This window comes from Flavobacterium sp., assembly GCF_965277525.1.
Classification (GTDB): domain Bacteria; phylum Bacteroidota; class Bacteroidia; order Flavobacteriales; family Flavobacteriaceae; genus Flavobacterium.
On sequence record NZ_CBDIDC010000011.1, the window covers coordinates 230,686 to 288,356 of the forward strand.

Consider the following 57,671-nt stretch of genomic DNA (forward strand, 5'->3'; position numbering starts at 1 on the left):
AATCAAAATTAGCCGAAGATGCAAATTCAATATTTTGAGAAGCTTCACCATTAATAGAAATTGCTTTTGCTGATATCGAATTGAATTCCACATTTTTTAAAGACAGATTTTTAGCATTGTAAATTTCGAATACATTGCTGTCTGCGATATCCAGCTTTGCATTAATGATTTTGATTCCGTTAGCATCAATAATCGAAAAACCTTTTTCTGCCGTAGCAATTAAGTTAGAGATTTCGATATTCTCTAAATTCATTTCAGGTAAACCTTGTAGGAATACTGCTTGCTGAGCGCCTTTAATCGTCACATTTTTGATTGAAATATTTTTAAATTGTGGCGTTTCTACATTTACAGGCATTGCTTTATTAATGATTTTATCTCCGCCTTCTTCCAGAGTTTCTGCTATCGATTTTCCTCCATAATACAGATTAAAAGAGATCGCCTGCGACGGAATATCGGTCATAAAAATATCAGAGATATAAATGTTTTCAACCACACCGCCACGTCCACGGTTACTTTTAAAACGCAATCCAACATCAGTTCCCATAAAAGTACAATTCGATACATGTAGGTTTTTTACCCCACCGGACATTTCACTTCCCACCGTTACGCCTCCGTGTCCGTGATATACGATATTGTTTTTTACGATGATATTTTCGCAGGGAACACCGCGATCACGTCCGTCTTTATCTTTTCCTGATTTAATACAAATTGCATCGTCACCCACATCAAAACTTGAATTTTCGATGATGACATTTTTGCAGGATTCTACATCAAGACCATCGCCATTTTGAGAATACCACGGATTACGAACGGTAACATTACGCACAATTAAATCTTCAACCATTAAGGGATGAATGTTCCAGGCAGGAGAATTCTGAAATACAGGCCCGTCAAACAAAACTCTTTTACTGTTTTGAATACTCACCAGTACCGGACGCAAAAAGTCGTGAATTTTTTCAAATTCTTCCTTCGTTTTTAAATCCGGACGTACATTTTGGTCAGCACCTTTAGAAGCATTCATAAAAACTTCTGACGGATACCAACTGTCTTTTTTATCGTTTAAAACGCCACCTGAAGCAACAAACTTTTTCCATTGACTGTCTGTTAGTTTGTTCTTTTTAACCTGTCTCCAAACTTCGCCTGAACCATCCCAGACACCATTTCCGGTGAAGGCAATATTTTCAAGGTTTTTACCGTAAATAGGAGAGATGCAGCGCCAAGTATTCAAACCTTCAAAACTCGTTTCGATAATGGGATATAAACTTTTATCCGGAGAAAATTTAATTAATGCTCCGGTTTCAGCATGCAATTCAAGATTACTTTTTAAAATAATAGGACCCGTAAGCCAGATTCCGCGAGGGATAATTACTTTTCCACCGCCTTTTTTTGAAACCGCGTCTATAGCATCGGCGAAAGCCTTAGTATTTAAAACATACCCGCCATTTACAGCACCAAAGTCTTTTAGGTTCACACTATTTTTTGGAATTACAGGTTCTTTGACCTTTGCCATTTTAAATTCAATATTCTCATAAGTATCATAAGACTTTGAATTTTGAGCAAAATTGTTCTGCGAAAAACTTGTGATCACAATTGCCAGAGCAATACGTAAAAGAGGAATTGGGTTCGTTTTCATTGGTAGTGAATTATGGTTAAAAATTTAAGTCGTAATAGAAGGCTTAATTTGCTAAATCTATTTATTCATCTTGATTTTTTTATTGATATCAAAAAAAAGTACTCAGATAAACAAATAAACATAAATGTAATCGATTACACAAATCTATTAAAAATTATTTTAAAATATCAAATTAGTTGCTCATTTCCCACAAAAGAAATCTCAAAAGTTAGGAATTTTCAATTTTCATTTTCATTTGAACAATAGCAGGAGGGTACAGGATACTTATATTTCTGTGTTCGTTTAAATTGTGCCATATATTTAGTATAAATGTTAAAATAATTAGTGATGTAAGTTTTTTATTGCTTTAAATTTTATCAACAATAATTTTAATACCAAAAGTTTAAAAATAAAAATAATGCGTTTAAATTTTTTTCATAAAATAATTATTGCTTTTTCGATAGTCTGCACTGTTTTTTCTGCAAACGCTGCTGAGATTTGGGTTTCCCCAAGTGGAAAAGATACTAATCTAGGAACAAAATCAAATCCTTTGGCAACGTTACAAATGGCAATGCGAAAAGCTCGAGAACTACGCCGATTAAAAGATCCTTCCATAAAAGATGGTATTCATATTATAGTACAAAATGGAACGTATTATTTAAACGAACCATTATTTGTAAGACCGGAAGATTCAGGAACTCCCGAAAGTCCAACAACAATTGAAGCTGATGCAAATGCAAGACCAATAATCAGCGGTGGATTTGAAATTAAAAACTGGAAAAAAGGTGCAATTATAAACCGAGTAAAAAAAGCAAATGTCTGGGTAGCCGATGCACCTCAAAAAGCAGGCGAAATTATCAATTATAGACAATTATGGGTAAACGGAAAAAAAGCCGTTAGAGCCAAAAGCACTTCCGGAAACCAAATGGATAGAATTCTTTCCTGGGATTCGGCAACAGAAACTTGCTGGATTCCGTTTAAAGACAAATCCATAAAGTACGAATCAGGAATGGAAATGTTTATCATTCAATGGTGGTCAACAGCGAATCTTCGCATCAAAAATATCGAAGTTCAAAAAGACAGCGCCAGACTTTCATTCGAACAACCGGAAAGCCGTATTCAAAGCGAACATCCGTGGCCGGCTCCGTGGATTTCAAAAAACAATGGAAATTCAGCCTTCTATTTAAACAACGGAATCTCAATGTTGAACGAAGCAGGAGAATGGTATTTAGACAAAAAAAATGCTAAAATTTATTATATTCCGAGAGAAGGCGAAGATTTGAATTCTGCAAAAATAACAGTTCCGGTTTTAGAAAATTTAGTAGAAATTAAAGGAACTATGGATTCGCCTGTACATCATTTTAATTTTAAAGGAATCTCATTTCAATACAGCAACTGGCTTCGTCCTTCACAGCAAGGTCACGTTCCGTTGCAGGCGGGAATGTATTTATTAGATGCTTATAAATTGAAAATTCCCGGAACTCCCAATCAGGCCAGTTTAGAAAATCAGGCCTGGGTAGGAAGACCCAGAGCGGCTGTAGAAGTAAATTATGCTAATAACAATCAATTCGAATCGTGTCGTTTTGAACATGTATCTTCAACAGGATTAGATTTAAATAAAGGAACAAATCACAATAGCATCAAAGGAAATTTATTTAAAGATATTGGCGGAAATGCTATAAATGTTGGTGTTTTCTCTGAAGAAGCTTTTGAAGCACATTTGCCTTTAGTGATCAAAGACGAAAGAGAAATTTGTTCGGATGAATTAATTGCAGATAATTTGATCACAAATGTTGCCAATGAAGATTGGGGATGTTTAGGAATTGCAGCTGGTTTTGTAAAGAATCTAACTATCGAACACAACGAAATTTCGGATGTCTCTTATAGCGGAATTTCTATGGGCTGGGGTTGGACACACACCAAAAATGTGATGGAAAACAACAAAATCATCGGAAATAAAATTCATCATTATGCTAAACATTTACACGATGTTTCCGGAATTTACACGCTTTCGTCACAGCCAAACAGCAGAATTGAAGAGAATTATATCGATAAGGTGTACAACAGTCCTTACGCACACGATCCGTTTTTGTGGTTGTATTTGTATACTGATGAAGGAAGTCAGGGATTTACGATCAAAAACAATTGGATTGCAACTGAGAAAATCCTGAAAAACAATAACGGTCCCGAAGGAAATATTTGGGAAAATAACAATCCATACGTAAGCACTACAATTAAAGATGCTGCTGGAATTAGAACGCCTTATATCGATTTGACAAAAGAAGTTGTAATAGATGAAAAATGGGGATTGCAGGAATTGCCAAAATCTGTTGTAATCGAAATGACAGGTTCCGATTTTGATATCGAAAAAGTAAAATCCACAACAAAAGGTTTCAGAATTGTAGGCGAATCCATGTACCAATGGAAGAATCATCTGGTGATTTACGGAAAAATGAATCAGCCGGAAAGAACGAAAAAGAAATTGGCATTAGCTTATCCTTCGGCACAAATAAAAATTTATGAAAAGCCAATTTATGATTTCCAGAATTTTGAAAGATGCAAAGATTCAAAACCGGTATCTGAGTGGGAAAATATTGTTTTGACGGCTAATTTGGTTGATGATCCAAAATTGCAAAAAGAATATGTAGATTATCATACCACACAATTCGAAAAGTGGCCCGAAATCGCAAAAGGTTTCTGCAATGCCGATTTTCAGCAGTTACAGGTTTTCAAAAATGAAAGAAAATTGATGTTGATTATCAGTATTCCAAAAGGAGAAAATCTGGATAAACTGAATCCAAAAACAACCCAAAATAATCCGCGCGTTGACGAATGGAATACTTTAATGAAAAAATACCAAACCGGAATCGAAGGAGCAAAACCAGACGAAACCTGGATATTTCTAAATAAAGTAGAATCAAAATAATCACATATTATTTATCCTAATAGGTTTCCAAAACCTGTTAGGTATGTTTAAAGCCAATAAGAAAGTTAGTCACTATCGGGATAAAAGGATTTAACACAGATTGAAAATCCTTTAAATCTTTTTAATCTGTGGCAAAAAAAATAAAAAGTAATACCTAACAGGTTTTAAAAACCTGTTAGGATACTATGGAAAATCTAACTATCAAACCACAAATATAAATGTTAAGAATAGCCATTTTAGGACTCGGAGAAGGTCGCAGCACAATGTCCGCAGCTTTAAGAAGTTCAAAATTAGAACTCGTAAAAGTATGCGACAGAAACGAAGAATTGTGTAAAAAGAGAGCAAGGGAATTTGATTTCCATTCCTACACCACCAATTACGATGATTTATTAAAAGATGATTCCATAGATATCATTGCCATTTATACACCGGATCATTTGCATGCCGAACATATAAAACAAGCTTTATTGCATGGAAAACATGTAGTTTGTACCAAACCTTTTATCGATGATCTTTCAGACGCTGCAGCACTTTTAGAACTCAGTAAAAAAACAGGTAAAAAGGTTTTTATAGGTCAGAGTTCACGATTTTTTGAACCCGCAAAAAGGCAACGAAAAGATTATGAAGAAGGCTTAATAGGTGATTTAATCACGATTGAAGCGCAATATCACGCCGATCACAGATGGTTTTTAGAGAAAGAATGGTCGTTGTTACAGTCTTTTAAATGGTTGTACGGAGGTTTAAGCCATCCCGTAGATTTTATCAGATGGTATTTGCCTAATATCGAAGAAGTAATGGGCTACGGCATGATCAGCAGTAACGGAAGTGCTGCAGGTTTGAAAAATGAAGATACGATGCACTTTATCTTCAAAGCAACAGACGGAAGAATCGCCAGAGTAAGTGGGGTATATACTTCGCCAACGCAACCTGCGCAACGAGATAGCGGAATGAGCACAATTTTGAGAGCAACCGAAGGAGCAAGTCAGGCAGATTATCACGAATTGCGTTATGCCGTTACAGACAAAACGGGCGAAGAAAAAGTAATTACGTGGGGAGATTCAACCTTAAAACATTATTTCCGTTTTGAAGGCCAAAGCCATCACGCAGGAGAATATCAAAATTATCTGGAATATTTCGTAGACAGTATCGAGCTCAATTTTACGGCTTATCCGGATATGGAAGAAGGTATCGGAACTGTAGCTTTATTGCAAGCGATGGACAGATCACTGCAAACCGGATTGCCAGTAAAAATTGCTGACGTTCTTAAAGAATACGGACTATGAACAGCATCTACGATAAATTAACAACGCTTGATTTTATAATTGTTGCCGTTTATCTGGTGGCTTTATTAATCATTGGCTGGGTAGTAAGCGTGAAACAAAGCAAGAAAAATGAAACACTTTTTCTGGCCGGAAATTCACTTAATTGGTACAGCATTGGGTTTAATATGTGGGGAACAAATGTTGGTCCTTCGTCATTATTGGCATTTGCGAGTATTGGTTATGCCACCGGAATTGTAGCTGGAAATTTCGAATGGTATGCTTTTGTTTTTTTACTGCTTTTGGCAATGGTTTTTGCACCGCGTTATATAGCGAGCAAAGTAAGTACAATGCCGGAATATATGGGAAAACGCTATGGCGACAGTACCCAAAATATTTTGGCCTGGTATGCCTTGGTCAAAATTTTGGTAAGCTGGTTATCATTAGGATTATTCAGCGGAGGAATTTTAGTACGTCAGATTCTGGGAATCCCGATGTGGCAGAGTGTGACCGTTTTAGTAATTTTTTCGGGAATTTTTACTTTCGCAGGAGGACTAAAAGCGATTGCCAAAGTGAATGTTTTTCAGATGATTTTATTAATTGTCGTTTCACTTACATTGTCTTATTTAGGATTACAAAAATTGGGAGGAATAGATGTTTTAATAGCCAAAACACCTTCTAATTTCTGGAATTTAGTACAGCCGGCAAACGATGCGCATTATCCGTGGCCAGCCATTTTGTTAGGATATCCTGTGGCAGCTGTAGCTTTCTTTTGTACAGATCAGTCGATGGTACAGAGCGTTTTGGGCGCCAAAAATCTGGAACAGGGACAATTGGGCGTAAACTTCATTGGCTGGTTAAAAGTGATGGCATTGCCCTTGTTTATTTTACCGGGAATTTTGTGTTATGCTTTATATCCTGAATTGGGTAAAAATTCAGATTTAGCTTATATGACCATGGTAACCAACTTATTCCCTAGCGGAATGAACGGTTTGGTGATTTGTGTAATGATCGCCGTTTTGGTAGGAACAATTGGTTCGTCGCTAAATGCGTTAAGTACCGTTTTTACGAATGATATTTATGTAAAGAAAATCAACCCGACAGCTACCATAAAAGATCAGATTAAGATTGGAAGAATCACCATTGCAGCCGGATGTTTGTTTGCGATTCTGATCGCCATTGCAATCGACAATATAAAAGGACAAAATTTATTCAATATATTTCAGGCGGTTTTGGGCTTTTTAGCACCTTCATTATCTGTAGTGTTTTTGTTGAGTATTTTCTGGAAACGAACTACAAAAAAAGCGGTGAACGCTACACTTTCGTGGGGTTCAGCTTTTAGTTTATTCGTTGGAGTTTTATATTTATGGATATTCCCAGCAGATGTTTATACCATTTGGCCTCACTTTTTATTGATCTCATTTTACATTTTTGCAGTTTTATTAGTTGCTGCAATTATCATTTCATTAACAGATAAAAATCCGGAAGTTAATTTTTCTGAAGAAGCCGATATTCCTAAAACCAGTAAAAAGGTAAAACTGTTATTTGGTTTGTTGGGGTTGGTGATTTTGGTTTTGTATTTTGTTTTTAATGGGAATTGAAAGGTTTTTTAAATAATATATAATAACATAACGCTTTCTTTTTGAGGAAGCGTTTTTTTAGTATCTCTTAAATATTTAAAAAGAAAAATGTTTGAATTGTCTCTAAATGTGTATGAATTTGAGAAAAATAAATAGTAGGTTTGTTGGAACAAACTATCTAGATTTTGATTGATAAGTTTGAGATGAGTTTAAAAGATGAATTTTAACTAAAAAGAAATATAACGGAAAATATATATATGAAAATTGATTTTTTACAATTCGACTTTTCTTACTTAATTACTTTAATATCTGGTGGAGCTTGTTGGCAAGGAGTCAAATTTATATACCCCGACATAAAAAATTATTTTGAAAAGAGAAGAAAAGCTAAACAAATATTGTATGCGAGTATGGATTTAGCAATAAAATCTTCTGACGAGCTTTTTGGTAAATTAGAGTCTCTAAGCAGAGAAGATTTTGCATCATTTATAAATAAAGATAATTCGATTAGTGACTCACCTGAACACAACCAAATTTATGTATATTATCTTATTGGACAATTTTGGGCTACTTTAGAAAATATTAGAATTCAAAGTAATTATACTTCAATTGCCAGATTAAAGAAAGGTAGGGAACTGATCCGTTTTATTGAAACAATTGAATCAAGAAAATTTAGGCTTCTTGATAGATCTAAGCAAAGAATTATTGGAGAAGCAATGATTATCAATTCAGGAGATAAATTTCAAGTGATGCCATTATATTTCTTCTTTGAGAAGATCAAATCTGATGAAACATTTAGGAACTGGATAAGAGAAATTGATATACAATTCCAATTGTCAAAAAAAACAAACATACGACAAAGAATATTGGTCTATGGAGTAATAGTTGCAATGTTTTTGGATCATTTTGATAGTGAAAATAAGATTTCAAGACGCAGAGATATCTATTTAATCAAATTGAGACCCGAAAGTATACAATTAATAAAAAATATTCTATTAAAACATTATCTTTCGTTTATTAAAAATCCAAAAAGATACTATACGAAATAAAAAATGGGCCCCTGCAGGCCGTATTCTTTCCCGAAGGAAAGCAGCCCTTGGGTTACCCTGCTATCTTAAATAATTTATATCTCTAATTTATATTACAAATTTATTAAAAAAATACAATAATTGACTTAAATCAATTTTAATTTTTCATCAATAAGCCAATAGACGTATAAAAATAATGATAATTATATGAAATTTCTAGTCATTCTTGAATTTTAAAGAATTTTCCTTTTAATTGTATTTCTGTTTGGGTGAAAATATTCTCCTAGTGTGAGCTTCTAGCTAGTAACCACAAACAAACTTAAATCTAATTTTAAAACTGTACTATGATTATTTTTTCAAAGATTATTAAAAATGTTTTAAAAAAAGCTATTTATTTAAAGTAGAAACCAACAACTCCCGAATATCAACCTTCAAATATTTAGAAATTTCAGAAAGTGTTTCAATAGAAGGCTGAGCTTCATTAGTACACCATCGAGAAACAGTCGATACAGTTTTACCTAAATGATTAGCTAATTCCTTACTAGTTCTATTGTTTTCAACTAAAACAACTTTTATTCTATTTAATTTAAGTTTCGACACAATGTTGATTTATTGATATTTCATGCAAATATCTTATAATTTAAATATAAGAAAAAGAATATTTTAAATACTCAAAATTGCCCTAAAACAATAATTTAACATCTTAAAAATATTATTTGTAGTATAATTTTTACTATTTTTGTTTCAATGAAATAAAAAATAAAATGAAACAATCAGCGAAAAGACGATTAAAAATTCAACCAAAATATATCGCAAGAGCATATCATCGCTATGTGATATTTCCTGAAATCCGACTTTGTGGGAAGTGGCTTCATGATATTGGTTTTGCTCACGGAAAATTTGTAACGGTTCAACATGAGGATAGTAAAATTATTATCACCGTTAACAATGAAATTGAAAAGATGACAAAGTAGTGTGTAGTAATTATTTTGTTTTTAATGGAATTAACCTGGTAGATAAACTTTAGAAAATAATTAAAAAATGCTTCAGAAACCCTGAAGCATTTTTTATGACGATTTTCCAGAAGCCTGAATGATAAATTTCACAACCTATTATCTATTTAAGTAAAAATGAAATAAAATTTAGAGAATTAGATAAAAAAATGGGACTAAAATTACGGGCAATGTATTAAAAAAGTTAATTATTCCGCGTAAACAGGACAGTACAGGGTATGAAATGTAAAAAGAACGTTTATCTTTAGCGTTAAATTATTTTTATATGCAGAACCAATTTCCATTTTTTAAAGTTATTCTTCTTTTTGTCGCTCTTTTTACTTGTACTTTAGTATCAGCCCAAGAAAAATCTAAAGAAGCAACATGGATCTGGTATCCAGGTGATTTTGAAGTTTGGTTAAGCAATAAAATGCAAGTAAGACGTACAGAACGCGAAGCAGTATTTCCGCCATTGTGGCAATATTACAGTCCTTATGCCTTAGTAACTTTTCAAACAGAAGTAGATATTCCAAAACCAGACGAAGTAAAAATTTACTCAGAAGGACCTTTTCAATTACTTTTAGATGGTGTTCAGGTTTATGGACAACCAAAATCAATAACAATTCCAGCAGGAAAACACAAAATTTCCTTCAAAGTGTATAATCAGGAAGTCTTGCCAGCGATTTATATTGCAGGTAATTATGTTAAATCTGATGCATCCTGGAAAGTGACCAACGAAGATAAACTTTGGATTGATGAAACAGGAAAAGCACAACAATCAGGCACACCTTGGGTTCCTGTTGGTTCTTGGAATTTTGATGCACCAGAGCATAAACCATCTCAATTTAAACTAACAACCAAACCTTTAAACTCCAAAAAAACAGAAAAAATAGCAGGTGGAGAATTAGTAGATTTTGGTAAAGAAACATTTGGTTATATTAAAATTCACGGTTTAAAAGGAAAAGGTAAACTAGCACTTTATTATGGAGAATCTCGCGAAGAAGCTTTAGATTCTGCTAAATGCGAAACACTAGATCATTTATCTTTTGACGGAAAACAACCGGAAACATATACACACGATGGGTCAAAAGCATTTCGTTATGTGCAAGTTCATGCAGATGCAACGGTAAAATACGATTCTATTTCGATGCTTTATGAATATTTACCATTAGATTATCGTGGCGCATTCAAATCTTCAGACGAACAATTGAATCAAATTTGGGATGTGTCGGCTTACACGATGCAATTAACAACTCGCGAATTTTTTATAGACGGAATCAAACGCGACCGCTGGGTTTGGTCTGGCGATGCTTATCAAAGTTATTTAATGAATTATTATTTATTCTTTGATTCGGCTTCTGTAGAACGAACCATGTTAGCGCTTCGCGAAAAAGAACCTGTAACGGCTCATGTTAATATCATAATGGATTATTCGCTCTATTGGTTTGTGGGTGTTTACGATTATTATTTACACACAGGCGATACGAAATTTATCCAAACTTTTTATCCGCGAATGAAGTCACTTATGGAATTCTGTTTAAAAAGAAGAAACGCAAACGGATTTCTGGAACCATTAGAAGGCGATTGGGTTTTTATTGATTGGGCAGACGGATTACCAAAAACCGGAGAGGTTAGTTTTGAGCAAATGCTTTTAGCGAGAAGCTTAGAAGCCATGGCAGTTAGTGCTAAAATTGCAGGTGAAAAGGAAGACCAAAAACAGTATCAAAAATTAGCGGATAATTTAAAAATAAAATTATTTGATGTGTTTTGGGATAAAAAACAAAACGTCATGAAGCACCAGCGTATAAACGGTAAAGTGGAAGACATTGTAACCAGATACGCTAATATGTTCGGTATTTTTTTCAATTATTTTAATGAAGAGCAAAAACAAAGTATCAAAAATAAGGTATTGCTCAATGATAATATTCTTAAAATCACAACACCATACATGCGTTTTTACGAGTTAGAAGCTTTGTGTGCTATGGGCGAACAGGATTACGTCTTAAAAGAAATGAAAGAGTATTGGGGCGGAATGTTAAAAGAGGGCGCAACATCTTTCTGGGAAGAATATAACCCAAACAAAAAAGGAGCAGAACATTTAGCGATGTACGGACGCCCTTACGGAAAAAGCCTTTGCCATGCCTGGGGAGCAAGTCCGATTTATTTATTAGGAAAATATTATCTGGGCGTAAAACCAACTTCGCCGGGATATTCAGAATACGAAATCAAACCTAATTTAGGCGGCTTAAAATGGATACAAGGAAAAGTTCCAACACCAAACGGAGCTGTAGAATTGTATTGCAGCACCAAAGAAATAAAAGTAAAAGCAGCTGAAGGCGAAGGGAAATTGATTTTTGAAAGTTCAGGCAAACCCAAAACAAATTCAGGAACAATTACAACATTGGCTAAAAATAAATACCAGCTGACTGTAAAACCAAATGTGGAATATAAAGTGAGTTACAAAGCGATTTAATAAGTCGAATTTGTCATTCCGACGAAGGAGGAATCATACTCGTAACCACAAAGATCGTTACGCCATTTTTGTCATTTCGAGGAACGAGAAATCTTAGCAAGTAGCTCCACAAAGATTGATCTTCTAAGTGTGCTCAGCAAACGAAGATTTCTCCTCCGTCGAAATGATAAGATTGAGGGAATTCAGAATTCATTAAATAATAAAAAACCAATGTTTTCAAAAAATAAAAAATACAATTTCAAATTAAAAACAGCTTTCCTGATGCTGTTAACTGTCTGCATTCAAGTTTCGGCACAAAACAGCGCATTGAAACCCGCTTCTTTTGAAGTTATAAAATCAAATTACAAAACATTCCAAACAACGCAATATGTGCACGTATTTTCAGGAAGCAAACATAATATTGTTCGTTTAGCTCCGGAATTGCAAGGTTTGCTAGGTGTAGAACTTCCTTTAGAGGCATATAAAAAAGGAACAAACACTGCCTTGCAATTAAAATTCAAAGAACCGGTTCAGGTTTTGATTGGGGTTTTTCAAGAAAACAATGCAGAATATCTTCAGGCTGATAAATTGCAAAATGCAAAATTAGTTTTAGAAAATGCAGTAACAATAACAGGTTTACCGCCAGTAAATGTTTATGCCGTTTCTTATCCAAAGGGAAATCAAACAATAAATCCTGGAAAAGGATTATTCGCATTTTTAGGAGTTGTAAAAAGCAATCAGAAATTAACTTTCAGAAACGCAGCACTTCCGGACGGGAATCTTTGGAATCCGACTTATATAGTGGAAGGTTTTTCAGATGAAAAACCACTTTTCGAAATTATCGGCGGAGAAAATAAACCTGTTGTAGAAGAAGGAATGCCCGGAACCGAAGGAATTCAAGGCGGTTTTGAAGGCGGACGTGTGGTAAAAGTAGGTGATATGTATCATATGTTTCCAACCGAAAGAGCAGGAGAAAAAGGAGTTGATTATTATTACGATCGCGTCAAAACCAGAATCGGACACTGGACGAGTAAGGATGCCATTCACTGGAAAAGAGAATCGACAATATATCAGGCAAGTGGAACTTATGCCATAACTGAAGACGATAACCCAATGAATGATCGCCGTGCCGCAATTTGGTCGTATATGCCGGTTTTTAACGAAAAGGCAAACAAATGGTACGGCTATTATTTGGCCTATACAGTGAGTAAAGAAATAGAACCCAATCATTCCTTTGGAAGGATTTGGAGATGTGAATCAACAGTAGATGGAATCAACGGAATTGGCGGTCCGTATAAAGATATGGGCATCATCATGGAACCGGGATTAGACTCAGAACCCTGGGAAGGACGTCAGGGCGTGGCTTCGTTTTTTCCGTATAAAGTAGGGGATAAGTATTTTGGATTTTACAGCGGAGCGTATCCTTTTAATTCCTGGGCAGATTATCCAAAGAAATCAGGAAAAGGCTGGTTTGTAGCTTTAGCCGAATCAAAAAGTTTAGAAGGTCCGTGGTCAAGAATAAAAGACGGCAATAATCCGATAAAGACAATGCATCCGTTTTTTGTAGAAAATCCAATTGTGAGTCAGCTTCCAAACGGTTTGTACATTGCTATTTTTGATGGAGGACCGGACGGTTGGGGACATCATTTACCCAATATGATGGCCTATTCAGTATCAAAAGATGGTAAAAATTGGGGAGAAGCAAGATATCTTCCTATAGAAACAAAAGTCGATAAATGGTGGGATATCATGAGAACACCATTGTGTTTAATCCCAGAAGAAAATGACGTTTACACCATTGTTTACGCCGCCATAGATCTGAAAAGAAGATTTCACCCAATGGGAATGGTAAAAGTAAAACTAAACAAAGACGTGATGGAATCCCGATTGTTGGAAATGAAATGAGAATAGAACGCAGATGACGCGGATTTACTTCGTAAAAACGCTGATTAGCGCGGATTTTTTTATTGTAATCGCGCTTAATTTTTGTCAAAGTTTTAAACTTTGACAAAGATGTTCAAAGTAAAAAGAGAAGAAAAAGAAAGTAAAATAAAATCTGTTTTTATCCGCGTATTTACGAAGTAAATCCGAGTCATCCGCGTTCAAAACCACATCATAATTACAAAAAAATGAAAATTAATTACCTATTTATCGCCATTACAGCACTTTTAATAAGCAGTTGTTCGACCACAAAATACAAGAAAAGAGGCATCAACGAAACCGTAATGCAGGAGATTTACAACGAGATCAAAACGCCTTATAAATACGGTTTGGTTATGGTTCCCACAGACAACTCATACAAAATGGATTGTCCGAGTGTATTTAGAAAAGACGGAAAATGGTTTATGACCTATTTAATTTATGATGGAAGAGGTTATGAAACCTGGCTGGCAGAAAGCGACGATTTACTTAACTGGAAATATTTAGGAAAAGTAATGTCTTTCTCTGAAAACGAACAGCATTGGGATGTCAATCAAAAAGCAGGATATATTTCGCTGCAAGATCCAACATGGGGCGGAAGTTACGAATGGGAAAAATACGATGACAAATACTGGATGAGTTATTTTGGCGGAGACAGTAAAGGTTACGAAGCCGGAGTATTATCAATCGGAATGGCTTATACAAAAGAAGCTCCGACAAAACCACACGAATTTCAAAGGTTAGAAAATCCGGTTCTAACGCCAAAAGACAAAGACGCCAGATGGTGGGATAATAGTACGATGTACAAAAACAGTGTGATTCGTGACAAAGATAAATTGACAGGACACAATTTTATAATGTACTATAATGCCCGTGGTGATAGTTTAAATCCTGCTAAAGGCGCAGAGCGTATTGCTATGGCAGTTTCGAACGATATGAAAGAATGGAAACGGTATGGTGATAAACCATTAATCAATCATCATAAAGGAATCTCAGGAGATGCCTATATTCAGCGTATTAACGATACTTGGGTCATGTTCTATTTTGGAGCTTTTTGGACGGGTTGGAATCAAGGTGCATTTAACCGTTTTGCAGTTTCGAATGATTTAGTAAACTGGACCGACTGGAAAGGTGAGGACTTAATCAAATCTTCTGAACCTTACGATGATTTATTTGCACATAAATCATTTGTGGTAAAATATAATGGAGTCGTGTATCACTTTTATTGTGCGGTAAACAAAGCAGAACAAAGAGGAATTGCAGTAGCAACATCTAAAGATTTGGGCAAAAGCGAAATGAATTTTGTAGCGCCGCCAGAGAAGAAAGAAAAGAAACAGTAAACAGGTTAGAAGTTAGATGTAAAACGTGAAAATTGTTTAGTCCAAATGGGAATTTTTATAAGTCGCCTCTTTTGTTACCAATATTTAATTTCTACGAGATTACTCCTTTAGGAGTTTAATATTGGTAGCTAAAAATAGTAGTCAAAATAAATTTTGTCCCGTAGGGACTACACAATGAGAGAATAATAATGAAATATAATATAAAATCAATGTTTAAATCAAAATATAACAATCCATTTTTAAGGTTTCGATTTTCGACTCACAACTTACAATATACATTTCACATTTTACTTTTTACGGTTATAGCAAATGCACAATCCGTAACAGGAGAACCTGCGGGAATTCCTGAAATACCTAAAAAATACGAATTTGCTCCATGGGAAGATCCAACGGTTACGAGCATCAACAGACAACCATCGAGAGCAACGGCATATTCATACACCAATGTTGAAGATGCCTTAAAAGGAGACAGAACCAAAAGCCGGCTTAAAATGCTGACTGGAGATTGGGATTTTAAATATGCATCCAATCTCAAAGAAGCTTCGAAAGATTTCTATAAAGGAAAAGTCAACGGCTGGAATAAAATAGAAGTACCATCAAATTGGGAATTAAAAGGTTATGATATTCCCATTTACAAAAGTGCCGTTTATCCGTTTAGACCCATAAATCCGCCTTTTATTCCTAAAGATTATAACGGAGTTGGTTCTTATCAACGCAGTTTTACCGTTCCCGAAAATTGGAAAGATATGACCGTTACTTTGTATTTTGGTGCTGTAAGTTCCGGATTTCAGGTTTGGCTTAACGGAGAATTTTTAGGGTATGGAGAAGATAGTTTTCTGCCTTCGGAATTTGATATTACGCCCTATTTAAAAGAAGGAGAAAATATAGTTTCGGTTCAGGTAATTCGCTGGACAGACGGTTCGTATCTTGAAGATCAGGACCATTGGCGTGTAAGCGGAATCCAGCGTGAAGTCTTTATTATGGCAGAGCCAAAATTACGCATTCAGGATTTCTTTTATCAGACTAAATTAGACAAGCAATACAAAGACGTTTCTTTTCAATTACGTCCAAAAGTTGAAAACTTAACAGGCGAAAAAATCAAAGATTATACTTTTCAGGCACAATTATACGATGCCAATAATGTAGCTTTATTCAAAGAACCACTTCAAAAACCGGTGATCGATATGATCAACGAAAGCTATCCCCGTCTGGATAATGTACGTTTTGGAATGTTCAAGGAAAATATCCCTAATCCAAAAAAATGGAGTTCTGAAGAACCTAATTTGTACACTTTGGTAATGTCGATAAAAGATGCAAACGGAAATATTACAGAAGCTAAAAGCTGTAAAGTTGGTTTTCGATCGATCGAATTCTCGAAGGAAAATGGTAAAATGCTCATCAACGGAAAAGAGACTTATGTGTATGGCGTAAACCGTCATGACCATAACCCAACAAGAGGTAAAGCGGTTACAAGAGATGATATCAAAGAAGATATTACAACAATTAAAAAGTTCAACTTCAACTTTATCAGAACCAGTCATTATCCTAACGATCCGTATTTCTATGAATTATGCGACCAGTACGGTATCATGGTGATGGACGAAGCCAATCAGGAAACTCATGGTATTGGCGGAAAATTAAGCAACGACCCAAAATGGACAAATGCGTATTTAGAACGTATGACGAGAATGGTCGAAAGAGATAAAAACCATCCCTCAGTTGTGTTTTGGAGTTTAGGAAATGAGGGCGGAAAAGGACCAAATCATGCTGCGATGGCAGGTTGGGTTCACGATTTTGATATTACACGTCCGGTACATTACGAACCGGCACAAGGAAACCCTAGATTAGACGGTTATATCGATCAGCTTGATCCAAGATATCCTAAAACAATCGATCACGCGTACAGATTCGAAAATCCGCAAGACGAGCCGTATGTTGATATGGTGAGCCGATTCTATCCGGGAGTTTTTACACCAAAATTTCTGGTAGATCAAAAGAAAGATACACGTCCAATTATTTTTGTAGAATATTCTCATGCAATGGGAAATTCAGTTGGTAACTTAAAAGAATTATGGGATGAATTCCGTTCGCTTCCCAGAGTTATAGGCGGTTGCATTTGGGAATTTAAAGATCAGGGATTAGTGAAAAAAGATCCGGCAACGGGTCAGGAATTTTTTGCTCACGGTGGGGATTTTGGCGAAAAATACCACGACGGAAACTTCAATACAAAAGGAATTGTAGATTCTAACGGAAAACCAAAGGGTTCCATTTATGAGAACAAATGGATTTATCAACCGGCGACAAGTACATTAAAAAATAATTTTCAATTAGAAATCAAAAATCGTCAGGCTGTAAAATCTTTAGCAGCTTATATTCCGGTTTTAAAAATTTTGGAAAACGGAAATGTGATCAAAACTCAAATACTAAAACCTTTCAATTTAGAAGCAGGACAATCAACAATCTTAGATGTAAAACAATATCTGCCTAAATTGAAAAAAGATGCCGAATATTTTCTTAATATCGAATTCCAGCTTTCAAAAGAGGAACTATGGGCTTCTAAAGGTTATACAGTTGCAGAGGATCAGTTTTTGTTGAAAAAGCAAGACATTACAATTGATTTCAAAGAGAAAGATTCTAAATTTAAAACAACAGAAACCGACACGGATTTTAAAATAAAAGGAAAATCATTTGAGATCAGTATTAGCAAGGCAAACGGAGCTTTGAGCTCTTATGTTTTCAATGGCGAAGAACAGGTTTTTGCTCCATTGTTACCTAATTTTGTGAGACCTCAGACGGATAATGATAAAAGAGGATGGAAATCACACAAACTTTTAAAACCCTGGTATCAGGCAAAACCGAAAGTGGTAAGCACGAAAATGGCGATTGCAATTGACGGAACGATAATTACCAGCGAATATGAAGTGATAAAAGACAGCGCGCAAGTTCAGGTTGTTTATAAAATCAATGAAAACGGAATTATAAAAGTCGATTATAGCTTAAAAGCAACAAACAAATTACCCAACATTCCAAAAATCGGAATGCAAATGGGCGTTCAGAGAAAATTCGATCAGATTTCGTGGTACGGAAAAGGAGAATTGGAGAATTATAGCGACAGAAGTTTTGGTTCATTCGTTGGGAAGTATTCGGTGCCAATTAATGATTTTTTGGAGCATTATGTAAAACCTCAGGAAAACGCAAACAGAACCGAAGTAAGATGGATGGCTTTTACTACGCCTCAAAAAAATAAAGGCTTATTGGTAGTTAATGATGCCAAAGTTTTAAGCATGAGCGCATGGCCGTATACACAGGAAAATTTAAGTGCCGCCAAACATACTTTCGATTTGAAAGATCCCGGATTTTTAACGGTAAATATCGATTTGATCCAAATGGGAGTAGGAGGAAACGACAGTTGGACTTTAGTAGCACAGCCTTTAGAACAATATCAAATTAAATCAGGAGATTATCAATATAGTTTCTATCTGGTTCCTTTTTCAGGTTCGAAAAATGGACTGGATGAAAGCTTGAAAAAATTTGAGTATTAAGGATTCTCCTAACAGGTTTTCAAAAGCTGTTAGGTATTTAGCTTAAAAGTTTAGAGATTAAAGATACAGTTTGTCATTTCGATCGAAGAGAGAAATCACACTCATAGCTCGACAAAGATTATCGAAGTTCTTTACGGAATTTCTCATGTGATTTCTCCTTTGTTGAAATGACAAAACAAATGGATAAGATAATACGCAGTTAAACCCAACAGGTTTTTTAAACCTGCCGCATTTGCCAAACGAATGAATAAATACTAGTAAAAATGTTCAATAAACAACACTTTTTTCTTTTTGGAATTGACTTTCGACTTTCGACTTTTCGACTTTCGACAATCTTCATATTACTTGTCACGGGATTCGTTTCCGCACAGGAAATCCATAAAAAAGAAAATAATCCGTTTCAGCCTACAATCGAATCCTCCAGACCTTGGGTATATTGGTATTGGATGCAGAGTGCTTACTCAAAAGAAGGCATCACAGCCGATCTCGAAGCGATGAAGCAAGCCGGAATTGGAGGTGCTTATTTAATGACCATTAAAGGGCCTGCAAATCCGCCATTGATAAATCCTCCGGTTTTGCAACTGAGTCCTGAATTCTGGACTTTGGTGCGTTGGGCTTTGACAGAAGCAGATCGTTTAGGCGTAAAAATCGCTTTTCATCCCGCTGACGGTTTTGCCGTTGCCGGAGGTCCCTGGATTACGCCTGAAATGTCGATGCAAAAAGTAGTTTGGGCCGATATTACGGTAAACGGAAATAGTTTCACAAACCTGCAGTTACCAACACCAAATCATTACAAAGACTATTATAAAGATATTGCCACGTTTGCTGTTCCGGTTAAGGAAGCATACACAACATCCAATCAAAATCGTCCAAAAATCACCTCTACTGTTCCTAATTTAGATGCATCATTTTTAAGTGATAATAGCAAAGACGACCAATTTAGATTAAAGGAAAAAGGCTGGATACAATATGAATTTGATCAGCCGTTTTTATGTAAATCGATTCAGATCGAAACCAAAGGAAATAATTATCAGGCACATCGTTTAATCATTGAATTTAGTGATGATGGCAAAAACTTTAAAAGCCTTGGACGTCTGACAACTCCGCGTCACGGCTGGCAGGATGTCGATGCTTTTTACACACACAATATTGTACCAACAAAAGCCAAATATTTCAGGTTTGTATATGATCCGGAAGGAACAGAACCGGGCGCAGAAGATCTTGATCCCGCAAAATGGAATCAGGGTTTGAAAGTGGCAAAAATACTTTTGTCAAACGAACCTTTAATCGATAATTATCAGGGAAAATCCGGTGCAATTTGGCGTTTGAGTCCACAAGTAACGGACAAAGAAATCAGCAAAGCGGATTGTATTGATCCATCAAAAATGATTAATATTTCGAAGTTTACAGATCAAAAAGGAATTTTGAACTGGAAAGCTGCTTCGAAAGGAAATTGGCGTATTATCCGTTTCGGATATACATCGACAGGGCATGAAAATGCAACAGCAGGAGCAGGAAGAGGATTGGAAGTGGATAAATTTAATGCAGAAGCGGTCCGTTTTCAATTGGATCATTGGTTTGGTGAAATGCTAAGAACTGCGGGTCCTGAACTGGCTTCGAAAGTGGTTAAAATATTGCATATTGATAGTTGGGAATGCGGAAGCCAAAACTGGTCGCCCGTTTTTAGAGATGAATTTAAAAAGAGAAGAGGCTACGATATAGTGGATTATTTGCCCGTTATGGCAGGAATGCCTGTAAAGGATATTCAGACTTCAGAAAAAGTATTGTATGATGTGAGAAAGACGATTTCAGAATTAATTGTCGATAATTTCTTTGGCACTTTGGCTGATGAAGCCAAAAAAGCAAACGTAAAATTCAGTTCAGAAAATGTGGCGCCAACCATGATGAGCGACGGACTTTTGCACTTTAAACATATCGATTATCCTAGTGGTGAATTTTGGCTGAAAAGTCCAACGCATGATAAACCAAACGATATGCTGGATGCGATTTCGGGTGGACATATCTATGGAAAAGACATTGTTCAGGCAGAAGCTTTTACTGAGCTGCGAATGGATTGGGACGAATATCCAGGGAATCTTAAAACTTTGGCAGACAGAAATTATGCCCTTGGAATTAACCGGTTTTTCTATCATGTCTTCGTTCATAATCCGTGGACAGATCGCAAACCGGGAATGACTTTAAACGATATAGGAACTTTTTTTCAAAGAGACCAGACATGGTGGAAACCCGGAAAAGCCTGGTTTGATTATTGTCAGAGAGTTCAGTTTCAATTGCAAAAAGGAAAACCTGTAATTGATTTGGCCGTTTTTATAGGCGAAGATTTGCCGTCGCGTTCAATACTTCCGGATCGATTGGTACCTTTTATCCCAAATATTTTTGGCAAGGAAAGAATTGAAAGCGAAGCTATTCGACTTAAAAATGAAGGTCAGCCAAGTATTAAAATTCCGAAAGAAGTAAGTTCTACTAAAAATTCTACAGATTTGTCGCAATGGATCAATGCGATGAATGGTTATCAGTATGACTCTTTTAATGCGGATGTTTTGATCAATAATGCCAAAGTCGAAAACGGAAAAATATCTTTTGGCGGCGGAATTGAATACGGCGCTTTATTGTTTCCGGGCAGTCATAAAATGGCACCAAATAAAATGATTTCTTTGGCTGCAGCCGAAAAAATGCTGCAGTTGATAAAAGAGGGAGCAAGCGTTTTTATTGATGAAAAACCAGATCTGCAACCTGGAATGCATTCTGAAGCAGATCATAAAAAATGGCAAAATGTAATTGATGAAATCTGGAACAATAACTCAAATGCATCTTCATGGAAATTAGGAAAAGGAACAATTACTAAACTTCCTTATTTAGGAAATGATTTTGCGTCAATCGGAATTCAGCAGGATGTTTACTTTCCAAAATTAAACAGAGCCGATTCAGAAACTATTGCGTGGACACACCGAAAATCTGAAACGGAAGAAATTTATTTTATTTCGAATCAAAAACAAGAAAAAAGAAATTTTGAAGTCTCTTTTCGCATAAGCGGAAAAATACCGGAATTGTATAATCCTGTAACTGATAAAACCATTGTTTTGTTAAATTGGAAAATAGAAAACGGACGAACAATTATTCCGATCGCATTAGAAGAAAATGAATCTTGTTTTATTATTTTTAGAGAAAACACCAAAGAAACATTCTCGGATAAAAAGCAAAATTATGCTGCTGTAGAAACAGTTCAGACTTTAAATGAAAATTGGGAAATGCAATTCGATCCTGAATTTCACGGACCAAAAGAAGTGATAAAAACAAACAAGCTGTTTGATTGGAGTACTTCAACGAATGACCAAATTAAATATTACTCAGGAACGGTAATCTATAAAAAGGATTTTATTTGGAAAGGAAAAAACAAAGATAAATTCTGGCTTGATTTAGGTATAATTGCGAATCTTGCCGAAGTAACCGTAAACGGAATCAACTGCGGAACAATCTGGACGTTTCCATACAAAGCAGATATTTCTGAAGCTTTAAAAAAAGGAAAAAATAGTATAGAAATTAAAATTACAAATACCTGGGCAAATCGATTAATTGGCGACGAGAAATTGCCAAAAGAAGAAAGATTAACCTGGACAACAGCGCCTTTTAGGTTAGAAGGTGAACCATTATTAAAAGCCGGATTATTGGGACCGGTTACTATTGTAAAAGAAAAATAAATGTTTTTGCAATTTAAACTGGGCTGGACTAAAGTCCAGCCCTACAATATGTTTCGAGCCGATGGCTCTTATGCGTTACGTAAAAGTTCCGGAGGAACGATTGATATTGTAGCGTCGGGTTTTAACCCGATGGATAGTTATAGATTGGGATTTTAACCCTATGAATCATTGGGACGATTCATATTGTAACAACCGATTTAATTCGTTGAAATCTAGATTAAAATAAAAAAAATGAGAAATTTAAAAGAATGTATTATTACGGTTTTTTTGCTTTTAGCAAGCATTCAAATCAATGCAAAAATCAAACTACCGGCATTGTTTTCAGACAATATGATGCTGCAGCAAAAGTCGAATGCGCCAATGTGGGGCTGGGCAGAAAAAAATGGGAATGTCACGATTAAAACATCATGGAATTCTAAAATCTATAAAGCCAAAGCAGACAATCAGGGCAAATGGAAAGTAGCCTTGCAAACACCAATTGCGGGAGGGCCTTTTACGATTGAAGTGACGGAAGGAACTGAAAAAGTAATCCTAAAAAATGTATTGATTGGTGAAGTCTGGCTATGTTCAGGGCAATCTAATATGGAAATGCCATTGAAAGGTTTTCAGGGGCAGCCTGTAAAAAACGGAAATGAGATCATTGTAAGGTCAACCAATAAAAACATTCGTTTGATTACGATTCCAAGAGCAACAGTTCTAGAACCGTTGGATAATTTTGAAGGAAAATGGGAAACCACTTCTCCAAAATCGACGGCTAATTTTAGCGCAACGGCCTGGTATTTTGGTTCGCTTTTACAAGAGGTTTTAGATGTTCCGGTTGGGTTAATTCATGTTTCGTACGGAGGTTCTAGCATGGAAGCCTGGATGAATCAGGAAATGCTGATAGATTTTGCAAGTGCCAAAATACCAACGAAAAAAGAAGACCTGGCAAAAGATCCAAATCGTGTGGCAACCACTTTGTTTAACGGAATGCTTTCGCCAGTGATTGGTTACGGAATCAAAGGCTGTATCTGGTACCAAGGCGAATCGAATTACGAAAGAGCTGATGAATACGCAGCATTAATGAAGAAAATGGTAAGCAGTTGGAGAACGTTGTGGAAACAAGGCGATTTCCCTTTTTATTACGCTCAGATTGCACCGTTTAATTATGCTTCATTTCATCCAAAAGATTATCTGGAAAAATACAATTCGGCTTATTTGAGAGAAGCACAATTAAAGGCAGCAAAGGAAATCCCGAATTCTGCTATGGCAGTTCTGATGGATGTTGGCGAAGAAAATAACATTCACCCAATGGATAAGGAAAAAGGCGGAAACCGACTGGCTTTTCAGGCTTTGGCCAGAACCTACGGAATTGAAGGTTTCGAATTCGAAAGCCCGAAATACAAATCGATGGAAATAAAAGACGGTTCAGTAACGATTTCTTTTGATGATGTTACCAACGGAATTACGTCTTATGATAAAGAAGTAACCGGTTTTGAACTGGCGGGAGAAGACAAAGTGTTTTATCCGGCAAAAACAGTAGTAAGAAGAAAATCAGTGGTTTTGACTTCGGATAAAGTAGCAAAACCAGTTGCAGTACGATATTTATGGAAAGATTTTGCAAAAGCAGAGTTGTTTAGCGCCGGAGGTTTGCCGGTTTCTTCTTTTAGGACGGATGAGTGGTAAAAGAGTTATTGGTTAGGAGTTATAAGTTAGGATTTTGACACTTAGTTTGTCATTTCGAGGAACGAGAAATCTCCGCAAGCGGCTCCGCAATCTTGGTCGATCTAGCAATAGAGATTTCTCGTTCCTCGAAATGACAAACGAGACGAATAAATAAAAAAATAATAAGTTTGAAGTACATTGTTTACATATTTTTTCTCTTCACCACGCTTTGCCTTAAAGCGCAAATTCCCGTGCTTAATAATTACAACCAAATCTGGAATACGCAAAGCAATAACGCATCCGAATCGATGCCTTTGGGGGGCGGTGATATTGGTTTGAATGTTTGGGTAGAAAAAGGAGATTTGTATTTTTATTTTTCGCGCAGCGGAACTTTCGATGAACATAACACGTTACTGAAATTAGGTCGTGTAAGGGTTACTTTAATACCAAATCCGTTTAAGGATAACGATGGTTTTCGTCAGGAATTGGTATTGAAAGACGGTTATGTTTTGATTGCTCAGAACAATACCAAAATCAAACTTTGGGTGGATGTTTTTCAACCCATTATTCATCTGGATTTAGAAAGTAAGAACCCGCTACAAATGACCGCTTCTTATGAAAGCTGGCGTTATAAAAACAGAGATTCAAAAGGAAAAGAAAACAATGCCAATTCTTATAAATGGGCGCCTCAGGGAGAAATTATCACTTATAAAGATTCTGTTTCATTTGAGAATAATGGCGTAAAATTCTACCACAGAAATCGAGAACAAACTGTTTTTGACGTTGCCGTAAAACAACAAAAAATGGAATTGGTAAAGGATCAAATGCTGAATCCCTTGGCGAATCTTACTTTTGGCGGATTCATGACCGGAAACAATTTAAAAGCTGATGGAACTTATACGGGAATATATCAAAATACAGATTTCAGGGCATTCAGCCTTTCGAGTATTAAACCATCTAAAAAACAATCTTTAGAGCTTTATTTAAATACCACTCAAAAAGATATTCAGACTTGGAATACTGATTTAAAAAATCAAATTTCGGCAAATAAAAATACTGTAAAACAATCAGAAAAAAATACGATCAAATGGTGGAGTAATTTCTGGAACAGAAGCTTTATTTATACTCAAAAAGACAATTCAGCAGCAAAAGATTTTGTTTACCAGATTGGGCAAAATTATCAATTGTTTCGTTACATGTTAGGTTGCAATGCGTACGGAAAATATCCAACAAAATTCAATGGCGGACTTTTTACCGTTGATCCTGTTTTTACCAATCCCGATTTGAATTTTACACCAGATTTCAGGAATTGGGGCGGAGGAACGATGACGGCTCAAAATCAACGATTGGTATATTTTCCGATGCTAAAAAGCGGTGATTTTGACATGATGAAATCGCAGTTGGATTATTACGTGAGTTTACAAAAAAACGCTGAATTAAGAAGTAAAGTCTATTGGAAACATAAAGGCGCATCATTTACAGAACAGTTAGAAAACTTTGGTTTACCCAATCCTACGGAGTACGATTGGAAGCGCCCGGCAGATTACGATCCGGGAATGGAGTATAATGCCTGGCTGGAATACGAATGGGACACTGTTTTTGAGTTTTGCCAAATGATGCTTCAGCAAAAAGAATATGCAGGCGAAGACATTCAAAAATACAATTCGTTTATCATTAGCTGTCTTCGTTTTTTTGATGAACATTACCAATATCTGGCCAAACAAAGAGGAAGAAAAGCGTTAGATGGTAATGGTCATTTAGTACTGTATCCGGGTTCAGCAGCAGAAACGTATAAGATGACGTATAATGCAAACAGTACGATTTCGGCTCTGCAAGTAGTTACAGAACAGCTATTAAAATTTTCACAGAAAGAATTTTCAAAAGAAGATTTAGAATACCTGAAAGGATTTCAAACCAGAATTCCGCCTTTGAATTTTGGGAAGATTGATCATCATAAAGTATTAGTTCCGGCAAAAACATGGGAGCGCATCAATAATTCAGAAGTGCCGCAATTGTATCCGGTGTATCCGTGGGGAATTTACGGCGTTGGGAAACCGGATTTAGAAACGGCCATAAATACATGGAAATACGATACGGATGCAATAAAATTCAGAAGTCATGTGGGTTGGAAACAAGATAATATTTTTGCTGCAAGATTAGGATTGACCAATGAAGCAACCAAATATAATGTGTTGAAAATGGCCAATTCAGACCGAAGATTTCCGGCATTTTGGGGTCCTGGTTTCGATTGGGTTCCGGATCATAATTGGGGAGGATCAGGAATGATTGGCATGCAGGAAATGCTTTTACAGGAATCAAATGGAAAAATTTATCTTTTTCCGGCCTGGCCAAAAGACTGGAATGTCCATTTTAAATTGCATGCGGCGCAAAATACAACGGTCGAAGCTGAACTTATAAATGGCAAATTAAAAGGTTTAAAAGTGATTCCCGAAGAAAGAAAAAAAGATGTGATAAATCTGCTGGGCAAATCAGTAGAAGAAAAAATAAAATTAAATTAAAAAAACATGATACAAAAATTCGTTAGTTCTTTTGCTTTGGCATTACTTTTTGCTGCAAACGGACAAGCACAATCTGAAAAACAAATCGTAAAAGTCGATTTTGATTTTTTTCAAAGAAGATTAGAGGAAGTTCACGATCCCAATTATGATTCCTGGGTAATTAATGATGCGAAAGAAGCAGAGAAATCCTTTAATAATGTAACTTTTAAACTAAAAGGAAATTTTACCTCAAAATGGTATAAAGTAGGCATGAATGCGCCTTTCTATAACAGGTTAGGCAGTGACGGTTTGGTCACGGCTGAAAATTTAGAACTAAAAATTAGCGGATTAAAAGAAGGAAAACATACACTTTTGACTTTTCATAATGCCTTTGATGTGATTACGGGAAAGACTTTTTCTCCGATTAAAATCTATGTAAACGGAAAACTTGCAGAAACAGTCAATGCGAGTCAAAGAGCCAATGCAAAGATTGATGCTGCAATGGCGTATATTAGTTTTAATGCAGAGAAGTCTAAAGATGTGATCATTCGTTTTGAAGTAGATCCTAACGCAAATCCTGATGTGGTGAAACAAATTGTGATCAATGGTTTTGAAATCGATACGCCAAATTTAATGAACCAGGCGCGTTCTCCGGAACCCAAAAATGGTGATGAACATTTTGAAGCAGACAAAAACAGAGTCCTGAAATGGGATGCTCCAAGATATGCCGTAGCACACAAATTCTATTTTGGAGAAGATAAAAACGCTGTGACCATTGCCACAGAATCTTCAAAAGAATACAAAGGAAAATTAACAGAAACGGTATTTCCGGTTTCTGATTTATACACAGGATCAACGTATTACTGGCGTGTAGATGAAGTAGACAGCAAAGGCGATGTAACTTTGGGAAATGTATGGTCGTTTAAACCGGCACAACTGGCTTTTCACGGAGCAGAAGGATACGGGCGTTATGCCGTAGGAGGAAGAGGCGGAAGAGTAGTGGAAGTGACGAATTTGAATGATGATGGCCCGGGAAGCTTACGTGATGCTGTAAATCAGGAAAATGGACCAAGAACGATTGTTTTTAATGTATCAGGAAATATTAAACTGGCTTCGAGATTGGTAATCAACCAGCCTTATATTACCATTGCAGGACAAACGGCTCCCGGAGAAGGAATCACGCTCAGCAGAGCTCCAATCGGGCTTACCGGAAATGATGGTATCGTACGGTTTTTGAAAGTTAGAATTGGTGGCGGAACGACTTTTGACGGAATGGGATTAACGGGTGCGAATTACAGTATTATAGATCACTGTTCGATTAGCTGGACAATCGATGAATCGTTTAGTTCGCGTGGAGCACATCATATTACGTTGCAAAGAACTTTAATTTCTGAAGCCTTAAATGTGGCAGGGCACGATAAGTATCCTGCGGGAAAAATGCACGGTTTTGCAGCAACAATTGGGGGAGATATTGGTAGTTTTCATCACAATTTGCTCGCCCACAATTACGGTCGTAACTGGAGTATTGGCGGAGGTTTAAATGGAGATGGTTATTATTCCGGTAAAGTTGATATTACCAATAATGTGGTGTACAACTGGGGACATCGTACAACAGATGGAGGGGCAAATGAAGTAAATTTTGTCAATAATTTTTACAAACCGGGAGCTTCAACGGATATTTTTGTTGCCTTAAATGCGCAACATGAAGGAGTTGGAAAAGGAATGCAGCGTTATTATTTTAGCGGAAATTTGATGCCGGGTTATTTCGATGAGAAATCTCAGGAGAAGGGAAGAATCCAGACTGTTTCAAATAAAGAAATCGTTAATTATGAAACTTTCGTCGACAAACCATTTTTTCCATCGTTTGTCACAACTCAATCGGCGAGAGCGGCTTATAAAGATGTACTTTCAGATGTTGGGGCAAATCAGCCTTTCTTTGACAAACACGATAACCGTATAGTAGAGGAAACTCTAAAAGGAACTTATACGTATAAGGGCAGCAAAAGCGGTTTAGGCGGAATGATCGATAACGAAGCAGATGCCGGTGGATGGCCAAATTTTGCCACAGAAACCCGCCCCGCTGATTTTGATACAGATCATGACGGTCTTCCAAATTGGTGGGAAAAAGCATTTGGCTTAAACGAAAATTCTAAAGCGGGAGACTTTTCAGATGCCAATTCAGACACAGATAAAGATGGCTTTACGCAATTAGACAATTATTTAGATTGGCTGGCAACACCTCATTATTTTGTGAATTCCGGAGGAAAAGTTGTTTTTTCAGCGCAGGATTATTTCAAAGGATATGAAAAGAAACCAGTCTATACTTTCTCTGAAGTAAAAAATGGAAAAGTAACTTTAAAAGGAACAGAAGTTCAGTTTACGGCAACCAATAAAGGTTTTGCATCCTTCATGATTTCGGTAAAAGATGCTGATGGAGATTCAATGAGTCGAGTGATCAATTTCTTTGTGAAATAAAAAAGGAGGTTGCCACGAATTACACGAATTAATCATCTTAAATTTCGAAAAAATTAGTGCAATTCGTGGCAAAAAACAGCGCATTGATTAAGGAAATCAGTTAAATAAAAAATCTGTTATAATCCGCGTTTTGCATTAGCAATCTGTGTCATCGGCGTTACAAACTACAATACCAAGAACATATTCAAAATGAAAAAGCATATAATTCTATTATCGACAGTACTTTTTTCTACTTCCTTTTTAGCGCAGAACAAAGGATTAGTAGCCAATTCTCAAAGTCCATATTCTAAATTGCAAAGTGTAGGTCTTGAAGATGTAAAATGGACGAACGGTTTCTGGAAAGAACAATTTGATGTAGAAACCAAAAATACCTTGCCTTATATGTGGCGTCTCTATCATAACGATTCGATTTCGCATGCATATAAAAACTTCGAAATTGCCGCTGGTTTAATGAAAGGAAAATTCAGCGGACCTTCTTTTCATGATGGTGATTTTTATAAGATTTTTGAAGGAATGGCCGCTACTTATGCCGTTACAAAAGATAAAAAACTGGATGTTCAAATGGATGAAGCGATAGCGCTTTTTGCAAAAGTACAGCGCAAAGACGGTTACCTTCATACGCCGGTTTTAATCGACGAACGCTGGGGAACTTTAGGCCCGGAAGAAGTGAAAAAACAATTGGGTTTCGAGAAATACAATATGGGACATTTGATGACCGCTGCCTGTATTCATTATCGTGCAACGGGGAAAACTAACTTTCTGAATATCGCAAAAGGAGTGGCGGATTATTTGTATGAGTTTTATAAAAAAGCATCACCGGAACTGGCCAGAAATGCTATTTGTCCTTCCCACTACATGGGAATTGTCGAAATGTACCGAACTACTAAAAATCCAAAATATCTGGAACTCGCCAATAATCTGATTGATATTAGAGGAACCACAAACGACGGAACTGATGATAATCAGGACAGACTTCCGTTTAGACAGCAGACTACTGCAATGGGGCATGCCGTAAGAGCCAACTATCTCTATGCCGGAGTTGCTGATTTGTATGCAGAGACGGGAGAAAAGAAATTACTGGACAATCTCGAATCGATTTGGGATGATGTAACGTACCGAAAAATGTATATCACGGGGGCTTGTGGGGCTTTATACGATGGAGTTTCGCCGGACGGAACTTCTTATGATCCTACAGTAGTTCAGAAAATTCATCAGGCTTACGGAAGACCTTTTCAATTGCCAAATGCTACGGCGCATACCGAAACCTGCGCCAATATTGGGAATGTGCTTTGGAACTGGAGAATGCTTCAAATTACAGGAGAAGCAAAATATGCTGATATTGTCGAATTGGCCTTATACAACAGCGTTTTATCAGGTGTTAATCTCGAAGGAGATAAGTTTTGTTATAACAATCCTTTGAATGTTTCTGATGATTTGCCGTTTCATCAAAGATGGGGAAATGAGCGTGAAGGATACATTAAATTATCCAATTGCTGTGCACCAAATGTCACGAGAACTATTGCTGAAGTAGGGAATTATGCTTACAATCTTTCAAAAGAAGGTGTAAATGTAAATTTATACGGAAGCAATACTTTAAATACAAAAACGTTAAGAGGAGAATCATTAGAAATAGAACAGCAAACCAATTATCCGTGGGATGGAAAAGTGACGTTGAAGATTGTAAAAGCGCCAAAGGATCTCTACGGTTTCTTTTTAAGAATTCCGGGTTGGAGCAATGGTGCTGAAGTTGCTGTAAACAATTCTAAAATTCAGGATAAAGTTATTTCCAGTACTTATTTAAAAGTCAACCGTAAATGGAAAAAAGGGGATATAATAGAACTAAATATTCCAATGCCGGTTGAATTGATGGAAGCCAATCCGTTAGTAGAAGAAGTTAAAAATCAGGTGGCTGTAAAAAGAGGGCCTCTGGTGTATTGTTTAGAATCAAATGAACTTCCAGCGAATACAAGTGTAAACGATGTAATTTTGAATGTAAATTCTAAATTTTCTACAGATTTTATCGAATTGGATAATAGAAAATTATTGAGTATCAATGCCACCTCATCAGTTACCGGAGATCATTCTTGGGATAAAAAGTTATACAAACCAATCTCTTCAAAAGACACAACATCATTTACTGTAAAACTAATTCCGTATTTTGCATGGGGAAATAAAGGAAAAGGAGAAATGACCGTTTGGATGTCGCATTAGAATCCGAAACCAATTAAATTACATAAGCATGAAATATATTATAACCTTATTTTTATTAGCATCCACTTTTTTATCCGCACAAACCCTTGACAATCGTTTCGAATTAACCGTTGCAAAAGATGGATCCGGTGATTTTAAAACGATTCAGGAAGCAGTAAACAATGTCAGGGATAATTCGGATAAACGCGTGGTCCTAATAATAAAACCAGGAGTTTATAAAGAGAAATTGGTTATTGCTGCCTCTAAAACATTTATTACATTAAAAGGAACTGACAGAGATAAAACTATTATTTCTTTTGATGATTACTCGGGAAAACCTCTTAGAGAAGTGGATGCATCAGGCAAGAAGGAATTTGGGACTTCAACTTCCTATTCCTTTTTAATTCAGGGAAATGATTGTACACTCGAAAATCTTACTGTCGAAAATACAGCAGGAAGAGTAGGGCAGGCTGTGGCATTGCATATTAAAAGTGATAGAGTTGTAGTGAAAAACTGTACTATTTTAGGAAATCAGGATACGCTTTATTTATCTGAAGGTAATACGCGCAGCTATTTTGAAAACTGTTTCATAAACGGTACAACCGATTTTATTTTTGGGGCTGCAACAGTGTATTTTTATAAATGTACTATCGAAAGTTTAACGAACTCCTATATTACAGCCGCTTCAACACCTAAAGATCAGCCTTATGGTTTTGTTTTTACCGATTGCAGACTTACAGCAAAAGACAATACGGTTGATAAAGTTTTTCTGGGAAGACCCTGGAGACCTTACGCACAAACTGTTTTTATCAATACAGAAATGGGTTCACATATAACGCCGGAAGGCTGGAATCCGTGGGTTGATACCCGATTTCCTGATAAAGACAAAACGGCTTATTATGCGGAGTACGGAAGTAAGGGGCCGGGAGCCAAAGAATTATTTCAAAGAGTGGCTTGGTCGCATCAGCTTAAAAAGGCAGATATTACAAAATATAAGATGGATTTAGTTTTGAATGGATGGAATCCGAATAAATAAAATTGATAATCATGAAAAGTTTCAAAATCGGTGTTATTGCAATAGGTTCAATTTTAATAATGAGCGCCTTTAGTTTTAAATCCAAAACAACAACTATTTATTTAATAGGAGATTCTACAGTTGCTGATTATTCGCTTGAAAAGGATTATCAAACGAAGAAGTTTCCTCAGGTAGGCTGGGGCCAAATGTTTCAGTCCTTTTTTCAGAAAGACAGTTTGAAACTGGTCGCAACTATTTTAGGAAATGCCACTGAAGTAAAAATTGACGACAGGGCCAAAGGAGGCAGAAGCACCAGAACCTTTTTTCAGGAAGGACGATGGGCAGCAGTGTACAATGCACTGCAGAAAGGTGATATCGTAATGATACAGTTTGGTCATAATGATGCCTCGGTAGAAAAAACAGAACGTTATGTAAATATCGAAGGTTATAAAGAATTTTTACGTCTTTTTATCAATCAAACCAGAGAAAAAGGCGCAACACCAATATTAATGACTCCCGTTGCCAGAAACTACCCCTGGAAAGACGGTAAGTTAACAAACGTTCATGGCGAATATCCTCAAGCGGTAAAAGATGTGGCAAAAGAGTTGAACGTAAAAGTGATAGATTTGAATGAATTGTCTATGGAGTTTTTCTCTTCTAAAGGACAGGATTTTGTCACAACAAAGTACTTCATGAATTTTGAGGCTGGAACTTATCCGGGTTATCCTGACGGACAAAAAGATAACACCCATTTTCAAACTGCAGGTGGTATCGAAGTGGCAAGATTAGTTTTTAATGCCATGAAGAAATAATAATTTTCAACTAATTTTTTTCTTTTTTTAAATCCTTATTTCTTTCAATACTTAAACAAAATCAGGGTTTTTGTTAAGACTATCAGAATAAAAATTTAATTGGTCAGAATTTACGTTTAAAAAAAATATTTTTTTTTACAATAAGCAGGGTAAGTTTTTTTCTTTCCTTTTCAGGGATACTGTAAGTTTTTAGTTATTTATAAGTGTAGTTTTTACATGAAAAATGAAATGAATAGGATAGAAATCTAATGTTTAATTAATTCTGTATCAATATACAACTTCATGAATTTTACGAATTAAACAGCATACAATTACTTTTATTGATTTTTTTTCTTCTTTTTATATAAAAGATGTTTTTGTATTGGAGTATAGTCAAACAATTCCCTCATATTTTTTGATACCCCTATTGTTTTTTTCTTTTTTTTATTAATATTGTTTTTTTAAGTGTAATTTTTTAGGATAATACTATTGAAACAGGATAGCACAGGACGGTTGTAATACGCAATCGTTATATTTTTGGATCAATATTAATAAATGTGTTTTAAACATTTAATAAACGCTTTAAGTTTTCTTTTAGATTTTGTTTATTAAATCAAAACAGATTAAACATGACTAACACTTAACAATTACTAACCTAACCAAAAAAACATTTATGAAACAAGCACTTATAAAGAGATGTAGTTTTCTTTTGTTTACATTAATGACTGTGCTGAGTTATGCTCAAAACTCAACTACTCAAACTATTGTAACTGTAACAGGAACCGTTACTGATAATTTAGCCGGACAGTTACCCGGAGTTAACGTAACGGAGAAATCTACAAAAAATACAGTGACTACCGATTTTAACGGGCAGTATACAATCAAAGTAAAAAGTGGGGCTACCTTAGTTTTTTCTTTCATTGGAATGAAAAAATCTGAAATACCAGTAAACGGGCGCAACATTTTGAATGCGAAATTAACTGAAGATTCCAATCAATTGGATAATATTGTGGTAGTAGGTTATGGTACACAGAAGAAAAAAGAACTTACAGGAGCTATTGCTACGATTAAACCGGATGATTTAATGGATTTGCCGGTCACTAATTTATCTGACGCTTTAAAAGGATTGGTTCCCGGAGTTGCCGTTACAAGTGGTTCAGGACGTCCCGGAGATGCTGGTAGTATTCAGATTCGTCAATCGTTTGGTTTTTCTAAAGACGGAAATTCAACCATACCTTTAGTAATCATTGATGATATGATTCAGCTTGATCCATCGAATGGTAAACCAACCTTAGAGCAATTCAACAGATTAGATCCTTCAGAGGTAGAAAGTATTACTGTCCTTAAAGATGGGTCAGCTGCAATTTATGGAGCTCGTGCTTCACAAGGTGCTATTGTAGTAAAAACCAAAAGAGGAAAAGCAGGAAAAGCAAAGTTTACATATAACAGTCAATTTGCCGTAAATGATGCTGTGAGCCATAGTAAAGTAATGAATGCTTATGAATTTGGTGTTTTTAGTAATAGATATTTTAGTTCACAAGCAATTGCACCTGCTGTCGTTGATCTGGCTAAATTGTATTCTGCAGCAGAATTAGAACAAATGAAGGGCTTGGATTATGACTGGCTAAAAGAGGCCTGGAAACCAGCTACTCAACAAAAACATTCCTTTAACGTAAGTGGAGGTAATGAGGATATTACCTATTTTGCCGGGGCAACTTATTTTACTCAGGATGCCAATTTAGGGTATCAAAAATATGACAAATGGAATTTCCGCACAGGAATTAATGCCAAAATTGCCAAAAATTTAGAATTATCTGCTTCTGTTTCCGGAACTTCCGGTACAATTGATAAGTCTTTTACCAAGGCATCGGCCAATATTAGCGATGGAAGTTTTGGATCTACTTCTGGTGGAGAACAGGCAGATTATGGATTTTTATTACACATGCCACAACATGTGCCATGGGAAACAACAGTAGACGGAAAAAATTATTATTTATCCCCATTTCCTAATGCAAATAAAAATTTAGGAAGTGCCAATGCCAATACTACAATTGCGGGATGGAATTATTTTGCGAATTTGAATAATGGTTCACATCAAATAAGTGATGATAACTCTTATACTGTTAATGCATCTTTGAATTATAAAGTAGCTGCTATAAAAGGATTATCTATAAAAGGAACTTTTTCAAGAACACAAAGTTCCAGTTATACGGAACAAATTCAATTGCCATATGATTTGGCGCGAATTACAAATTATCAATTAGCGGATCATCATCTTGCCAGTGCAGCTTATCCAAGTTTTGTCACTAAGAACCCTGTAACAGGTACTTTAGATTATATATTAGAAACTAACAATAAAAATTCCAGGGTTTATTACAATAATAACGACAGTAAAAGTACACAAGGAGACTTCTTAATAAACTACGACAGAACTTTTGGAGACCACCAGATTGGTGCAATGTTTGGTGGCGAAGCATCTGAGCAATATATTACAAGTACTCGCCTAGCTTATGAAACAACAGGTAAAGATTATCTAGGAAGCTCTGCTACAGCAGGAACATTAAATGCGGGTAATAGCTTTGCAACTAAAACCGAAGGAGGAACACTTTCTTATTTTGGACGTATTAACTATAGTTATAAATCAAAATATTTGTTACAATTCCTTTTCCGTAGTGATGCCTCTACAAAGTTTGCACCGGAACATTATTGGGGATATTTTCCATCAATGCAAGTGGGTTGGGTAGTGTCTAAAGAAGATTGGTTTGCAAAAAATGTATCATGGGTTGATTTCTTTAAAATCCGTTATTCGATTGGTAAAACCGGAAAAGACAATCTTCAGGCCTGGAAATGGGTTCAATTATATGATGTTATTGTAGATAAAGGCTTTCAATTTGGAAGTAAAGGAGGGGAAAATGCGACAGGTTTAACTCCAAGAGTAACTCCAAACAGAGATGCAGTATGGGATTCAACCTTAAAAAATAATATTGGTATTGATTTGAATGTTTTCAAAAACAGATTGCAGTTTACAGCTGATTTCTATTATGACAGAACAACAAATATGTTAACAGATATGAGTAGTGCTACCGGAGTACCAATTTCTATTGGAGGAGCATTTGCAGAACAAAATTATGGGGCTGTTGATGCCTGGGGGTCTGAGTTTAGTCTGAACTGGAGTGATAAAATAAACAGCAAGGTTAGTTATAATATTGGCGTGAATTTTAGTTATGCCAATAATGAAGTAAAGAAATATCCGGATCAGGGAAATGTGCTTCCGTCTAATAATGCAACAAGAGTAGGACAATCAATAGGATTTAATCCGGTTTGGGGATTTGAAACCTGGAAAGGAACATCTACAGGTGATGGTATTTTGCGTACAGATGCAGATATCGCCAATTATTGGCAATATTTAACGGATCACGCAACTGCAGTAGGTGGTACACCAAACTATTTAGGTATCAATAATCCTGCACTGATTGGAAAAGGTTCTTTGGCTTACAGAGACGTTGCAGGAAATATTAATCCGGATGGAACTTTAGGTGCACCTGACGGTCAGATCATGAAAGATAATGATTATGTAAAGTTGGCCAATAGTAGCAGAACATACGGGTTTACAACCAATTTAGGTATTAAAGCGAATGGGTTTTATTTAAGAACGCAAATCTCAACTTCGTGGGGAGGAGCTACTTTTGTTGATCTGGTAAATCAGGGAACTTCTTCAGCTTCCAATATGTGGGCACATGAAACTTTCTGGAATGATATGTACGGAGCAGATAATCCAAACGGAAAATATCCTAGTATGGCACAATGGGCTAATATATCAAGTCCTTCTGATTTTTGGCAACTAAATACTTTCCGTTGTTTTGTCAGACAATTATCTATAGGGTATGATATTCCTAAAAAGGTTTTCGCAGATACTAAAATATCAGGTATAACATTAGGTTTAACAGGTAACAACCTTTGGGATTTATACAATCCTTATCCGGATCATTATCGCAATATGTATGACAATTCTTCAGTAGGTTATCCTACTATGAGAACATGGGCGCTTAATTTTAACTTATCATTCTAATTCAAATTGATAACAATTATGAAAACAAAAATTAATAGATATATAACTTTATCACTTTTGCTTGTTTTAAGTGTTTCGTGTAGTGATAATTTTCTGGAAGACAAGAAAAATTACGGTTCTTATGATGATACTTTCTATCAGACTCAGGAACGTGTACAAAATTATGTAGACAATCAGTATTACGATTTTTATAACGCTTATAAATCACCAACAGCTGCTGTAGTGGGTTCATATACGGATACCTACACCAAGATGACTGAAGAATTAGGAGGGACACAGGATTTAATTAATCCGGGTAAAACTTTTGTAAATTCAGCTGATGCCAGTGCCTATTATGGTGCGAAAATCGGAACGGGTATTGTGAACTCGCCCTATAACAGAATCAGAGAGTGTAATAATTTACTGGAGGATATTGATGTAAAAGGAGCCAGTCTTGATAAAACATTTCGTGATCAGGCAAAAGGACAAATGTATTATATGAGAGCGATGCAGTATTATGATTTAATGCGTACTTACGGCCCGGTTCCCCTTGCAATAACTGTTCAGGCTGCAGCTGCAGACAATCCGGCTATTCAGCTTCCAAGAGCAAAAGTTTCTGAAGTAGTAGATCAAATCGTAAAAGATCTAGACATGGCGGCAAGTTTATTGCCTAAAGAATGGCCTGGTGCTTACGGACGTTTTACAAGAGGAGCTGCTCTGGCACAAAAATCTCGTGTATTATTAACTTTTGCAAGTCCATTGTTTAATAAAAACTGGGATGGATCTAATGAGCGTTGGGATGCAGCCTTGAAAGCCGGATTAGCGGCAGAAGCTCAGCTAACGGCAGATGGTTACGGATTATACGGAAACTCAGCAAAACAATGGGAATCCATGTTTTTGATCGATAATAGTTTTTGTTCAGAAGCCATCACGGTGCAACTATGCGGGATGGGTATTACCTCAACAGCTATAAATAATTCGTGGGAAAAAGGAATTCGTTTGGCAAGTCAGGGCGGAGTTAGTGGTGGTACGCCTGCACCTAAAGAGATGATTGATTTATTTCCAATGGCAGACGGCAGAAGACCTACTGCAGCTAACGGATACAATGATTTTACGTTCTTCGTAAATCGTGATCCAAGGTTTTACAGAACATTTGCTTTTTCAGGAGTTAAATGGGGATATAAAGAAAATGTTAACCCTAATCTTTGGGCGTATCGCTGGTTAGATGCTTCAGGTAAAATTGGTTATGCGGATGGAAATAGTGCTGCTTCAAGCACTGCATTTGTTCGAAAAATGACTAATACAGCGGCTAGCAATACATCAAATTATCAATATTCAGGAACTGATATTTTTGAATACCGTTATGCGGAGTTATTATTGAATATTGCGGAATGTTATGCAGCACTTGGACAAACAGGAAATGCTGTAGCCTATCTGGGCAGAATTAGAAACCGCGTGGGTATTCCTTCTGCAAATAATTACGGAATAGGAACATTATCTGATAAATATGCTGCGATCGAAGCCGTATTATATGAGCGTAGAGTCGAATTAGCTTACGAAGGAAAACGTTATTGGGATGTTCAGCGTTGGATGCTTTATGATAATGCTACACTTTCAGGTATTACTGGAGGTACTGTTAGTAAATTAGGTTTAGCGCCTATTAATGGTACACAACGTACAGGAAATTATTTACAATACAAAAATACAGCTGCTATCACAACAGATCCTTTAACAGCAGCACGTGCAGCAGTTGTAGCTGATCCTGACGCTGCTAATTTCAATACTCAATTGACGGCTTTGGCAACTTTCTATAACAATAACTTTATTCGTACCACTTTAATTACACCTATGGATAATTTTAACGGAGCTGCAGTTAAAATTAAATTTAATCCAAACTATTATATAATGGGACTTAATACAACGGCTTTGACTCAAAATCCATGGTTATTACAAACTCTGGGATGGAATGATATTTCTGGTGGGGCAGGAACATTAAATTATCAAGAATAAACATCAAAACACACATAAAAAGATCACCTGTATTCCTTTTAATACAGGTGATTTGTTTAAAAACGAATACCAAAAGTAAAAATTAACATGAAAAATTCCGTATTATTTATCGCAACTCTGCTTTTTTTGGGAAGTGCAAAGTGTTTCGCTCAATATCCAAAACTAAGTAAAGAAGTTCAGGAGCAGGAAAAGGCAATTAAAGATGAAGCTTCAAGACTTTCTGACGAAGCCTGGGAAAAAGCACTCGTAATTGTCGAAGAAGAAGCCAGGCACGGAAAACCCTATATTCCCTGGGCATCAAGACCAAATGATTTACCACAGGCAGAGATTCCTGCATTTCCGGGAGCCGAAGGTGGAGGAATGTTTACGTATGGAGGTCGTGGCGGAAACGTGTACACGGTAACAAGTCTGGAAGACAGAGGACCTGGAACTTTACGTGAAGCCTGCGAAAAAGGCGGGGCAAGAGTCATCGTATTTAATGTTGCCGGAATCATCAGAATCAAAAGTCCGTTGATCATTCGTGCGCCTTACATTACAATTGCGGGACAAACGGCTCCCGGTGATGGAATTTGTATTGCAGGAGAATCAGTTTGGATCGATACGCATGACGTAATTATCAGACACATGCGTTTCCGTCGTGGAGAAACTTTCGTAGGCCGTCGTGATGACGCTATCGGAGGAAATCCGGTTGGTAATATTATGATCGACCACGTTTCTGCAACCTGGGGATTAGACGAAAACATGTCAATTTACAGACACATGTACAGTCCGGGGGCGGGTTATACTGACGAAAAGAAACCTACAGTAAACATTACCATTCAAAATAGTTTATTTGGAGAAGCCTTAGATACGTACAACCATGCATTTGGAAGTACTTTAGGAGGAGAAAATTGTGCTTTTGTCAGAAATATGTGGGCCAATAACGCCGGTAGAAACCCTTCGATTGGTTGGAATGGGATTTTCAATTTTGTAAATAATGTGGTATTCAACTGGTACAACAGATCAACAGATGGAGGAGATTATACAGCAAATTACAACATCATCAATAACTTTTACAAGCCAGGTCCTGTAACCGATTTAACTCAGCCTATTAGCTACAGAATTTTAAAACCGGAATCAGGAAGAAGTAAATTGCCTTATATGGTTTTTGGAAGGGCTTATGTAAATGGAAACGTAGTTAACAATAACGAAAAAGTGACCAAAGACAACTGGGATGGTGGAATCCAGATCGAAAATAAAAAAGGAGAACTGATGCCGTATGACGAAGCCAAAGATTATTTCGCTAAGATGAAAAGCGACAGAGCGTTCCCAATGCCATGGTTTAATAAATTTATGACTGCAGAAGAATCGTATGATTTTGTACTTAAAAACGTAGGGGCAACTTTACCCATAAGAGATAAAGTAGACGAAAGAATCGTAAGAACAGTAAAAACCGGAGTTCCGGAATATGCCAAAGGATTAGAAAAAAAGACATTCTATCAATTCGAACACAGACGTTTACCAATGGATTCTTATAAACAAGGAATTATCACTGATATCTCTCAGGTAGGCGGATATCCGGAATACAAAGGGAAACCGTATGTTGATACTGATAAAGACGGTCTGCCGGACAAATGGGAAAAGAAACATGGTTTAAATCCTAATGATGCTGCAGATGCTAAATTAGATTCAGATAACGACGGATACTCCAATATCGAAGAATACCTCAACGGTACAGATCCAAACCAAAAAACAGACTGGAAAGATTTAAGCAACAATCATGAAACTTTAACCAAGTCTATACAAGAGTAAGTTTTAAAAAAAATCTGCTCAATCTGCTCGATTTACATGAAAAAAAATTAGCTAGCAGATTGAGCAAATTAGGCAGATTTTATAAAATTATTGCAATTCATAACCTTCACTAAAATGAAATCAATTAAAAATACAAGTGTTTTGATGCTGTTATTGGTATTCTTTACCAGTATCGCACAACAACATTTAGATCCGGCATATATCAAAATAACCAATGAAAGAGCGGCTAAAATTGTAGAGAAATTAGGATTGAATAATCCCGAAAAAGAAAAAGTAGTTACAGATATTGTGGCGCAGCAATTCAGGGATTTAACGGCTATTCAGGATCCCAGAGATGCCGAAATCAAAAAAATAAAAGAAGATGCGGCTTTATCGAAAGAAAAGCAAAACGAAAAGATTGATAAACTAAAAGCAACAGCAGATCAGTCGATCGAAAAACTGCACAAATCCTATTTGAAAAAGTTAGGAAAACAATTATCAGAAGATAAAATAACAGAAGTAAAAGACGGAATGACCTACGGAGTTTTGCCAATTACTGTTGCCGGTTATAATGACATGTTGCCTAATTTAACGGCTGCACAAAAAGAGTATATTTTTAAAGCTTTAGTAGAAGCAAGAGAACACGCTATGGATGGTGGATCCTCTAAACAAAAACACGGTTGGTTTGGAAAATACAAAGGAAGAATCAACAATTATCTTTCTAAAGAGGGTTACGATTTAAATAAAGAAAGTGCTGACTGGCACAAACGTATCGAAGAAAGAGAGAAGAATAAAGTAAAAGATCCGACTTCGAAAGAATAAATTTCTAAAAGCTTTACACCAAAAACTATCAACCAAAGAATATCATTTCATGCACAATATTTTTCCCAACCGTACTTTAAAAAGAACATTTATGGCATTGTCATTTTGTTCTCTTGTATCATCGGCTTATGCACAATATCCCGTAATTCCAAAACCAGTTCAGGAAAAAGCGGATGCTCTTTTAGCGGATGAAGAAAAAAGACTAAGCGAAATTTGGACCGCCAATTACAATATCATTCAGGCTGAAGCTAAACAAGGAAAACCCTATTTACCCTGGGCTTCCTATCCCAAAGATTTTGTCCTGGCAGATATTCCTGCTTTTCCGGGAGCCGAAGGTGGAGGAGCATTTACACAAGGAGGTCGTGGCGGAAAAATATTTGTAGTTACGAGCTTGGAAGACAGCGGAAAAGGAACTTTTCGTGAAGCCTGTGAAGCTGTTGGGGCAAGAACGATCGTATTCAACGTTTCAGGAATTATCCAGCTAAAAAAACGAATCAGCATGCGTGCGCCATATGTTACTATCGCAGGACAAACGGCTCCGGGTGACGGAATTTGCATTGCAGGTGAAACTTTAGAAATCGACACACACGACGTTATCATCAGACACATGCGTTTTCGCAGAGGTGCCACAGAAGTTACCCGTAGAGATGATGCGCTTGGAGGAAACCCGATGGGAAATATTATCGTTGACCACTGTTCCGTTAGCTGGGGATTAGATGAAAATATTTCTTTATACAGGCATCAGTTTGCAGCTAATGCAAAATCGAAACTGGAGAAATTACCCGCCTGTAATATCACTATCCAGAACACTATTTCTTCCGAAGGTTTAGACACATATAATCATGCTTTTGGCAGTACGATTGGCGGACTAAACAGCACGTTTATGCGCAATTTATGGGCTGATAACATTTCAAGAAATGCGTCTATAGGAATGTACGGTGACTTTAATTTTGTGAATAACGTAGTATTCAATTGGTGGAATCGCACTCTTGACGGTGGTGATTATCGTTCGATGTTGAATATTATCAATAATTATTTCAAACCAGGGCCAGTAACACCAACAGATCAGCCAATTCGATACAGAATTGTAAAACCGGAATCAGGTTATATTGAACCCAAACAATATGGAAGAGCTTATGTTTCAGGTAATTTTATGGTTGGATCGCCAGAAGTTACAGCAGATAACTGGAATGGTGGTGTACAACTGGAAGATCTTCCGGAAGCGGAAACAAAATCATTTTTGGAAGCTATCAGACAACCAAAGCCATTTTTAATGCCCAAGTTTACCATTATGACGGCAGAAGAAGCTTATGAATTTGTATTGAATAATGTGGGGGCCACTTTTCCAAAAAGAGATATTGTTGACGAAAGAATTATCCAACAAGTCCGTACAGGAAAAATTGAAGTTAAGGATGGATTAGAAAATACAATTGGTGCAGCATTTATCAAAAGAAGATTACCGGCAGATTCGTATAAAAAAGGAATTATAACCCATCCGGATCAGGTAGGCGGTTATCCGGTATACAAAGGTAAAGCCTACAAAGACTCTGATAATGACGGGATTCCGGATGCATGGGAGAAGAAATTCGGTTTAAATCCAAATGATGCTTCAGATGCCAATAAAGACGCAAACGGAGACGGTTATACCAATATCGAAAAATATTTTAACGGAATTGATCCAAAATCTAAAACGGACTGGACAAAACCTGAAAATAATACGGATACGTTATCTAAGCTAAAAGGATTAGTACAATAGTTTATGTCATGCAGAGCTAACAGGTTAAAAAAAACTGTTAGCTCTTAAAATGGTAGAAAATAGGTTTGTATGAACGTATTATTTCTTAAATGATTATTTTTAAAAAACTAAAGTCTAAAATTCTAAGAAAGTCAAATAATAATGAATTTTACCCAACTAAGAAATAGAATCTCCTTTCAAAAGAACAAACTGTTTTTGTTCTGTTTCGTTTTGTTTGTAATAGATATAGGAACAGCACAAAGTACATTTCCAGACATTATCAAAACAAAAGAAGGGAAACTTTCTTTTACAGCGGATCCTTTAGGCAACCAAATTCCTGATTTTTCATACGCTGGTTATATGGCATCTGAAAAAGCAATTCCTAATGTTGAGAATAAAATTTTTGTTCCAAAACAAGAAGAAGATGCAACCCAAAGAGTTCAGGCAGCGATAGATTATGTTAGTAATCTTAAACCAAACAAGGCAGGTTTTCGTGGTGCTGTTTTGCTAGACAAAGGACTATTCAAAATAAATGGAACTTTATTCATTAAAAAATCAGGCGTCGTTTTACGAGGAAGCGGAAACAATGAAAACGGAACCATTCTATTAGGAACCGGATTGAAAAGAGAAGCTCTAATTAGAGTTCTTGGAATTGACGATAAAAAACTGGGTGAAACTTTCGAATTCAATACAACCTATACACCACTCGGAACAAAAATAATTCAATTAAAAAATGCCTCAAAATTAAAACCATCAGACGAAATTATCATCACAAAGCCTTTAACTGCAAACTGGATTAAAGACTTAAAGATGGATGATTTTGGCGCAGAAACCGGTTGGATTGGCTGGAAAAAAGACGATTGGGATATTTCATGGAACAGGGTTGTAAACAAAATAAATGGCAATGAAGTAACATTAAATGCTCCGTTGACCATGACTTTAGATGATATTTATGGAACGGCAAAAGTAACAGCTTATTCATGGCCTGGAAGAATTGAGCAAATCGGGATTGAAAATATTCTGATGAAATCAACTTACGATCAGGCAAAACCAAAAGACGAAGAACACAGATGGTTTGGCATTAGCATAGAAAGCACAAAAAATGCCTGGGTAAAACAAGTTAATTTCAAGCATTTTGCAGGAGGTGCAGTTTCACTGTTAAAATCGGCTCAACAAATTACGGTTGAAGATTGTATCGCAACCGAACCAATTTCTGAAATTGCCGGTTTTAGACGACATACTTTTTATACCGAAGGCCAGCAAACTTTGTTTCAACGTTGTTACTCAGAATATGGCTACCACGATTTTGCAGTAGGCGGATTTGGAACAACAGGTCCAAATGTGTTTATTCAGTGTGAATCGTTTTTGCCTTTCAATAATAGCGGAGCCATTGGCAGTTGGGCAACAGGAGTATTATTTGATGTTTCTTACATAGAAGGGCATGCTTTAAGTTATAACAACAGAGAGCAAAACGGAAGAGGTGCAGGCTGGACTGCAGCAAATAGTGTTATTTGGGAAACTTCGGCATCTAAAATCGAATGTTATAATCCGCCAACAGCACAAAACTGGGCTTTTGGAACTTGGGGCGGAATTATGGCTGGCGACGGTCATTGGAAAGACGTAAACGGTCATATTAGCCCGAGAAGTTTGTTTTATGCACAGTTAGAAAGTCGTTTGGAACAACTTCCTATGAAACCGTTTATTTATGATTTAGGTTCAGAACCTTCCTCAAGTCCTGCTGTTGATGTAGCACAAGAATTAACTAAAAATTCAGTTGCCCCAAAAGAAAGTTTACTGGAATGGATTGCTGAAGTTTCAAAATCAAATCCAATTGATACGAATGCTTCAGGACTTAAAAATGCCAATGATTTAAAAATAAATTCGGTACAAAATAGCCTTTCAGATCATAAAGTAGTTACAAAAAATGGTTGGCTTACTTATGATAATAAAGTAATTGCGGGAAATAGATTAAATGTGCCCTGGTGGCGAGGAAGTTTGAGAGACAGCGATATTTCTAAGTCATTACCGCATATTACAAGATTTGTTCCGGGAAGAACCGGAACCGGATTTACAGATAATATCAACGAAGTAACAGAATATTTGAGTACCAACAATATGGTTGCCTTAGAACATAATTATGGTTTATGGTACGAAAGAAGGATGGACGATCACGAACGTGTTCGCCGTTTTGATGCCGATGTTTGGCCGCCATTTTACGAACAGCCATTTGCAAGAAGTGGTCAGGACTTCGCCTGGGATCAATTGAGCAAATACGATTTAACAAAATTCAATGATTGGTATTGGGATCGTTTGGCACTTTTTGCTGATTTGGCAGAGACCAAAGGACAATTGTTAGTCAATCAACAGTATTTTCAACATAATATTATAGAAGCCGGAGCGCATTGGGCAAGTTCTCCGTGGCGTTCGGCAAACAATATAAACAGTACAGGTTTTCCTGAACCTCCGCCATATGCAGGAGATAAGCGTATTTTTATGGCAGAACAGTTTTATGATATTACGAATCCTGTTAGAAGAAAATTACACGAGGGTTTCATCAGAAAATCGCTGGAAAATTTTCAGGATAACAGCAACGTAATTCAATTGACAAGTGCGGAATATACAGGACCACTTCATTTTATGCAATTTTGGATGGACGAAGTTCAAAAATGGAAAGACGAAACCGGTAAAAAAGGAATAATTGGTTTAAGCGCCACAAAAGATGTACAGGATGCTATTTTGAATGATGTACAAAGAGTCAAAATAGTAGATGCAATTGATATCCGATACTGGTATTATAAAGAAGACGGATCGGCTTATGCACCCCAAGGAGGTCAGAATTTAGCACCAAGACAACACGCCAGAAAATTAAAAACCGGAAAAGAAACAGAAGATCAGGTTTATCGTGCCGTTCGTGAATACCGCGAAAAATACCCTGAAAAAGTAATTCTGTATTCAACAGATGGATCTCCAAAATTCGGATGGCCGGCTTTGATGGCCGGAGCCTCTTTACCAAATATTCCAAAAATTGGGCTTCCGGTATTTTATTCCGCTTTAAGCGAAATGAAATTAGTAGACGGAAATACGTTTTCAGACAAACTTTGGAAATTAGAAAATAAAGGAAAAAGTTATCTTTTTTATGCGAAGAATCCACAAGATATTTTAATCGATTTGTCGGATTACAAAGGCACTTTCGAAGTATATGAAATTAATGCATCAACAGGAACTTTTATTAAAAAAGCAAATGTCAGTGCAGGAAAACAAATAGTAATTCCACAAGCGGAAATCAAAGAAAAAGTAATACTTGTAGTAAAAAGAAGTTAGCCACAGATTTCACAGATTAAAAATTAAAATAAATCTGCTCAATCTGCGAGAAAAATTTAAAGACAAAGCTTGGGAAATCCTTTAAAGCAGTGAATCCCGATAGCGATCGGGAGTGGCAAAAAAATAACAACACAATTCAAAAATAAACCAAAATGAATCTGAAAATTAAATATTTATGCGCCTTAAGTATAAGCTTTTTGTTGACAGTACAAAGCGGATTTTCTCAATCTGCGCAAACAAAAGGTACTTTGCCTCAACTTAAAGTTTCAAAAAATCAGCATTATTTCGTAACAGGAGATGAAAAACCATTTTTCTGGTTGGGAGATACAGGTTGGTTAACCTTTGGTAAATTAGACAGAGCAGGAATCGATAAATATTTTAAAGACAGAAAAGAAAAAGGGTTTAATGTAGTTCAGGTGATGGTGTTGCATACTCTGAATGTGACCAATGTGTATGGCGATATGGCGTTGATTAACGAAGATGTTTCAAAGCCTTTGATTACTGCAGGAAATAATTTCAAAAATCCACAGGAATATGATTATTGGGATCATGTAGATTATACTTTAGATGTGGCTCAAAAAAACGGTATTTACCTTGCGATGGTTCCGGTTTGGGGAACCAACGTTTCTAAAGGAAACAAAGTCAGCAAAGAACAAGCTACAGAATATGCAAAATTTTTAGCCAATCGATATAAAAACAGAACCAATATCATCTGGTTAAACGGAGGTGATACACACGGAAATGAATTTATGGACATCTGGAATGCACTTGGAAGTACTTTAAAAACAAATAATCCGGATCAGTTGGTGACATTTCATCCCTTTGGAAGAACAGATTCTTCTGAAAATTATCACAATGCAAAATGGCTGGATTTCAATATGTTTCAGTCAGGACACCGTCGTTACGATCAGGACACTTTGCCGAATAGTTTCAAAGAAGACAACTATAAGTTTGTTCAAAGAGATTTAACCTTAAAACCAACAAAACCTACACTTGACGGAGAACCGTCTTACGAAGGAATTCCACATGGTTTACACGATACTTTACAACCAAAATGGACAGATAATGATGTAAGACGTTATGGCTATTGGTCTGTTTTTGCTGGTGCTGCGGGATATACTTATGGACATAATGCTGTAATGCAAATGTTTAGAAAAGGCGATAAACCGGCCTACGGAAATAAAGAATTATGGACCTCTGCCATTAATGCGCCCGGAGCAAAACAAATGGTGCACATTAAGAAATTAATGTTGGCGTTTCCTTATTTAGAAAGAGTTCCGGATCAGTCCTTAATTGCCAATCAAGGCGAAAAATACGATTATCTGGTAGCAACAAGAGCAAATAATTATGCACTGATTTATACGTATACCGGTAGAAAAATAGCCGTGAATATGGGGAAAATAAGAGGAGATAAAGTAACCGCAAGCTGGTACAATCCAAGAAACGGAAAACAAACAAAGATCGGAATTATAGACAATAAAGGAGTGCAGGAATTTCAGCCGTCCGGAGATAAAAAAGACGGAAATGACTGGGTTTTGATTTTAAGATCGAACTAGTAATTAGTGAAAAGTAAAAAGTAATTAACGAGATTAATTCGTGAATTCTTGGCATTTACCGTATTTTAAATATTTCATGCAGATTTAAAAAAGATTTAAGCAAATTCTATAGATTTTTTGATTATCAATCTGCGCTGATCTGCCAAAATCTGCCAAATCTGCTTGAGACCAAAAACATAAACTATGAAAATCAAAAACATACTAATCATATTCTGTTTCATAACCGGACTTAACACTGCTTTCGCGAACGACGGCTGGTTAAACATCCTAAACGAAGGAGGAAATAACAAAGGCATAAAATGTACTGAAGCCATTCAGAATGCAATTGAAAAGGCATCTAAAAATGGCGGTGGAACCCTCTTTTTTCCTGCCGGGGAATATTTAACAGGAGCACTAAAACTAAAAAGTAACATTACGATTCATTTAGATTCGGGAGCAATTTTGAAATTTTCAGATAATTTCGATGATTATTTGCCTTATGTAGAAATGCGTTATGAAGGATTGGTAATGCAATCTTTTTCGCCATTATTTTATGCCAAAGATGTAGAGAACATTACCATCAAAGGAAGAGGTGTAATCGACGGACAAGGAAAAGCATGGTGGAATGAAGTCTACCGCATTGAAACGGCAAAAGGACCCATTCCGTTGACGAAATACCAGAAAATGTGGGAAGAGCAAAACAAGGGAATTGTTTATTCAGATTATTATAAAAGAACGATTGACAAGAAGTTTTTCAGACCCTCTTTTTTTCAGGCTTATAATTGTAAAAACATCTTAATAGAAGGAGTTACATTTCAAAATTCTCCGTTCTGGACCATAAATCCAGAGTTTTGTGATAATGTAACGGTAACAGGAATTTCAATTTTCAACCCGCATTCACCAAATACAGACGGCATCAATCCATCATCCTGCAAAAATGTTCACATTTCGAATTGTCATATTAGTGTTGGGGATGATTGTATTACGATCAAATCAGGTAGAGATGAGGACGGCCGTAAATATAACCGACCAACAGAAAATGTTACAATTACCAATTGTACTATGTTAAGCGGTCACGGCGGTGTGGTGATTGGCAGCGAAATGTCGGGCGGAATTAAAAAAGTAACGATTTCAAATTGCGTTTTTGACGGAACAGATCGCGGAATCCGTATCAAAGCGGCTCGTGGTCGTGGCGGTATTGTAGAAGATATTCGTGTCGATAATATTGTAATGAAAAACATTAAAGAAGAAGCCATCGTGCTGAGCCTTTTCTATGACAAAGATACCAAAGTAGAACCCGTAACGGAGAAAACCCCTATTTTCAGAAATATTCATATGAGTAATATTACGGGTTCGAATGTAAACAAAGCCGGACAAATTTTAGGAATTACCGAAATGCCCATTCAAAATATTACCTTTTCCAATATCAATATGGACGGAAAAGAAGGTTTTACGGTAAGCACAGCAACGGACGTTGAATTTCATGATGTAAAAGTAAACGCCTCAATGGGTTCTTCTTTTAAAATATCCGATTCAAAAAACATCATTTTAGATAATGTTGGTTCATCTACACCAATAAACGGAGTTCCGGTGATCAAACTGGATAATGTTTCGAATATGATGATCAATAACAATTTTCCATTTAACGCAACGGATGTTTTCATTGAAGCAAATGGAAAAGACACAAAGAATGTTTTCCTGAAAAATAATGTATTTAACAACGTAACAACGGCAGTTAAAAAAGGAGCGGTTTTAGATAAAAAAGCCATTACAGAATAAAAATTAGCGAGTCGACTTTGTCAAAGTTCGAAACTTTGACAAAGTTTAAACGAGATACAACATGAAAAAAATAGTCATCATCATAACCCTTTTCGTTTTTGCGATGAGTTACTCGCAGAAAAAGAGAGACATTTATCTTTTTACATCGTTTAGAGAACCGGCAACAGAAGGTTTGTATTTAGCCTATAGTGAAGACGGTTACAACTGGAAAGGTCTTGAAGGATCTTTTTTGAAACCCGAAATTGGTGCTAGCAAAATAATGCGTGATCCTTCGATTGCAAAAGGCGCGGACGGAACCTATCACATGGTTTGGACGACAGACTGGAAAGGCGGAAACGGTTTTGGATACGCCAGTTCTAAAGATTTGATTCATTGGTCAAAGCAGGAATACATTCCGGTGATGAAAAATGAACCGGAAGTAGTAAACGTTTGGGCACCGGAAATTTTCTATGATGATGTCAAAAAAGAATACATCATTATTTGGGCATCTACAATTCCATTCCGATTTGAAAAAGGAGTAGAAGAAGAAAAGAACAATCACAGAATGTATTATGTAACTACAAAAGATTTTAGCACGTTCTCAGATGCCAAATTGTATTACGATCCGGGTTTTAGCGTAATCGATTGTGTCATTGTAAAGAAAGGTAAAAAGGACTACGTTTTGGTTTTAAAAGACAATACAAGACCAATGCGTAAAATTGAAGTAGCATTTGGTAAATCGCCTTTAGGACCATTCGGTAAAAGATCAGAACCCTTGACGGAGTATTTATCAGAAGGGCCAACGGTAGTCAAAGTCGGTAAAAATTGGTTGTTGTATTATGACAATTACGGCTCAAAAAATTATAAAGCATTAAGTACTTCAGATTTTGTTCATTTTGAAGATGTTTCCTCAAAAATAAGCCTTCCCGAAGGACACAAACACGGAACGATCACCACAATTTCTGAAGAAGTTTTAAAAGGATTAGTTGAAAGAAAATAAAAGATAAAGCCACAGATTTAACAGATTAAAATGTTTTTTTTATTTATAGCATTTAATAATTAAAAATATAAATCTGCAAAATATGCTTGAAAAATTATAAAGAGTTCAAAGAGAAAATCATTTTAATCTGTGAAATCTGTGGCAAAAAAATAAAATATAATGATTGCTTTCCAAAACATAAAAACCAGCCTAGTAACTACAGCCACAATTCTATTGATTTGTACCGCTGTAAATGCCCAGAACGACACTGTGCGTTATGTTGGTAAAACCCTTTCAAATGTCGATTATCATCACGGTCAGTTAAGTCCGGCAGTTGGAGTTCATGCCACGCAGATTATGCGTGCCAGCCGCGAACATCCCGAAAAAGCAGATGGTTTTGGCTGGACTTACAATCATCAGCCTACAATGGCATACTGGAATGATACCTTTTATCTTCAGTATCTGAGTGATCCTGCGGGAGAACACATTCCGCCAAGCCAGACCGTGATTATGACTTCAAAAGATGGTGTGACCTGGAAAATGCCAAAAGTAATTTTTCCTGTTTATCATATTCCCGACGGATGGAAAAAAGAAGGCGTAGAAGGAGTTGCCAAAAATCTGGATGCTATTATGCACCAAAGAATGGGTTTTTATACCTCAAAAGACAAACGACTTTTTGCTTTGGCGTATTACGGAATTGCAATGGATGAAAAAGACGATCCTAACGACGGAAAAGGAATTGGACGTGTGATCTGTGAAATCAAAAAAGACGGAAGTTTTGGCGAAATTTATTTCATCAGATACAATAAATCATGGGACAAATCAAAATCGGCTTTTCCTTTTTATACCCAGGCAAAAGACAAAGGTTTGAAAAAAGCCTGTGAAGAAATCCTTTCAAATCCTTTGATTTTACAACAATGGGTCGAAGAAGCAGATAGAGATGACGAATTGATTCCGTTAAAGAAACCCTATAAAGCCCTTAGCTCTTATCATTTGCCAAACGGAGATGTAGTGGGTTTATGGAAACATGCCTTAACATCTATAAGCAAAGACGACGGAAAATCATGGGAATATATGCCCGTTCGTGCTCCAGGTTTCGTAAACAGCAACGCTAAAATCTGGGGACAAAAAACATCAGATAATCGTTATGCTACCGTTTATAATCCGTCAGAATACCGTTGGCCTTTGGCGATTTCAACCAGTGACGATGGATTAAATTATAAAGATCTATTATTGGTTCACGGCGAAATAAGCCCGATGCGTTATGGCGGAAACTATAAATCTGCCGGTCCGCAATATGTAAGGGGAATTTCAGAAGGCGACGGAACTCCGCCGGACGGAAAACTTTGGGTTAGTTACAGTATGAACAAAGAAGATATTTGGGTAGCGTCGATTCCCGTTCCGGTAGTTGATAAAGTTACGGAAGATGTAAATGATACGTTTAACGAACTTCCTGACGGGCAAGAATTAAAATTATGGAATACCTACGATTTATCCTGGGCTTCCACCAAAATAGAGAAGAAAGCAGATGGTAAAAAATGGCTGACTTTAAGAGATCAGGATTATTTCGATTATTCCCGTGCAGAGCGTGTTATTCCATTTGCTGGAAAAATGGAAGTAACTTTTACCGTTCAACCCGAACAAAACAATCACGGTTCGTTACAGGTTGAATTTCAAAACAAGCAAGGATTACCAGCTGTACGACTGACTTTTGATGCTGACGGGCAATTAAAAACAAAAACAGGGGCTCGCTCGAATACCATCGCAAAATACGAAGCCGGAAAAGAATACAAAGTAAACGTGAAACTAAATGTTAAAACACGTTCTTATACCATAAAAGTAAACAACGAAAAAGAGTCAACAAGAATCTTTTACGCTCCGGTAGAGGGTTTTGAGCGCATTATGTTCCGTACAGGCGAACAAAGATATTCTCCAAACCCGGATACAGAACCGGACACAGACGATTATGATGATCTGCCCCAAACCGGAAAATTAATCCCCGAAGCGGTATTTAATATCCAGTCGTTGATTACAAAGAGAAATTAAAAATTTTAAAAAAATATAGCCACGAATTACACGAATTTGCACGAATCATTCTTTTTACAGATTTTAAAATTCGGGAGATTAGTGTAATTCATGGCAAAAAAAAGAACACAGATAAAACAGATTCACTAAAGAGACAACCAAAGCGAATAAAAAAATCCGTTTTTATTCGCGTCTTTACGAAGTAAATCCGTGTCATCCGCGTTCAAAATCTCAACAATAAGAAATGAAGAATTTCAAAAATATAGTAGTAACAATTTGTCTTTTAGTAACTCTGGTTTCTAAAGGGCAAATTTTGCCTGTACATCTAACAACAGAAATGGCTCAGAACCCATTAGCCGTGGTTCAAAATCAGCCGAGATTAAGCTGGCAATTGGTTTCAAAAGAATCCAATGCATCACAAATTGGTTATCAGGTTTTGGTTGCCTCTTCTGAAGAACAGTTAAAAAATAACCAAAGTGATATTTGGAACAGTGGACGAGTAAATTCAGATAAAAATTTACAGATCGTGTATGGGGGAAGCCCTTTAAAAGCTGAAACAAAATACTTCTGGAAGGTTAAAGTCTGGAATCAGGCAGGCAAATTTTCTAAATGGAGTGAATCGGCATCTTTCAGAATTGCCCCTTTAGATTCAACCTTGAATCCAACCTGGATTGGAGCTATTACAAAAGCGAATAGTCATTTACCGGAAGGAAGAAATTACCATACGGCCACTTTTAACAGACAAAAAAAAGATGCTATAATTAATGCTTCAGATTCTTTGTCACGCAGAAGTATTATGCTTCGTAAACCATTTACGGTTGCAAAAGAAATTAAAGAAGCAGTAGTCTATATTTCAGGTCTGGGACATTACGAATTAACGATTAACGGAAAGAAAATAGGCAATAGTGAGTTCGCTCCTTTATGGACAGATTACGACAAAACGGTTAATTATAATACCTATGAATTAAGCGCTAAAGAACTGAAAAATGGCGAAAATGTAATTGGCGTTCTTCTGGGAAACGGAATGTATAATACACTTGCCGAACGATATACCAAGTTTTTTGTGAGTTTTGGCCCGCCAACTTTATTTCTAAAAATGAAAGTGATTTACAAAGACGGTTCCGAGGATGTAATAAAGTCCGATGAAAGCTGGAAATACAGTAAAAGCCCCATTACATACAACAGTCTTTTTGGAGGAGAAGATTACAATGCCAACTTAGAACAAAAAGGCTGGAACGAAGTTGGATTCAACGATTCAAGTTGGAAAAAAGTGGTGCTTCAGGAAGCACCAAAAGGAGTTTTAAGAGCACAAACGGCAACACCAATTACGATTCAAAAACACTATAATGTTGCTTCTGTTAAAGAACTGAAACCTAATTTTTATGTTTTTAATATGGGACAAAATCTTTCAGGATTTACAACCATAAAAGTCAAAGGAAAGAAAGGTCAAACGGTTCGTGTCTGGGTAGCTGAAGGTTTAAATGATGATGGAACTGTAGGGCAGGGAAGATCGGGAAAACCCTATTATTATGACTATACCTTAAAAGGGAATGGTGTAGAAGAGTGGCAGCCAAAATTCAGTTATTATGGATTTCAGTACGTTCAGATTGAGAACATCAATTATAAAGATGCGAAAAATAAAGAACTACCGACATTAGTAGATCTAAAATCGAATTTTATTTATAATTCAGCGGGAGAAGCAGGAACTTTCGAATCTTCGAATGCCATTTTCAATAAAACACACGAATTGATCAACAACTCCATAAAAAGTAATTTTCAGAGTGTTTTTACCGATTGCCCGCAACGCGAAAAATTAGGCTGGTTAGAAGAAATTCATTTAAACGGACCGGGATTAATGTTCAATTACAATCTGGAAAGTTATATTCCGTCAATGATGCAAAACATTTCAGATTCGCAGCGAGAAAATGGCTTAATTCCAAGTATAGTTCCTGAATATGTTGTTTTTGGAGGCGATTTTACAGATTCGCCCGAATGGGGTGTAACGGGAGTAATTCTGCCGTGGATGTATTACCAATATTACGGTGATGCTTCCTTAATCGAGAAATATTATCCTGTAATGAAAAAATATGTCGATTATTTAGGAACAAAAGCAACCAATCATATTGTTTCGCATGGATTAGGCGACTGGTACGATTACGGAACACATGCTGCAGGATATTCAAAAAACAGTCCGGTGGCACTTTCGGCAACTTCTCATTATTTCTATGGAGCAAGTTTGGTGGCAAAAGCAGCGAAATTGTTAAACAAAACGGATGATTTTACTAAATATGAAACGTTGACTTCTGATATAAAAAATGCTTTCAACAAGGAGTTTTTCAATCCTGAAACCAAACAATACGGAACCAATAGCCAGTTTAGTAATGCCGTTCCCGTTTATATGGATATCGTAGAACCGCAATACAAAGCTGCAGTAATGCAAAATTTACTGGCAGATATAAAAGCAAAAGGCGACAGATTAACAACAGGTGATGTTGGAAACCGTTATTTATTCCAGACTTTGGCTCAAAATGGCGAAAACGAAATGATGTATAAAATGAACAATCATTATGATGCGCCGGGTTATGGTTTTCAGATCAAATTTGGTTTAACCACTTTAACCGAGCAGTGGGACCCAAGAAAGGGAAATTCATGGAATCATTTTATGTTGGGACAAATTGAAGAATGGTTCTATCAAAGTTTAGCCGGAATTGTGGCAGATGATAAAAACCCGGGTTTCAAACATTTCTTTATTCAGCCGGAAATTGTGGGCGATATGACTTTTGTAAAAGCAACATACCAATCGATTTACGGAACTATTGCTTCGGGCTGGGAAAAGAAAGACGGGAAATTAATTCTAAAAGTTGAAATTCCTGTGAATACTACTGCAACAATAAAATTGCCGGTTTCAGTACAATCAGAAATAAAAGTAAATGGAAAATTGGCAAGAGATTTAAATTTAGGTTCAGGAAAATATACAATAGAATGTAAAATATAAATGGCACACGGATGACACGGATTTACTTCGTGAAAACGCGGATAAAAACAGATTTTTTAAAATTGTTTTTTCGCATTAAAATAATAAATCCGTTTTTATCAGCGTCTTCGCTTTAGCGAATCCGTGTCATCCGTGTTCAATTTTAAGTTAGTTAATACATAATAAATGATAAAAATTAAAATATATCTAGCAGTTTTATTCTTCGGAGTGACATATGCAAATGCACAAATAACCTCTGATGAAAATTTCAGAAAACCCGTTTCGGAAACATTAAAAAAAATCGAAACAGCTTTTCATGTTACCATTAACGATGACCGGGGCTTATTGAAAGGAAAAGAACTGGACTATGCTGATTGGAGAATAGAACCGGGAAATCTGGCCATTTCGTTAACCAACATTCTGGCCCCATTTGAATTAATGTATTTCAAACAGCCGGACGGGACTTACATCATCAGAAAATATGAAAATCATAAGGTATCAGTAGATAAAGGAAAAGAACGCTTGGCTTATTTAACGACTTTGTATTCGAATGTAGACGAATGGGAAGCGCGTAAAAAAGAAATAAAAGCTTGTATGATAACGTCTTTTGGTTTGGATAAAGCACCGCCAATGCCCAAATCAAAACCTATTCTGACTCCAAAAAGAATCTATAAAGATTACAGTATTGAAAATATTGGTTTAGAAATTCTTCCCGGAGTTTATGTCACAGGTTCGATTTACAGACCTTATCCCTTCAATAAAAAAGCACCAATTATCTTAACCCCTGATGGGCATTTTGGTGACGGAAGATATAGAAAAGACGAACAATACCGTTGTGCTGTTATGGCGAAAATGGGTGCGATTGTAGTGAGTTACGATTTGTTTGCCTGGGGAGAATCATTGCTTCAATTTCCGGAAGAAACACATAGAAATAGTATTGCCTCGACCGTTCAGGTTTTAAGCGGAATCCGATTGTTGGATTATTTGGCTACGACCAAAAATGCCGACATGTCAAGAGTTGGCGTTACCGGAGGTTCAGGCGGTGGATCGCACACGATGTTTTTGGCTGCTTTAGACGATCGAATTACAGTTTCAGCTCCCGTTGTTATGGTTTCTTCGCATTTTTCAGGAGGTTGCCCTTGCGAAAGCGGCCGTGGAATTCACCTTTGTGGAAACGGAACGAATAACGCAGAAATCTCTGCGATGATGGCGCCAAAGCCACAATTAATAGTTTCTGACGGAAAAGACTGGACATTGGCAGTTCCGGAACTGGAATTTCCTTTTATCCAAAGAACGTATGAATTATATGGAAAGAAAAATCTGGCAGAAAATGCTCATTTTGCAAATGAAGGACACGATTTTGGAGTTTCAAAACGTATGGCTTTGTATCCGTTTATGGCAAAATATTTAGGTTTGGACCTGAATAAAGTAAAAAACGCAAAAGGCGAAATTGATGAATCGACTTGTGTAATGGAACCTAAAGAAAGAATGTTTGTGTTTGGTGATAAGGGTGAAAAATTACCAGCCAATGCTCTAAAAGACATCAACAAGTTATATGAAATGTTTGGAGAGACGAATAATAAAATTTACGAGATTAAGAAATAAAAGAAAGTTGCCACGAATTGCACGAATAGCAATAATTGATTTTTGCCACAGATAAAAAGATTTGCACAGATTACTTAAATATCAAAAAAGAAATCCAAATAATCCTTTT

At 36.4% G+C, this 57,671-nt stretch carries 31 protein-coding genes (1 of these 31 running past the window's edge); 29 read left to right on the forward strand and 2 right to left on the reverse strand.

The annotated features are described in order from the left end of the window. A protein-coding gene (locus ACQY44_RS21905) for a glycoside hydrolase family 28 protein (RefSeq protein WP_428232401.1) crosses the window boundary here: on the reverse strand, positions 1–1,633 show its 5' portion. 56 nt of this gene lie to the left of the window's left edge; the window shows 1,633 of its 1,689 coding nt (coding positions 1–1,633); it begins with the start codon at positions 1,631–1,633; its stop codon lies beyond the left edge, outside the window. 397 nt (positions 1,634–2,030) lie between these two features. Between ACQY44_RS21905 and ACQY44_RS21910 the strand changes: the two genes are divergently transcribed. The 4 genes from ACQY44_RS21910 (at position 2,031) to ACQY44_RS21925 (ending at position 8,423) form a co-directional block, all read left to right on the forward strand. Next, positions 2,031–4,538: an L-rhamnose mutarotase gene (locus ACQY44_RS21910; RefSeq protein WP_428232402.1), complete on the forward strand. Its 2,508-nt coding sequence runs from the start codon at positions 2,031–2,033 to the stop codon at positions 4,536–4,538. A 218-nt stretch (positions 4,539–4,756) separates the two neighbouring features. Continuing rightward, positions 4,757–5,821: a Gfo/Idh/MocA family protein gene (locus ACQY44_RS21915; protein WP_428232403.1), complete on the forward strand. Its 1,065-nt coding sequence runs from the start codon at positions 4,757–4,759 to the stop codon at positions 5,819–5,821. Further along, positions 5,818–7,398, forward strand: a complete 1,581-nt coding sequence (locus tag ACQY44_RS21920) for a sodium:solute symporter (protein ID WP_428232404.1) — start codon at positions 5,818–5,820, stop codon at positions 7,396–7,398. The genes ACQY44_RS21915 and ACQY44_RS21920 overlap by 4 nt, the downstream gene beginning before the upstream one ends. A gap of 236 nt (positions 7,399–7,634) precedes the next feature. After that, positions 7,635–8,423, forward strand: a complete 789-nt coding sequence (locus ACQY44_RS21925; protein WP_428232405.1) for a hypothetical protein — start codon at positions 7,635–7,637, stop codon at positions 8,421–8,423. Between the two features lie 366 nt (positions 8,424–8,789). Here the strand turns inward: ACQY44_RS21925 and ACQY44_RS21930 are convergent, their stop codons facing one another. Further along, positions 8,790–9,002: a helix-turn-helix transcriptional regulator gene (locus tag ACQY44_RS21930; RefSeq protein ID WP_428232406.1), complete on the reverse strand. Its 213-nt coding sequence runs from the start codon at positions 9,000–9,002 to the stop codon at positions 8,790–8,792. A 164-nt stretch (positions 9,003–9,166) separates the two neighbouring features. Here ACQY44_RS21930 and ACQY44_RS21935 point away from each other — a divergent pair, with 164 nt between their 5' ends. The 25 genes from ACQY44_RS21935 to ACQY44_RS22055 all read left to right on the forward strand — a co-directional run bounded on the left by ACQY44_RS21935 (position 9,167) and on the right by ACQY44_RS22055 (position 57,562). Then, positions 9,167–9,376, forward strand: coding sequence for a SymE family type I addiction module toxin (locus ACQY44_RS21935; protein WP_428232407.1), 210 nt, complete (start codon positions 9,167–9,169; stop codon positions 9,374–9,376). 304 nt (positions 9,377–9,680) lie between these two features. Then, positions 9,681–11,867, forward strand: coding sequence for an alpha-rhamnosidase (locus ACQY44_RS21940; RefSeq protein WP_428232408.1), 2,187 nt, complete (start codon positions 9,681–9,683; stop codon positions 11,865–11,867). Between the two features lie 210 nt (positions 11,868–12,077). Then, on the forward strand, positions 12,078–13,751 hold the full coding sequence (locus tag ACQY44_RS21945; protein ID WP_428232409.1) for a hypothetical protein: 1,674 nt from the start codon (positions 12,078–12,080) through the stop codon (positions 13,749–13,751). A gap of 224 nt (positions 13,752–13,975) precedes the next feature. Beyond that, positions 13,976–15,106 (forward strand): glycosylase, encoded by a 1,131-nt coding sequence (locus ACQY44_RS21950; protein WP_428232410.1) that lies wholly within the window; start codon positions 13,976–13,978, stop codon positions 15,104–15,106. Between the two features lie 209 nt (positions 15,107–15,315). Further along, positions 15,316–18,648: a glycoside hydrolase family 2 TIM barrel-domain containing protein gene (locus ACQY44_RS21955; RefSeq protein ID WP_428232411.1), complete on the forward strand. Its 3,333-nt coding sequence runs from the start codon at positions 15,316–15,318 to the stop codon at positions 18,646–18,648. 263 nt (positions 18,649–18,911) lie between these two features. Continuing rightward, positions 18,912–22,367: a glycosyl hydrolase gene (locus ACQY44_RS21960; protein WP_428232412.1), complete on the forward strand. Its 3,456-nt coding sequence runs from the start codon at positions 18,912–18,914 to the stop codon at positions 22,365–22,367. Continuing rightward, positions 22,368–22,523: a hypothetical protein gene (locus tag ACQY44_RS21965; protein ID WP_428232413.1), complete on the forward strand. Its 156-nt coding sequence runs from the start codon at positions 22,368–22,370 to the stop codon at positions 22,521–22,523. It begins immediately after the preceding gene. Positions 22,524–22,598: 75 nt separating this feature from the next. Continuing rightward, positions 22,599–24,032: a sialate O-acetylesterase gene (locus ACQY44_RS21970; RefSeq protein ID WP_428232414.1), complete on the forward strand. Its 1,434-nt coding sequence runs from the start codon at positions 22,599–22,601 to the stop codon at positions 24,030–24,032. 230 nt (positions 24,033–24,262) lie between these two features. After that, positions 24,263–26,530, forward strand: coding sequence for a DUF5703 domain-containing protein (locus ACQY44_RS21975; RefSeq protein ID WP_428232415.1), 2,268 nt, complete (start codon positions 24,263–24,265; stop codon positions 26,528–26,530). Positions 26,531–26,536: 6 nt separating this feature from the next. Further along, positions 26,537–28,984 (forward strand): pectate lyase family protein, encoded by a 2,448-nt coding sequence (locus ACQY44_RS21980; protein WP_428232416.1) that lies wholly within the window; start codon positions 26,537–26,539, stop codon positions 28,982–28,984. Between the two features lie 189 nt (positions 28,985–29,173). Further along, positions 29,174–31,195, forward strand: coding sequence for an aceric acid hydrolase (locus tag ACQY44_RS21985; RefSeq protein WP_428232417.1), 2,022 nt, complete (start codon positions 29,174–29,176; stop codon positions 31,193–31,195). Between the two features lie 28 nt (positions 31,196–31,223). Next, complete coding sequence (locus tag ACQY44_RS21990; RefSeq protein WP_428232418.1) at positions 31,224–32,210, forward strand: pectinesterase family protein; 987 nt, start codon at positions 31,224–31,226, stop codon at positions 32,208–32,210. Between the two features lie 11 nt (positions 32,211–32,221). Further along, a complete protein-coding gene (locus tag ACQY44_RS21995) occupies positions 32,222–33,001 on the forward strand; it encodes a rhamnogalacturonan acetylesterase (protein WP_428232419.1) in 780 nt (259 codons plus the stop codon). A 652-nt stretch (positions 33,002–33,653) separates the two neighbouring features. Further along, on the forward strand, positions 33,654–37,049 hold the full coding sequence (locus tag ACQY44_RS22000) for a SusC/RagA family TonB-linked outer membrane protein (protein ID WP_428232420.1): 3,396 nt from the start codon (positions 33,654–33,656) through the stop codon (positions 37,047–37,049). Between the two features lie 18 nt (positions 37,050–37,067). Further along, positions 37,068–39,038 carry a RagB/SusD family nutrient uptake outer membrane protein gene (locus ACQY44_RS22005; RefSeq protein ID WP_428232421.1) on the forward strand — a complete coding sequence of 657 codons (1,971 nt, stop codon included), beginning with the start codon at positions 37,068–37,070 and terminating at the stop codon, positions 39,036–39,038. Between the two features lie 87 nt (positions 39,039–39,125). Next, positions 39,126–40,829 (forward strand): polysaccharide lyase, encoded by a 1,704-nt coding sequence (locus ACQY44_RS22010; protein WP_428232422.1) that lies wholly within the window; start codon positions 39,126–39,128, stop codon positions 40,827–40,829. Positions 40,830–40,943: 114 nt separating this feature from the next. Beyond that, positions 40,944–41,630 carry a DUF3826 domain-containing protein gene (locus tag ACQY44_RS22015; RefSeq protein WP_428232423.1) on the forward strand — a complete coding sequence of 229 codons (687 nt, stop codon included), beginning with the start codon at positions 40,944–40,946 and terminating at the stop codon, positions 41,628–41,630. Between the two features lie 49 nt (positions 41,631–41,679). Further along, positions 41,680–43,386 (forward strand): polysaccharide lyase, encoded by a 1,707-nt coding sequence (locus ACQY44_RS22020; RefSeq protein ID WP_428232424.1) that lies wholly within the window; start codon positions 41,680–41,682, stop codon positions 43,384–43,386. A 141-nt stretch (positions 43,387–43,527) separates the two neighbouring features. After that, positions 43,528–46,686, forward strand: coding sequence for a DUF6298 domain-containing protein (locus tag ACQY44_RS22025; RefSeq protein ID WP_428232425.1), 3,159 nt, complete (start codon positions 43,528–43,530; stop codon positions 46,684–46,686). A gap of 152 nt (positions 46,687–46,838) precedes the next feature. Continuing rightward, complete coding sequence (locus ACQY44_RS22030; protein ID WP_428232426.1) at positions 46,839–48,242, forward strand: glycoside hydrolase family 140 protein; 1,404 nt, start codon at positions 46,839–46,841, stop codon at positions 48,240–48,242. Positions 48,243–48,425: 183 nt separating this feature from the next. After that, positions 48,426–50,000, forward strand: coding sequence for a glycoside hydrolase family 28 protein (locus tag ACQY44_RS22035; protein WP_428232427.1), 1,575 nt, complete (start codon positions 48,426–48,428; stop codon positions 49,998–50,000). A 61-nt stretch (positions 50,001–50,061) separates the two neighbouring features. Then, the gene (locus ACQY44_RS22040) at positions 50,062–50,979 is read left to right on the forward strand and encodes a glycoside hydrolase family 43 protein (RefSeq protein WP_428232428.1); all 918 of its coding nucleotides are present in this window, start codon (positions 50,062–50,064) and stop codon (positions 50,977–50,979) included. A gap of 159 nt (positions 50,980–51,138) precedes the next feature. Next, the gene (locus ACQY44_RS22045) at positions 51,139–53,004 is read left to right on the forward strand and encodes a six-hairpin glycosidase (protein ID WP_428232429.1); all 1,866 of its coding nucleotides are present in this window, start codon (positions 51,139–51,141) and stop codon (positions 53,002–53,004) included. Positions 53,005–53,227: 223 nt separating this feature from the next. Continuing rightward, entirely contained in the window at positions 53,228–55,978 is a 2,751-nt protein-coding gene (locus tag ACQY44_RS22050) for a glycoside hydrolase family 78 protein (protein ID WP_428232430.1), read from the forward strand. A 165-nt stretch (positions 55,979–56,143) separates the two neighbouring features. Continuing rightward, the gene (locus ACQY44_RS22055) at positions 56,144–57,562 is read left to right on the forward strand and encodes an alpha/beta hydrolase family protein (protein ID WP_428232431.1); all 1,419 of its coding nucleotides are present in this window, start codon (positions 56,144–56,146) and stop codon (positions 57,560–57,562) included. Positions 57,563–57,671: the final 109 nt, after the last annotated feature.

Excerpts from the sequence above, each read along its gene's own strand:
- ACQY44_RS21910 (WP_428232402.1), top strand. The coding sequence starts at position 2,031 with ATGCGTTTAAATTTTTTTCATAAAATAATTATTGCTTTTTCGATAGTC.
- ACQY44_RS21915 (WP_428232403.1), top strand. The coding sequence starts at position 4,757 with ATGTTAAGAATAGCCATTTTAGGACTCGGAGAAGGTCGCAGCACAATG.
- ACQY44_RS21920 (WP_428232404.1), top strand. The coding sequence starts at position 5,818 with ATGAACAGCATCTACGATAAATTAACAACGCTTGATTTTATAATTGTT.
- ACQY44_RS21925 (WP_428232405.1), top strand. The coding sequence starts at position 7,635 with ATGAAAATTGATTTTTTACAATTCGACTTTTCTTACTTAATTACTTTA.
- ACQY44_RS21935 (WP_428232407.1), top strand. The coding sequence starts at position 9,167 with ATGAAACAATCAGCGAAAAGACGATTAAAAATTCAACCAAAATATATC.
- ACQY44_RS21940 (WP_428232408.1), top strand. The coding sequence starts at position 9,681 with ATGCAGAACCAATTTCCATTTTTTAAAGTTATTCTTCTTTTTGTCGCT.
- ACQY44_RS21945 (WP_428232409.1), top strand. The coding sequence starts at position 12,078 with ATGTTTTCAAAAAATAAAAAATACAATTTCAAATTAAAAACAGCTTTC.
- ACQY44_RS21950 (WP_428232410.1), top strand. The coding sequence starts at position 13,976 with ATGAAAATTAATTACCTATTTATCGCCATTACAGCACTTTTAATAAGC.
- ACQY44_RS21955 (WP_428232411.1), top strand. The coding sequence starts at position 15,316 with ATGTTTAAATCAAAATATAACAATCCATTTTTAAGGTTTCGATTTTCG.
- ACQY44_RS21960 (WP_428232412.1), top strand. The coding sequence starts at position 18,912 with ATGTTCAATAAACAACACTTTTTTCTTTTTGGAATTGACTTTCGACTT.
- ACQY44_RS21965 (WP_428232413.1), top strand. The coding sequence starts at position 22,368 with ATGTTTTTGCAATTTAAACTGGGCTGGACTAAAGTCCAGCCCTACAAT.
- ACQY44_RS21970 (WP_428232414.1), top strand. The coding sequence starts at position 22,599 with ATGAGAAATTTAAAAGAATGTATTATTACGGTTTTTTTGCTTTTAGCA.
- ACQY44_RS21980 (WP_428232416.1), top strand. The coding sequence starts at position 26,537 with ATGATACAAAAATTCGTTAGTTCTTTTGCTTTGGCATTACTTTTTGCT.
- ACQY44_RS21985 (WP_428232417.1), top strand. The coding sequence starts at position 29,174 with ATGAAAAAGCATATAATTCTATTATCGACAGTACTTTTTTCTACTTCC.
- ACQY44_RS21990 (WP_428232418.1), top strand. The coding sequence starts at position 31,224 with ATGAAATATATTATAACCTTATTTTTATTAGCATCCACTTTTTTATCC.
- ACQY44_RS21995 (WP_428232419.1), top strand. The coding sequence starts at position 32,222 with ATGAAAAGTTTCAAAATCGGTGTTATTGCAATAGGTTCAATTTTAATA.
- ACQY44_RS22000 (WP_428232420.1), top strand. The coding sequence starts at position 33,654 with ATGAAACAAGCACTTATAAAGAGATGTAGTTTTCTTTTGTTTACATTA.
- ACQY44_RS22005 (WP_428232421.1), top strand. The coding sequence starts at position 37,068 with ATGAAAACAAAAATTAATAGATATATAACTTTATCACTTTTGCTTGTT.
- ACQY44_RS22010 (WP_428232422.1), top strand. The coding sequence starts at position 39,126 with ATGAAAAATTCCGTATTATTTATCGCAACTCTGCTTTTTTTGGGAAGT.
- ACQY44_RS22015 (WP_428232423.1), top strand. The coding sequence starts at position 40,944 with ATGAAATCAATTAAAAATACAAGTGTTTTGATGCTGTTATTGGTATTC.
- ACQY44_RS22020 (WP_428232424.1), top strand. The coding sequence starts at position 41,680 with ATGCACAATATTTTTCCCAACCGTACTTTAAAAAGAACATTTATGGCA.
- ACQY44_RS22025 (WP_428232425.1), top strand. The coding sequence starts at position 43,528 with ATGAATTTTACCCAACTAAGAAATAGAATCTCCTTTCAAAAGAACAAA.
- ACQY44_RS22030 (WP_428232426.1), top strand. The coding sequence starts at position 46,839 with ATGAATCTGAAAATTAAATATTTATGCGCCTTAAGTATAAGCTTTTTG.
- ACQY44_RS22035 (WP_428232427.1), top strand. The coding sequence starts at position 48,426 with ATGAAAATCAAAAACATACTAATCATATTCTGTTTCATAACCGGACTT.
- ACQY44_RS22040 (WP_428232428.1), top strand. The coding sequence starts at position 50,062 with ATGAAAAAAATAGTCATCATCATAACCCTTTTCGTTTTTGCGATGAGT.
- ACQY44_RS22045 (WP_428232429.1), top strand. The coding sequence starts at position 51,139 with ATGATTGCTTTCCAAAACATAAAAACCAGCCTAGTAACTACAGCCACA.
- ACQY44_RS22050 (WP_428232430.1), top strand. The coding sequence starts at position 53,228 with ATGAAGAATTTCAAAAATATAGTAGTAACAATTTGTCTTTTAGTAACT.
- ACQY44_RS22055 (WP_428232431.1), top strand. The coding sequence starts at position 56,144 with ATGATAAAAATTAAAATATATCTAGCAGTTTTATTCTTCGGAGTGACA.